This is a genomic window from Nocardioides epinepheli, from assembly GCF_037936805.1.
Classification (GTDB): domain Bacteria; phylum Actinomycetota; class Actinomycetes; order Propionibacteriales; family Nocardioidaceae; genus Nocardioides.
This window is the reverse complement of sequence record NZ_JBBMMC010000007.1, coordinates 55,444-110,863: the sequence shown is the minus strand read 5'-3', so window position 1 is coordinate 110,863 and position 55,420 is coordinate 55,444. Positions and strand designations below refer to the sequence as shown.

Below are 55,420 nucleotides of genomic sequence, written 5' to 3'. Positions count from 1 at the left end.
CGACCCCGTCGAGCTCGCTGAGCTCCTCGAGCAGGTCGACGTCCATGTCGACCACACAGCCGCGCGGCCAGTTGTAGACGCAGATGGGCATGTCGGTGGCGGCGTCGAGGTCGGAATAGAAGCCGACGATCTCGCGGCGGTTGGGCACCAGGTACGGCGGCGGGGTGGCGAGCACGCCGTCGAGCCCGGCGGCCTCCGCGGCCCGTGCATGTCGAGCGGCCTCCTGCGCGGTGAAGGCGTTGCAGCCGCCGATCACCCACGCGCGCCCGGCCACCACCTTCGCCGCGACCGAGAACAACGTGGCGCGCTCCTGCTCCGACATCGAGAACCACTCGCCACTGGTGCCAGCGAGGATCACTCCGTGCATGCCCTGCGCGACGAGCCAGTCCAGTTGCGCCTCCAAGGCCCCCAGGTCGAGTGCGCCGTCGGCGTCGAACGGGGTGGTGATCGCCGGGATGTACCCGGTCCACTCGATGTCGTTCCTGTCCACGTCTGCTCCTTCGCCGAAGCGGCTGAGCCAGCGGCCGTGGCAGGGCCACGGCGGCCGGCGAGTGATTGCTGGTTCTGACGGCTGATCTAGGGCGTCGGTGGCGTGACCGACAAGATGAACTCCACGCGCTCGGAACCGTGGTTGAGGTAGCGGTGGGGTTGGTTGGAGTCGAAGCTGATGGCTTCCGCGGGCTCGACCTCGAACCTCGCTCCAGCGACCTCGACGGTCAACGTCCCGGTGAGCACGTAGGCGCACTCGACGGCATCGTGTCCCCACGGCTCGTCGCTGGAGGTCTCCCCCGCCTCGAGGACGCCCTTGAGCACCTCGAGCATGCCGCGCCCCTGCGCCAGCCGTTCGTACTGGATGTGACCGGTCGAGGAGATGATCCGCGAGCGCTCGCCCGGCCGGCTGATGTGGGCGCCGAGCTCGTGATCGTCGTCGAACAAGGTGGCCACCGAGGTGCCGAAGAACTCGGCCAGCCTGCGCAGGGTCCGCAGGCTCGGCTCGGCGACCTCGCGCTCGACCTGGCTGATCAGCGTGGGCGAGAGCCCGGTCTCCTCCGCCAGAGCCCGAAGGCTCAGGCCTTGGGCCGTCCGCAGCGCCTTGAGTCGATCACCGATCACCCCGCCAGTATGCGATACGACTGCACACGCCGTCCAGTTGCACTGCACAACGACGCCGCAGTGCTCCCCAGACCACTGCGTGCAGTCCTGCATCGGGAGATTTTACGTGCTGTGTCATTGCACACGCCCGAGTGACTGTGCATACTCATCGCACCCCCACGGTCCGACGGCGAGACCTGATCTCGCTGGTCGACCTCCCCCGAAAGGAACCGAGAATGGCGTCATCAGCCGCGGATGGAACAAGGCAGTCCGGGAGCGAGGCCCCCGCTCGACTGGAGATGCGAGGGACGTGGCTGTTCGCGTTCGTCCCGATCGTGGTCTTCATCGTGTGCTGCGTAGCGCTCTTCGCGCACTACAAGGCCTTCGACATGCTCGGGCTGGCCGCAGGCGGCGTCATCGCGCTACTGATCGGGGCCCTGTTCGCCAAGGACTACCAGGGCTTCTGGGACGCCGTGATGCGCGGCATTGCCAGCCCCACCTCGGTCGCGATCATCGTGATCCTGTTCGTGATCGGCATCTTCTCCGAGCTCATCAAGGTCACCGGCCTCTCCGACGGCTTCGTGTGGATCGGCGGCGAGCTCGGCCTGAGCGGCTCCTCGATCGCCGTCTTCACCTTCATCGCCGTCGGGCTGATGGCGATGGCCACAGGCTCTTCGATCGGGACGATGTTCACCGCCTTCCCGATCTTCTTCCCCGCCGGCGTCGCCCTCGGCGCCGATCCGGCGCTGCTCGCCGGGGCGATCATCTCCGGCGGCATCCTCGGCGACAACGTCGCGCCGATCTCCGACACCACGATCATCTCCGCCTCCACCCAGCGTTTCCGTCACCGCGAGGGCGCTGCCGACATCGCCGGCGTGGTGAGCTCGCGAGCCCGCTATGCCCTGGCCGCCGCGGCCATCTCGGTGGTCGGGTTCCTCGTCCTCGGCTTCGTCGCCGGCGACGGCTCCTCGTCCTCGACGCTCGCCGGGGCCGGGAGCGCCAAGCCGCTGATCATGCTGGTCCCGGTCGCCCTGCTGATGGTGACCGCATTCGTCACCCGTGACATCTTCAAGGCGATCACCGTCGGCCTGATCACCGGCACCGCGACGGCGCTGGCATTCGGACTGATCGGCACCAGGGATGTCGTCAGCGTCACCGACGGCGCGCTTACCGGCTACATCGCTGCCGGCATGCACGGAATCATCGGAACTGTGGCGCTGGTGATCACCGTGTTCGGGATCATGGGCGTGCTCAACGCGGCAGGCGTGCTCGACCGAGTCGTCGAGGGGCTGCTGGCCAGCCGCTTCGTCCACACACCGCGTGGGGCCGAGGCCTCCATCGGCCTCGGCATCACCGCGACCACCGTGATGTTCGGCGGGGTCAACTCGGCCTCGATGATGACCTTCGGGCCGGTCGCCGACGAGATCGGCTCCCGAGTCGGCCTGCACCCGTACCGGCGGTGCAACGTGATGGACTGCTTCGCCATGGGCGTCTCGTGCGTGGTCCCCTTCGTCAGCGCGTTCTTGTTCATCGGAGCGCTGCTCACCTCGGGCTACGACACGATCGAGCCACAGTCGGCGCTGGACCTGTTCCCCGCCGTCCTCTACCCACTCGCACTGACCGTGGTGATGATCGTGGCCGTGCTGACCGGGTGGGGACGCACCTACGAGGGTGCCGACGGGCAACCGGTCCGCGACCAGGCGCAGGCGCTCATCCCGGCTCCGGCGACGCACCTGGCCTGACCGACCGTCGAACAGTCCAACCTAGGAGAACCTCATGTCCCGCACCCTGAAGAATCCCGAGAAGCTGCATCCCGCCCCAGGCTTCAGCCATATCGCCATCGCCTCGGGCTCGACCTGGGTCCATTTCGCCGGCCAGGTCGCACTCGCCCCGGACTTCAGCGTCATCGGAGAGGGGGATCTCTTCGTCCAGACGCAGGCTGCGATGCGCAATCTCCAGGTGGCGATGGAGGAGGCCGGCGTCAGCTGGTCCGACATCGTCCGCAGGACCGTCTACACGACGCTGCCGACCGAGTTCGTGGTGATCACCGAGGCGATCCACTCCGTCACCGACGGCGCGGAGGACCCCGCCCAGACGATCATCGGCGTCACCGGGCTCGCCGTCCCCGGCCTGCTCATCGAGATCGAGTGCACGGCGGTGCTCGAGTGACGGCCGCAGCGGCCGAGGGCGTCCCGGCCAAGGGAACCGGGCCGCGGTGGCCGCGCTGGTTGGAGGACCTCTACCAGTCGGCCGACGCCTTGGACGCCGCCGGCTTCGCGTCCCCCTTCGGCCCCTCGGGCACCATGCGTTTCGGGAACGGCCCGACCCTCACCGGCAGCGCGGAGATCGAGGCCTCCCTGCGCGAGTTCTTCGCGGCGGTCCCCTCGATGCAGCATCAGGTGCTTCGGGTGTGGGACGACGGCGCCGGCGTCATCTTCGAGGCGGTCGTGACCTACGGCCGTCCCGACGGACGCAGCGTGGACATCCCAGCGGTGAGTGCGTACACGCGCTCAGCCGACGACGCCCTGCAGTGCCGGATCTACTGCGACATGGCGCCCGTCTTCGCCGAGTAGCCGCTGCAGTCACTCCACGGTCACCGACTTGGCCAGGTTGCGCGGCTTGTCGACGTCGAGCCCGAGGGTCGTGGCGGCGTGGAGGGCGAGCAGCTGGAGCGCGATCGCCATCAGGATCGGGTCGAGCTCGCGCTCGGAACGCGGTAGGTCGATCCGCTCGCACTCGACGTCGCCGAGGTCGACGCCGGCGTGGGTGAGGACGACGAGCGGACCGCCGCGGGCCTGGATCTCGTGCAGGGCGGCCACATTGCGGTCGGTCAGCTCGTCGTCGGGCACCAGGGCGACGGTGGGCACGTCGGCGGAGATGAGGGCGAGCGGGCCGTGCTTGAGCTCGGAGGTCTGGTACGCCTCGGCGTGCCGGTAGGTGATCTCCTTGAACTTCTGCGCACCCTCGCGGGCCACGGGATAGCCGCGGACCCGGCCGATGAAGAAGAGCGAGTCGGCCTCGGCGAGCCTGGTGGCGATCGTGGCGAGCCGCTCGTCCAGGGTGAGCACCTCCTCGATCTGGCCGGGCAGGGCCTGGAGTCCGGCGATGAGGCGCTTGCCGTCCGCGATCGAGAGGTCGCGGGTACGGCCGAGCTGGAGGGCGAGCAGGGCGAAGCCGAGGTACATGGTGGTGAGCGCCTTCGTGGAGGCCACGGCGACCTCGGGCCCGGCGTGGAGATAGATCCCCCCGTCGCAGGCGCGCGCGATGGCGCTGCCGACGACGTTGACCAGACCGATCACCCGGCCGCCCTTGCGGCGGATCTCCTGGACGGCGAGCAGGGTGTCGATGGTCTCGCCGGACTGACTGACCGCGACGTACAGGGTGTCGTGCTCGATCACGGGATCGCGGTAGCGGAACTCGCTGGCGGCCTCGGCGTCGGCGGGGATGCGGGCCAGCTCCTCGATGAGGGAGGCGCCCATCTGTCCGACGTAGTAGGCCGAGCCGCAGCCGAGGATCTTGACCCGGCGGATCGCGCGGGTCTCCCGGGCGTCCATGTTGAGGCCGCCGAGGTGGGCGGTGCCGAACCGCTCGTCGAGCCGACCGCGCAGCACCCGCTCGGCAGCGGCCGGCTGGTCGAGGATCTCGCGCTGCATGTAGCCGCCCTCCTCCCCGACCGGGTCGTAGGCGCTCAGGTCGAGGTCGAGGGATGTCGTGGGCCGATCGGTGTGGCTCAGGTCGCTGCGATAGGTGGTGAAGCCGCCGGCGGTGACGGTGGCGATCTCGCCGTCCTCGAGGTGGGCCACGGTGGTGGTGTAGCGCACGAGGGCCGCGAGATCGGAGGCGATGTGCATCTCCTTGTCGCCCACGCCGATGATCAGTGGGCTGCCATTGCGCGCCACCACGATCCGGTCGGGGAAGTCGGCGTGCATGACCGCCAGGCCGTAGGTTCCCTCGACGAACGCGAGCGCCTCGCTCACCCGGCCCTCGAGCGTGTCGGCGCTCGACAGTGCGACCAGGTGCGCGAGCACCTCGGTGTCGGTGTCGGAGACGAGGTCGACACCCTCCCGCGCCAGCCGGTGCCGCAGCGCCGCGGCGTTGTCGATGATCCCGTTGTGCACGACCGCGACGTCCCCCTTGGCGTCGGTGTGCGGATGGGCGTTGACGTCGTTGGCCGGGCCGTGGGTGGCCCACCGGGTGTGGCCGATGCCGACCTTCCCGGAGAAGCGCTTCGGCAGCCCCTCGCGCAGGTCGCGGACCCGGCCGGCCTTCTTCACCGTGCGCAGCGCCGGGTTCGCGCCCGGCCCGAGGACCGCGAGCCCGGCGGAGTCGTAGCCGCGATGCTCGAGCCGGCCGAGGCCTTCGAGCAGGACGGGACCGGCCTGCTGGGTGCCGATGTATCCGACGATGCCGCACATGTGATCGCTCCTTGATGATCTTGAGTCAGGGGTTCGGGCAGGGGTGGTTCGTGAGTGGTCCGAGACGGTCGCTCAGCCGTAGACGAGTCGACGCAGCTGCCGTTCGCTGAGCCGGGGCGCCGCGACGACGCGCCGGGGCAGCTCCTCGGCGATCCGGGCGAAGATCTCGGGATTCTTCGCGCCATAGGTCTTCATCTCGTGATGCCGGCGACGCACGTACGCCTCGACCGGTTCGGCGTGGAAGTCAAGGACGTCCTCGACCACGCGCACCGCCTCGGCGCTGCTCAGCCCCGTGCTCGCGACCAGGTGCGCGATGAGCTCGGGATCGACAGTCACGCAGAGGAGCGTGCGCCGATGTGCCCTCAATGGCAACTTCCTGCCCGAAATCGGGCAGGAACTCTCGTCTGCGCGGCAGCAGTGTCACCGCACCAAGCTCGGCGAGATCCGCCAGCCCGACCGGGCGCCTTGGTAGACGGGGCGCATGTGACTGATGTGACGCGACCGACCAGATTCACGATCTCGGCCGACCTCAGGAGGTGGAGCGTGGGTACGGACCAGTCGCCCCTGCGGGCATCGCAGTGGGGCGCGACCACCGATTTCTGGGATTCATTGCCGGTCTGAGTGGAGATGGGCTACTCTAGGTGAACAGCAGGTGAACAGGAGATGACTCATGAACGACGACCGCCGCACACACCTTGAGATGCGCTGGACCCAGGTGACCGACGAGCGCGGCCGTACCCGGATGGAGGCGGTGTGGATCGACCCGACGGTCGCCACCGCCGCAACCCCCGCTGCCGCCGCCTGAGCAGTCCCACCCGCCACTCTCGGTCGAACGCCGCCACGTCCACGTGGCGGCGTTCGCCATTTCCCCCATTCGGGATCCCTGGCAGATTTCTCGGCGAACGGGGAATGGACCGGGATCCTCGTCAGTTGGGATGGTTGACTGTTCAACCACATTGGCCGTTCCGGCTCATCACTTCCTAGGGAGACACCCATGTCCGACTTCGACGCCTCCACCCACATCCTCGAGAGCCTGACCGGCGACTACGTGCTCGACCCCTCGCACACCCGGATCGGCTTCGTCGCCCGGCACGCGATGGTCACGAAGGTCCGCGGCCAGTTCCTCGAGTACGAGGGCACCGCGCACATCGACGCCGAGAACCCCTCCGCCTCGAACGTCCAGGTGAGCATCACCGCGTCCAGCGTGGCCACCGGGAGCGCCGACCGCGACGCGCACCTGCGCACCAACGACTTCTTCGGCGCCGAGGAGAACCCGCAGATCACCTTCGCCTCGACCAACGTCGAGCGTGACGGCTCCACCTGGAACGTCACCGGCGACCTCACCATCAAGGGCACCTCGCACCCGGTGACCATCCCCTTCGAGGAGGTCGGCTCCGCGCAGGACCCGTTCGGCAACACCCGGGTCGGCTTCGAGGGCGAGGTCACCGTCAAGCGCAGCGACTGGGGCCTGAACTTCAACGCCGCGCTCGAGACCGGCGGCGTCCTGGTCTCGGAGAAGGTCAAGCTCGAGTTCGACATCTCGGCCATCAAGCAGGCCTGAGCAACTCGCCGCGCCGTTCGCCGAGGGCCGCGACTCCCAAAATGGGGTCGCGGCCCTCGCGCGTGTGCTGCTCCACTACTCCGGTGACCTCCCTGCCCGACGGGCTGACCCAGCGCCCACTCGTACCCGCCGACGCGGCCGCGGTCTTCGAGACGATGGCCGAGGAGCAGCTCCACGACCTCGGGACGGTCGAGATCGAGCTCGCCGACATCGTCGGCGACTGGCAGCGGCCGAGCTTCGACATCACCAGCCGCACCGTCGGCGTCTTCGACGGCGAGCGCTTGGTCGGCTACGCCGAGGTCAGCGGGCGCGACCGGGGCGAGGCCGCCGTGCGCCCGGCCCAGCGTGGACGGGGAATCGGCACCTGGCTGGCGTCGTGGATGCAGGACTGCGCGCGCACCCACGGTGCCGACGTCGTCGGCATGCCGGTGCCGCAGGGCTCGCCGGGCGACCGACTGCTCGAGTCCTTGGGCTATCACGTCCGGTGGACCAGCTGGGTGCTCCAACTGCCGGCCGGAACGGCCATCGCCGACCGGGAGCTGCCCGCCGGATACACCGTCGGGGCGGCGTCCCCCGACCAGTACGTCGCGGCGCACGACGTCCTCGAGGACGCCTTCCTCGAGTGGTCCGAGCGCGACCGCGAGCCGTACGGCGACTTCGAGGCCGGCGTCCTGCACCGTCCGGGCTTCGCGCCGTGGCAGTTGCGCGTCGTCACCGACGAGGCGGGAGCGGTGGCGGCGGTGGCCGTGGTGATGTTGGTGCCCGAGGGCGTGGGCGGTCAGCCCGAGGCCTACATCGACCGGCTCGCCACCCGGCGCGACCAGCGTGGGCGTGGTCTCGCGCAGGCGCTCATGGTCGACTCCTTCGCACGCGCCCGCGAGCACGGCGCGGCGACGTCGAGCCTCTCGACCGACAGCCGGACCGGTGCGCTCGGGCTCTACGAGCGGGTCGGCATGCAGGTCACATCGGTGTGGGTGAACCGGGCGATCTCCCTCTGAGGGGAATGCGCGGCTACCGTCTGCGCCATGGGCGAGGTGTTCGCGGGCCGCTACGAGCTGCTCGACCCCGTGGCAGACGGAGGGATGGGAGCGATCTGGCGCGCCCTGGACCGCACCACCGGGCAGGTGCTGGCGGCCAAGGTCCTGCGCCAGTCCGACGCCGGGTCCCTGCTGCGGTTCGTGCGCGAGCAGTCCATGCGGATCGACCACGCCCACGTCGTCACCCCGCTGTCGTGGGCCGGCCTCGATGACCGGGTGCTGCTCACGATGCCGTTGGTGCGCGGTGGCTCGGTGGCCGATCTGCTCCGCGGGCGGGGTGCCCTCTCGGCGTACTGGACCGCCGTGCTCATCGACCAGCTGCTCGCCGCGCTCGAGGCGGTGCACGGCGCCGGGATCATCCACCGCGACGTGAAGCCGGGCAACCTGCTCCTCGATCCCTTCCCCACCCCGGGCCTCGATCGCCCCCATCTGCGGCTGACGGACTTCGGGATCGCGGCGCCGATCGACCAGCCCCGGATGACCCGAGCGGCCACCGCGATCGGAACCCCCGGCTACATGCCCCCCGAGCAGTGGATCGGCGCCGACCCCGAGCCGAGCGCCGACCTGTACGCCGTGGGCTGGGTCGCCCTGGAGATGCTGACCGGGCAGCGCCCACCCGCCGTCCAGGAGCCGGTCACCCCCGCCGACGACCTCTCGCCGCTGCGCACCGGAGAGACGTCCAGGGATCGCCTCATCGACGTGATCGAGCGGGCCATCGCGGCCGACCCGGGCGCGCGACCGGCCTCCGCGACCCGGATGCGGGCCGAGCTGGCCGCGACCGGCGTCCTCGACGTGCCCGCCGGTGACGCCGATCCGCTGGTCGTGCCGGACCGGTTCGACGGGATCGAGCTCTCCACGCTCGCCGACGTCCCGAGCGGTCCGACGATGGCCCCCGGCGGCACCGCGATCGCGGGCCGGGCACCGACGATGGCGTTCACCCCGACTCCCGTCCCGGCCCCGACGCCGACCGCTCCACAGGGGCGTCGATCCGCGACGCCGGGGCTGATCCTGGTCCTGCTCGGCCTGGCGGGCCTCGCGCTCGCTATCTGGCTGCTGGTGGGCTGAGCCGGCGGCGCAGCAGGAGCACGATGCCCGCCAGCAGCATCGCCCCGCTGATCGCGGCCAGCACCAGACCGGCGGTGCGGCGGGTGTCGGCGTCGCCCTCCTGGGCGGTGCCGCCGGCATCGGTGCTGCCAGGGGGCTGTCGAGGCGACTGCGAGACCTCGGCGGCGAAGACGCCGTCGTCGATCAGGAACGGCGTGGCGGCCGAGTAGCCCTCCGGGGTCGCGGTGCCGCCCGGGCCGCTGACGACCTCGGGGAAGCGCGGAGCGCCGTCACCGCCGGCGTCGCCGCTGACCTCGATGGTGAGCGTGATCGGCACGTCGATCGGCTCGCTTCCCTCCTCGTTCGCGCCGACCGGTGAGACCGACACCGCCACCCAGTAGTCGCCGGGCACCGAGGCCGGCTGGCCGTCGAAACGGTTGAGGTAGGCCACGGGCGGGGTGGCATTGAAAAGTTGCGCGGCCTCGACGTCGTAGCTGTCGCCCGGCACCGCCTCATCGACGCCGCTCCCCAGGTTGTCGCGCAGCGGGTCGTAGAGCGCCAAGCCGACGTTCGGTGCGACGTCGACCTCCCCTTCGCGGGCGGGTAGATCGACCCGCGCCGCCAGCTGCTGGCCCCAGCCCAATGGGACCCGGAACAGTCGGGTCTCGCCCTCGGCGATCTCTGCGGCATAGGTGCCGGTGCCGGCCTGCGGTGCGTCGTCGAACGACTCGGCGCCGGCCAGCTCGGTGGGATCGCCCGGGGTGGGAACCGATGCGGTCGCGATGTCCGGCGGCTGCAGCAGGTCGACCTCGGGGGTCGCCGTCCGCACCTGCTCCACGATCCGGATCACCACCGGCAGCTCGGAGGTGAGCGTCGAGGTGCCACGACTCACCGCGAAGTCGAGGGACTGCGCGCGAAGGCAGTCGGACTCGGCGTCCTCGAAGTACTCCGGGCCGATGATCACCGCGACGCCGTACGGCGCCTGGGGGGTCCCGTACTCGGACGACGCGGTCTGGTCGCCGCAGTCGGTGCCCTCCGGAGTGGTCACCGAGATGCCGATGCTGTCGCCGTCGAGCTCCGGCGATGCGGCGGTGAGGCCGATGAGCACCGTGCTCTGGTCCATGGTGCGGTCGTAGCGGAAGCGGTGCGTCTGGGCCGGGCTCGCTCCGGGGCCCGTCAGGACGTCGGACCACACGCCCGCCATGAGCTGCGTCGGGTTGGCGGCGTCGGTGCTGACTGCGACCGGGGTCCCGCCCAGGTCGACGTCGGCGCCGGCCGGGGCGAGGGTCGCCAGCGCGAGCCCGAGCAGCAGCCCCAGCGCGAGGCCGGCCCTGGCCAAGACGGACGCGATCACGTCGGGACCCTACCCAGGCTCGAGGCGGGACGGCACGACCGACGGTGACGATCTGGAAACAGTTGCCCGTCGGAGGCAACCGATGCGCTGTGACGTGCGTCTCTCTCATGGAGACGACTGTCGTCTCACCCTGACCAGAGAGAAGATCGCCCGTGATCCGACACCGTCGCCTGGCCGTACTCACCACGGCCGCCTTGATCAGTCCGTTGGCCGCCGTCATCGGGCTCACCGGTTCCGCCGGCCCCTCGGCCGGTCTCAGCGCGCAGGCACCCGCCGCGCCCGCGATCTCGCCCAAGCTGTGGGCCCCCGCCAAGACCCAGGCCATCGCGTGGGGCAAGCGCAAGGTCGCCGCGGTCGACCTCGGCGTCCGCCTGGTCGCGGGATCCGAGCCGATCGAGCTGTGGTCGACGCGCTCGTCCTACGACCAGCCCATCCAGACCGTGCTCCGCACGTCTGCGGGGGACGTCGCGCTGCCGGCGGGCTCGATGTCGACGTTCAACGGCCTCGACGACTTCGTGCAGATCAAGGTCGTGAACGCCAGGACCGGGAAGCCGGTGATGTTCCGCAAGAAGGACGCCTGCCTCAACAGCGAGGGCACACGGGTCCGCCCCGACGCCGACGCGTACTCGCCGTACCCGACCTACTGCTTCGCCAACCCCTACAGCCTCGGCAGCGTGCAGGGCATCCAGGCCGGGTGGTCGAACTCGCTGTTCGGTGACGGCGGCAGCGCCATCCGGCTGCCCCTGGGCCGGTACGTCGTGACGACCACCGTGCTGCCGAAGTGGGCCAAGGCGCTGGGCCTGGCCGCCGGGGATGCGAGGCGGACCACGAAGGTCGTCGTCACTCGGGAGACCGACGACGGTCACGACCACGATCACGGCAGCGGACACGACGGCGCGCAGCCGCCGCACCGGGGCACCGCCGAGCCCTCCGGCACGACCGGGCCGACCGGCCGGGTGCTCAGCGATGCCCGCGCGGCGTCCGGTCCCACCCCGAACCTGCGCTCGCTCCCGGCCTGGGGCATCTCGGTCGCGGGCAATGGCAACTTCCTGCGTTTCGCCGCCACCGTCTGGAACGCCGGCGACAGCCCGCTGGTCGTCGACGGCTTCGCCGATGACAAGAAGCAGGGCCTGATGCACGCCTACCAGTACTTCTTCAACGCCGACGGCGAGCAGACCGGCTACCAGCCGGTGGGCACGTTCGAGTTCGACACCAAGGCCAGCCACCAGCACTGGCACTTCCGCGACTTCGCCCGCTACACGCTGCTGCGCGCCGACAAGACCACCGCGGTCACCTCGCGCAAGGAGGCCTTCTGCCTGGCCAACACCGACGCCGTCGACCTCACCGTCCCCGACGCCGACTGGAACCCGACCAACACCGACCTCTCCACCGACTGCGGTGCGCCCGACTCGCTGTCGCTGCGCGAGGTCCTCGCGGCCGGGTGGGGCGACACCTACGCCCAGTTCCGCGCCGGCCAGTCGTTCAACCTCAAGGGCCTGCCCAATGGCACCTACTACATCGCCACGATCGCCAACCCCCGCGGCCGCCTGATCGAGTCGACGCAGGACGACAACGTCTCGCTCCGCAAGGTGATCCTGGGCGGCAAGCCCGGTGCCCGCACCGTCCGCGTGCCCAAGATCGGCCTGATCGACGAGCCCGCCGAGCAGTGGTGACCCCCACCTGACTCACCAATCTTCGCTGACCCGTCCGCTATAGCGGACGGGTCAGCGTTCTAGTGGGTCGCGCCGGGTTCGATGGGGCGGCCCAGGGAGCGGCTGCGGCCACGGAACTCGATCACGGGCGTCGGCTCGCGATCAGGAGCGTCGGCGCGGCGGGCGATGGTGACGTCGTAGACGCCGGAGCGGCCGGACCGGCTGCGCAGACGGGCGGTGGCGACCAGGTCGTCGCCCTCGCGCACCGGCGCGAGGAAGGTGACGTCGAATCCGGCCGCCACGGTGACCTCGCCGAACGAGTTGCAGGCGACGGCGAAGGCGGTGTCGCCCAGCGCGGACATGAGCCCGCCGTGGGCGGCACCCCAGCCGTTGACCATGTCGGGTCGCACCGTCATCGAGACCACGGCATAGCCGGGGCCGACGTCGTCGAGCACCATGCCCATCGCGGCGGTGGCACGGTCGCCGGCGAGCATCACCTGCGCGCTGCGCTCGGCGACCTGCTGGGGGGTCTCCTCCACAGGCTCCGCCGGCTCAGGCATCGAAGTCCACCGTGACGGCGTCGCCGGTGGGGAACGACTGGCAGGTGAGCACGAAGCCGGCCTCGACCTCGGCCGGCTCCAGGGCGTAGTTGCGACGCATGTCGGCCGCCCCGGAGGTGACCTTGGCTCGGCAGGTGCCGCACACGCCGCCCTTGCAGGCGAAGGGCAGGTCCGAGCGCATCGCCGCGGCGCCGTCGAGGATGGTCTGGTCGGCCGGGAGCGGCGCGGTGGTGGTGAGCCCGTCGAGGACGACGGTGACCTCGACCGTCTCGCCGCTCACCTCGGCGTCGGGGCGGTGCAGCTCGGGCGGCGGGGCGTCGACGTAGAAGAGCTCGAAGTGCACCCGTTCAGCAGCGACCCCGAGGTCACCGAGGACGCCGCGGGCGTCTTCGATCATCGCGTGCGGCCCGCACAGCCACACGTGGTCGAACGTCGCCGCAGGCGCCACCAGCGTGAGCAGCCGGCCGAGCCGCTCGGCGTCCAGGCGCCCGCTGAAGAGCTCGACGTCGCGCGGCTCGCGACTGAGCACGTGCACCAGCTGCAGCTGCGGGCCGTAGCGGTTCTTCAGGTCGGCGAGCTCCTCGGCGAACATCACCGAGGAGCTGGTGCGGTTGCCGTAGAGCAGCGTGACGTCGCCGCCGGAGGCCAGCACGCTGGAGGCCACCGAGAGCATCGGGGTGATGCCGGAGCCGGCCGCGATGCACAGATGACGCCCGCTCTCCAGCATCGCCGGGTCGGGGCAGAACCGGCCGCCGGGGGCCTGCACCTCGATCTCGTCGCCGGCGCGGACCTCGCGCACCAGCCAGCGGCTGAACATCCCGTCGGGGATCTCGCGGACGCCGACGCGCGGCGCCGCCCCCGCCGGGGCGCTGATGGAGTACTGCCGCCGGTGCTCGACGCCGTCGACGACCCGGCGCAGCGTCAGCGACTGCCCGGGCACGAACTCGAACTCCGCGGCCAGGTCGGCCGGCACCTCGAAGGTGACCGCGGCGGCGTCGTCGGTGAGGCTCTCGACCTCGCGGACCCGCAACGGGTGGAAGGCCACCATCTAGATCTCCTTCACGTGCTCGAAGGGCTCGAGGCAGGCGGTGCAGCGGTAGAGCGCCTTGCAGGCGGTGGCACCGAACTCGGAGGTGAGCTCGACCTCGGCGGAGCCGCAGCGCGGGCAGTGCAGCCCTCGACGGGTCGGCAGGAGGGTGAGCGCGATCGGGCCGCTCGCCGCGGCCGGCGCCGGTCCGGGGGCGGAGAGACCGTGCTCGCGAAGCGCCGCCCGGCCGCGCTCGGTGATGTCGTCGCTGGACCACGCGGGCGAGAGCGCGATCTCGACGCGCGCGTCGTAGCCGGCCTCGCCGAGACGTCGGACGAGGTCGTCGCGCATCGTGGCCAGCGCGGGGCAGCCGGAGTAGGTGGGCGTGATGGTGACGACCACCTCGTCGCCGCTGTCGCCCACCTCGCGGACCTCGCGCAGGACGCCGAGGTCCTCCAGGGTGAGCATCGGCATCTCGGGGTCGGTGACCTGGGCGGCGATCCGCCAGGCCAGCGACGGCGCGACCTCGGGTGCCATGGCCGGGCTCACCACTGACCCTCGGGGTGGGCGCGCGCGACGACCTGCATCTCGGCCAGCAGCCGCGAGAGCGCCTCGGTGTGCATGCCGTCGCGGCCGGTGCGGCCGCGGACGCCGGCCAGGGCACCGCGCTCGGGACGCTCGACGCCGCTGACGGCGAGGACCTGGTCGAGCACGGCGTCGACCTCCCCAGCGGTGCCGGACGGGTCGACGCCCACTCCCGACGCGGCGACCTCGGCCTCGACCGGGTGGGTGGCGAGCAGCTCGGGGTAGAGCGGCCAGAGCTCCTCGAGGGCGGCGACCAGCCGTCGTCGGGACTCCTCGGTGCCGCGCGCCAGGGTGAGGAACCAGCGCCCGGCGTAGTCGCGGTGGTAGGTAAGCTCCTTGATGCCCTTGGCGGCGGTCGCGGCGAGCACCGGGTCGCGGCTCTCGGTGAGCCGCTGCAGCACCGCCAGCCGGGCGGTGGAGAACACCAGCAGCCGGACGACGACATGGGCGAAGTCGCCGTGCGGCACCTCGACCAGGCGCACGTTGCGGAAGCCGTCGGGGTCGCGGAAGAAGGCCAGCGCGTCCTCGGCCGGCACCGGCGAGGCCTCCGGGAGCTCCGGGACGACGGCCGGGTCGGCCGCGGCGGCCCGGGCGAGCAGCAGCCGGGCCTGGCCGAGCAGGTCGAGCGCGGCATTGGCCAGCGCGATGTCCTCCTCCAGGTCGGGCGCATTGCTGCACCACTCGCTGAGGCGGTGCGACATGATCAGCGCGTCGTCGCCGAGCATCAGGCAGTACGCGGCGAGCGCGGCGGGGTCGACGCCGTCGGGGACGGTGGTGTCGACGCCGGCCAGCGGGTCCTCGAAGTCGGTGCCGAAGGCCCACTGGGACGCGTCGCCTCCCATGCCGACGACGTCGTGGTGCTCCATCAGTCCGTCGTAGACGCTGCCGGTCTCGGCGTTGGGGTCGGGAGTGGAGTGCGACATCTCGGTCACCGGCTCACATGTGGGGAACGTCGTCGGGGATGGCGTAGAAGGTCGGGTGCCGGTAGACCTTGTCGCCGCTGGGCGCGAAGAGCGGGTCCTTCTCGTCGGGGCTGGAGGCGGTGATCGCGTCGGCGCGCACCACCCAGATCGACACGCCCTCGTTGCGCCGGGTGTAGACGTCGCGGGCGTGGCGCAGCGCCATCTCGTCGTCGGGGGCGTGCAGGGAGCCGACGTGGACGTGGTTCAGGCCGCGCTTGCCGCGCACGAACACCTCGTACAGGGGCCACTCGCGCTCGCGTCCTGGGCCGGTCATGACGCCGCCTCCCCCGCCTGCGCATCGGCGAAGGCGGTGGCCGCCTCGCGCACCCAGGCGCCGTCGTCGTGGGCGCGACGCCGATGCGCGATCCGCTGGGCGTTGCAGGGCCCGTTGCCCTTGACCACCTGCATGAACTCCTCCCAGTCGGGCTCGCCGAAGTCGTAGTGGCCGCGCTCCTCGTTCCACGCGAGCTCGGGGTCGGGGAAGGTGACGCCGAGCGCCTCGGCCTGCGGGACGCTCATGTCGACGAAGCGCTGACGCAGGTCGTCGTTGGTGTTGCGCTTGATGCCCCAGGCCATCGACTGCGCGGTGTTCGGGGAGTCGGCGTCGGGCGGGCCGAACATCATCAGAGCCGGCCACCAGAACCGGTCGACCGACTCCTGCACCATGGCCCGTTGCTCGTCGGTGCCGCGCATCATCGTCATCAGCAGCTCGTAGCCCTGCCGCTGGTGGAAGGACTCCTCCTTGCAGATCCGGATCATCGCGCGGCCGTAGGGGCCGTAGGAGGTGCGGCACAGCGGCACCTGGTTGCAGATCGCCGCGCCGTCGACAAGCCAGCCGATGGCGCCGACGTCGGCGTAGGAGAGGGTGGGGTAGTTGAAGATCGAGGAGTACTTCTGCCGTCCCTCGATGAGCATCTCGGTGAGCTCTTGGCGCGAGACGCCGAGGGTCTCGGCGGCGGAGTAGAGGTAGAGGCCGTGGCCCGCCTCGTCCTGCACCTTGGCCAGCAGGATCGCCTTGCGCCGCAGGGACGGCGCCCGGGTGATCCAGTTGCCCTCGGGCTGCATCCCGATGATCTCCGAGTGCGCGTGCTGGGCCACCTGCCGCACGACGGTCTTGCGGTAGCCCTCGGGCATCCAGTCGCGCGGCTCGATCCGGTCGCCGCGCTCGATCGTGGCCTCGAACTGCGCCTGCAGCTCGTCGTCCGGCAGGTGTGTGGGGGTCTCGGAACTGGTCGTCGCCACGGCGTCCTCCCTTGCCTGAGCGGCCTTTACTGACCGAGCGGTCTGTAATACCTTGGCATGCACCGGCCGGGCACGCAAGCGCCCGCCACTGCCCGACCATCGATCGACGGGAGTCCCACCGTGACCGAACTGCTCGAGAGCTACGCCGGCGGACGCTGGTATCGCGCACCCGACGACGGCCGGCCGGTGCTCGACGCCGTCACCGGCGAGGAGGTGGCCCGAGTCAGCTCCACCGGACTCGACCTGGCCGCCATGGTCGCCTACGCCAAGGACGTCGGCGGCCCCGCGCTCGCGGGGCTCACGTTCCACGAGCGGGCCTCGTTGCTCAAGGCGATGGCCAAGGACCTGATGTCGGTCAAGGAGGAGTTCTACGAGCTCTCCTTCCGCACCGGCGCCACGCGAGGCGACTCCGCGGTCGACATCGACGGCGGCATCGGCACCGTGTTCTCCATCGCGAGCAAGGGCACCCGCGAGATGCCCAACTCCACCGTCTACCTCGACGGCGGCCTCGAGCACCTCGGCCGCGGCGGCACCTTCCTCGGGCAGCACATCTTCACCAGCCGCCCCGGCGTGGCCGTCCAGATCAACGCCTTCAACTTCCCCGTGTGGGGCTTCTTGGAGAAGCTGGCCCCCACGTTCATCGCCGGGATGCCGACGATCGTGAAGCCGGCCGCCCAGACCGCCTACCTCACCGCGGCGGTCGTCCGGCGCATCGTCGAGTCGGGCCTGCTCCCCGAGGGCACGGTGCAGCTCCTCGCCGGCAGCCCCGAGGGCCTGCTCGACGAGCTCACCGTCCAGGACCAGGTCGGCTTCACCGGCTCGGCCCACACCGCCGGGCTGCTGCGCAACCACCCCAGCGTCCTGCACGACGGCGTCGAGCTGACCGTCGAGGCCGACTCCCTCAACTGCTCGGTGCTCGGCCCCGACGTCGCCACCGGCGACCCCGAGTTCGACCTGTTCGTCAAGGGCGTCGTCACCGAGATGACCGTCAAGGCCGGGCAGAAGTGCACCGCCATCCGGCGCGCGATCGTGCCGCGGGCGCTGCTCGACGACGTCGCCGATGCGATCTCCGCGCGCCTTTCCGGCATCGCCGTGGGCGATCCGCGGGCCGACGGCGTGCGGATGGGCGCGCTGGTCTCGCTCGAGCAGCGCGAGGAGGTCCGCAAGGCGATCCAGTCGCTGCGGGCCTCGTCCGACCTGGTCTTCGGCGACCCCGACCACGTCACCCTCGTCGACGCCGACGCCGAGCGCGGCGCGTTCCTCTCCCCCGTGCTGCTGCGCGCCCACGACGGCGCGGTCGAGCCGCACGACGTGGAGCCCTTCGGCCCGGTGAGCACGCTCATCGGCTACGACGACGTGGCCGAGGCGGTCCGGCTGGCCGGGCGCGGCAAGGGCTCGCTGGCGGCGTCGGTGGTCACCCACGACGGCGACGTCGCCCGCGACCTCGTGCTCGGACTCGCACCCTGGCACGGCCGGATCCTGGTGCTCGACCGCGACGACGCCAAGGAGGCGGCGGCCGCGGGCGGCCACGGCTCGCCGCTGCCGGTGCTGGTGCACGGCGGACCGGGCCGCGCGGGCGGCGGGGAGGAGCTCGGCGGCGTCCGCGGGATCCTGCACCACATGCAGCGCACGGCACTGGAGGGCTCCCCCGACATGCTCACCGCGATCACCGGCCGGTGGACCACCGGCTCGCGCCGTTCCGACGACGGCACCCACCCGTTCCGCAAGTCGCTGGCGCAGCTGCGCGTCGGCGACACCATCGCCAGCGCCCCGCGCCAGGTCACCCGCGCCGACATCGACCACTTCGCGGAGTTCACCGGCGACACGTTCTACGCGCACACCGACGAGGAGGCCGCGGCGCGCAACCCGCTCTTCGGCGGCATCGTCGCCCACGGCTACCTCGTGGTGTCGCTGGCCGCAGGGCTGTTCGTCGACCCCGACCCGGGACCGGTCCTGGCGAACTTCGGCGTCGACAACCTGCGCTTCCTCACCCCGGTCAAGGCCGACGACACGATCGCGGTCACCCTCACGGTCAAGCAGATCACCCCACGCACCTCCGCCGACTACGGCGAGGTCCGCTGGGACGCGGTGGTCACCAACGAGGCCGGGGAGCCGGTCGCCACCTACGACGTCCTTACCCTCGTCGCGAAGGAGCTCGATTCCTGATGCACAAGCTGACCGTCCAGTACTTCGAGCCGGCCGACGGCGAGGCCTTCCTCGCCGACTACCGCGAGCGCCACGTGCCGCTGGTGCACGCAGTGCCCGGCGTGCAGCGATTCACCCTGATGCGCCCCCGTGGCGAGGGCGCCCCCTACCTGGTGGCCGAGCTCTGGTTCGTCGATGGCGACGCCATGAAGCAGGGCCTCTCCTCCCCCGAGATGGCCGCGGCCGCCGCCGACGCCGAGACCTACGACGTCGCCCGCCGCGCCATGTTCACCGGCGAGGTCGAAGCGCTTTGACCTCCGCCTTGGCCGAAATGAACGCCGAGTCGGCACTTCTGCTTAGCAGAAACGCCGACTCGGCGTTCTGGAAGGTGCAGCCGTGAGCACACCGGCGGCGCCGGCGCGGCGCGGGCGGCCGGGCCATGACCAGGCGGCGGTGCTCGCGGCAGCGATCGACCTGTTCAACCGCAAAGGGTTCGATGCCACCAGCGTCGGCGACATCGCCGGAGCGCTCGGGGTCACGAAGTCGGCGGTCTACCACCACATCGACAGCAAGGACCAGCTGCTCGCCGCTGCGCTCGACGAGGCGCTCACCGAGCTGGAGGCGACCGTGGCCCAGGCCCGGACGGCGTCCGGCACGGCCTACGAACGGCTGCGCGACGTCGTCCGGCGCAGCGTCGAGGTGCTGGTGGCCCACCAGCCGGCGGTCACCCTGCTGCTGCGGGTGCACGGCAACTCCGAGACCGAGCGCGAGGCCCTGCGCCGGCGGCGGGCGATCGACCGGCGGCTCGCGGCGCTCGTGCGCGACGCGATCGATGCCGGCGACCTGCGCTCCGATCTCGAGCCCGACCTGGTCAGCCGGCTGCTGTTCGGCATGGTCAACTCGCTGGTCGAGTGGTATCGCCTCGGTGGTCCGGTGAGCGTCGAGCAGGTCGCGGACACCCTCACGGTCACCGCGTTCGAGGGTCTGACGCCGCGTTAGCGAAGCTAGCGAACCCGACGCCGGTCGACGATGCGGCGCATCTTGCCCAGCGACCGCTCGACGCTGTCGGGGGCTACGACGTCGATGCTCACCGTGACGCCGATCGAGTTCTTCACCAGCCCTTGGAGGACGACGCCGGCCTCGGCCGCCGACTCCGGGGGCACGCCCTCGCGGCGCTCGACCAGCACGGTCATCGAGTCGAGGCTGCCCGTGCGCTCCAGCACGCACTGGAAGTGCGGCGAGAGCTCGGGGGTGCGCAGGATCAGCTCCTCGATCTGGGTGGGGAACAGGTTCACGCCGCGCAGGATGATCATGTCGTCGGTGCGACCGGTGATCTTCTCGATCCGCCGCATCGTGCGTGCGGTGCCGGGCAGCAGGCGGGTGAGGTCGCGGGTGCGGTAGCGGATGATCGGCATCGCCTGCTTGGTCAGCGAGGTGAGGACGAGCTCGCCCTCCTCGCCGTCGGGCAGCACCTCGCCGGTGACGGGGTCGATGATCTCGGGATAGAAGTGGTCCTCCCAGACCGTCAGGCCGTCCTTGGTCTCGACGCACTCGCTGGCCACGCCGGGGCCCATCACCTCCGAGAGGCCGTAGATGTCGACGGCGTGCATGTCGAGCCGCTCCTCCATCTCGCGGCGCATGTCGTTGGTCCACGGCTCGGCACCGAAGATCCCGACCTTGAGCGACGTCGCGCGCGGGTCGAGGCCCTGGCGCTCCATCTCGTCGATGATCGCGAGCATGTAGGTCGGGGTGACGGTGATGATGTCGGGGCGGAAGTCGGCGATGAGCTGCACCTGCCGCTCGGTCATGCCGCCGGAGACGGGGACGACGGTGCAGCCGAGCCGTTCGGCGCCGGCGTGGGCGCCGAGTCCGCCGGTGAACAGGCCGTAGCCGTAGGCGTTGTGCAGCAGGTCGCCGGCGCGGCCGCCGGCGGCGCGGATGCTGCGGGCGACCAGGTCGGCCCAGACGTCGAGGTCGTCACGGGTGTAGCCGACCACCGTCGGCTTTCCGGTGGTGCCGGACGAGGCGTGGATGCGGGCGACCTCCTCGCGCGGCACCGCGAACATCGCGAACGGGTAGTTCTCGCGCAGGTCGGCCTTGGTGGTGAACGGCAGCTTGGCGAGATCGGCGAGCTCGACGATGTCGCCGGGGCTCACTCCGGCGGCGTCGAAGGTCGCGCGGTAGTGCGGCACGTGCTCGTAGGCGTGCCGCATCGTCCAGCGCAGCCGCTCGGTCTGGAGCGCTCGCAGCTCGTCGGTCGAGGCGGTCTCGATCGGCTCGAGGTCGCCGGGCTGCGGGCTGAGGTCGCGCATGCCACCATCATGGCCCGAGCGGCGGGGTGGCGCTCGGATCAGCGGCGGACGGCGTCGATCTCGAGGCGGACGTAGTCGATCACCGGCGCCTCGAAGCCGTCGGCGACCGCGCTCACGAAGTCGCGATGCTGGTCCTCGGGCAGGTCGCGGAGATAGCCGCTGAGGCACACCGAGGCGAGGTAGGCCTCGAACGTCGCCCGATCCTCGATGCGGAAGGGGTGCTCGCGCAGCCGCACGTCCTCGACGTCGAAGCCGGCTCGCTCCAGGCGCTCGCGGGTGTCGTCGACGCCGGCGAACTCCCACACCTCGGGCGGCTCGGGGAGGGCGGCGGCGATCGCGGCGTCCAGGTTGCGCACGTTGCCGCGTCCACCGCAGTCGGAGGTCAGCCGAGCTCCGGGACGCATCACCGCGGCGAGGTGGGCGAACAGGAGGTCGTGGTCGCGCACCCAGTGGAAGGCCGCGACGCTCATCACCGCGTCCACGGGCTCGGCCGGGTCGAGCGGGAGTGGCTCGGTCAGGTCGGCGTGCACCAGCTCGACGCCGTCGCCGAGACGCTCGCGGGCGACGTCGAGCATCTGTGAGGAGCCGTCGAGCGCCACCAGCCGGACGCCGGGCCAGCGGGCGAGCAGCGCCTCGGCGTCACGCCCGGTGCCGCACCCGGCGTCGAGGACCCGTTCGTCGCCGGCGAGTCGCAGCCGGTCCAGGACGCGGCGTCCCCACTCCTCGTGCGGGAGCTCGAGGGAGTCGTAGGTGGTCGCGTCCCATTCGTGAGCCATGGACCTATTCAAACGGCTCGGTCGGCGCTCCCAGCCGGGCCAGGTGCACGGTGAGATCGGCGCTCAGCTCGACCTGGCCGGGCAGCGCCTCCCCCATCGCCGCGAACGCCGCCGTCCGGATCGCCGGGGCCAGCTGGAGGTAGGCCGAGATGGTCGCCAGGTGGGCCAGGTAGTCGTCGGCCGAGAGGGTGAGCCGGCGTGCGAGATGCTCCTGCCGGACGTCGGTGAAGAGCGGGCTCGCCTCCAGCTCGGAGCCGGGCCAGCGCATCGGGCTCGTCTCATCGGTGCCGTCGGGCGCCGGGATGTCGTCGTCGATGACGTAGCGCGCGCGGGCCTGCTCGACCCGCTCCCGCAGCCGGGCGTCGGCGATCTCCACCGGCCCTCCGAACGAGGCGAACGTCCCGCCGGGCGCCAGCAGCGCGGCCACGCGCTCCCAGCGGCCCTCGGGCGACGTCCAGTGCAAAGCGGCGGCCGCGAACACCAGGTCGAAGCGGCGCATCACGGCGACGTCCTCGAACGGCGCGTGGATCGTCTCGACCTCGGGCACCTGACGGCGCAGCTCGGCGAGCATCGCGGCGTCCGGCTCGGTCGCGGTGACCACGACGCCGGCCCCGGCGAAGGCACGCGTGGCCTTGCCGGTGCCCGCGCCGATCTCGAGTGCCGTCCGGATCTCCCGGCGCTCGCGTCCGTAGGCGAGCACCAGGTCGACCAACTCCTGCGGATAGCCGGGCCGGTGCTGTTCGTAGGCCGACGCCGCGGCACCGAAGCTGAGCCCTCGGGAGGTCACGGCCTCATCGTCGCGCCGGTGCACGCCTGGTGTCGACCGCGTTACTCGTCGGAGTCGCGCTCCTCGGCGTGTCCCTCGGGTCCGTCGGCCAGGACGCCGTAGAGGGCACGCCGCGTGTCGGCGAGGATCTGCACGGCGGCGCGGCGCTGGGCGTCGGAGCCGCTGGTGACCAGCTGCCACACCGCGCTCATGACCTGGCCGATCTCGGACTTCAGGTCGATGTTCTCCCCGACGGCGGTCTCCTTGGTGGCGGACCGCTCGAAGGGGGCCCACACCGCGGCGAGCTCGTCGGCGTTGTCCTCGACGTAGGCCAGCCCCGCCTCGCTGAGCCGCAGCGTGCGGCGTCCGCGCTCGTCGTCGGCCTCCACAAGGCCTTCGTCCTGGAGCTGCTGGATGGTCGGGTAGACCGAGCCGGGGCTCGGCCTCCAGTGCCCCTCACTGCGCTCGGCGATCTGCTGGATCACCTGGTAGCCGTTGATCGGCTCCTCGGCCCGTGCCGCGGTGGCCAGCACGTCGAGGATCGCGCTGCGTACGTCCCCGCGCCGGACCCGCGGCCCGCGGCCGCGCTCGGGCTGGCCCATGCCGAACAGGCCGGCGAGCCAGGGCGGCGGCCCTCCGTGGGCGCCGGTCGGGCGACCACTCGGAGCGCCCCAGCCGCCGCTCCATCCACCGCCCCAGCCCCAGGGACCGTCGTCGCGACGTCCGTGCTCGCCCCGTCCGCCGTGCTGGCGCCAGGGATTGCTGTCGGGCCCTCCGGCCCAGTGTCGGTTCGTTCCTCGGTGTCCCATCGCGGGACCCCCTTTCGAGTTCGTGGTATCGCGATTCTTCTGAGTTAGGTCGCGATATATCGCTAGCGTAGATCGTTGCGCGGCTCGGTTCAAGGGGAGCTGGTTTCAACCGTTCACCCCTGGGGAGGGGGACCGGGTAGCGACCGCTACGGATTCGACATCTCGGGGAGAATCTGATGGACATCGATGCACTGAAGCAGGCGGCGATCGACGCCTACATGCGATCTAACGGATGGTCAGTCGACAGCAGCTACACGATGATCGGCGTCGGATACAGCGCGCGAGTCGAGAAGGACGGCACAGGACAGGAATCCGACAGCAACGGTTGGCTCACCGAGATCGACCTCACCGACGAGTTCGCGCAGATACGCACTCGCGTCGACGATGCCTTGAAGCCGTGGCAGGAGGATCGTATGCCCGATCCTGCCGAACTGAACGGCGGCATGGTGAAGGCTCAGGAGGCGCTCACAGCGCTCAACATCGGCGATGGCACGTCTCTTGCCGGCGCTCTCGGCGGATACTTCGAGACTGTCAGGAACAACGCCAAGGACTTCCACGGCGCCGCGATGGACGCGTTCAACAACAGTTTCGTGAGCCAACTTCCAGCGGTGATCAACAATCACGGCTGTCTCGCCGCGATCGTCACCGAGGCATGGGCGGCCGAGAAGCAGATCTGGACCGATGCCCGCACCGATCGAGACAAGGTCGTTGAAGACTCGACGACCGCACTCCACGACTACTCGAGGACGTCGAGCAGTGCCGGCCTCGACTTCGTCCTCGCCCTCGCGGGCGCGGCCATCTCTGGCGCCAGCGCCGTCGCAAGCGCAGGCGTCACCCTCCCGTACTCGATCGCCAGCGCGACGATCACCGCGATCTCAGCGACCACCGACCTCGCCGAAGCATTCGAGGTCGAACGGCAGGGCGACAGCTACGACAAGCTGATGGAAGCCTTCGAGGGCGGCCTCGACGACATCGACGCTGCCATCACCAAGCAAGAGACCCTAGTGATGGAAGCGCTCAATACGGCGTGGAAGGTCTTCGAGGACAACCGACCCCTGTTCGACCTCACCCCGCGGGTCAGCGACAACGGGGACGGGGTCTTCGACGACTCTGACGCCAGCCTGTTCGACGTGGCGGATGCGAGTGGCCTAGAGATTGTCCTGCCGGGTCAGCCAGTCATCGACTCGCTCAGCAGCGGCCTGATCAATCTCGCCAGCGGACTGGATCAAGCCGATCCGAAGATCACAGCCGGAGCCGACGACGGCGGGTTGCTCTCGTCCTCAGCACGCGAGGTCGGACTCCGCTCCGGCGGCGTGACAACGTTCATGGGCATCCTCGGCTACAACAACTCCATCTCGATCCGCGACCTGGCCTGGGATGTCCGGCAAGGGAACGCGATGCTCCTGGCAGTCATCCAGGACTTCCAGAACGCCGATGCCGACAGCCAAGCCGCACTCGATCAGCTTCGCGGCGCCCTGGTCGGAGGCAGCGGCGAGGACGCGTGGTGAGGACGATCGAGCTCGAGCCTCAGCTCGCCAGCCACTCCGCGTAGGCGTCGAAGGTGTAGGGGCGGCCGAGGAAGTCGGCGACCAGGTCGGCGGCGTCGGCGGAGCCGCCGGGAGCCAGCACCTTGTCGCGGTAGCGACGCGCGACCTCGGGGGCGAACAGGTCGGCGGAGTCGAAGGCGCTGAAGAGGTCCTTGGCGATCACCAGCGACCACATGTAGGTGTAGTAGGCCGAGCTGTAGCCGCCCAGGTGCCCGAAGGCGGCGAACATGTGGGTGCCGTCGCGGTAGGGCCATGGGGAGTAGCGCTTCTGGAGCTCGACCATCGTGGCGGTGAGGTCGGCAGGGCGGTCGACGTGGAACCAGTACGACATGGAGGCGTAGAACATCTGCACCCGCGCCAGGTAGCCCTTGCCGAAGTCGTCGCTGCGGCGCATCGCCTCCACGAGCTCGGTGGGGATCGGCTCGCCGGACTCGTCGGTGGCGAAGCTGCGCAGGATCTCGGGGTCCCAGGCCCACTCCTCGAGCATCTGGCTCGGCGCCTCCACGAAGTCCCACTCGGTGGCGACCCCGGCGAAGCGGGCCCAGTCGCCGTGTCCGGCGAGCACATGGTGCACGAGGTGGCCGAACTCGTGGAACAAGGTGACGACGTGGTCGTGCTCCATGAGGCCGCGCGAGAAGTTGCAGGTCAAGACGCCCTCGGGCAGCTGCTGCCCGGCGACGCCGTCGGTGAGGGTGAACTGCGCGGCGTGCTTGTACTTGCCCTCGCGCGGGTGCAGGTCGAGATAGATCCGGCCGAGCCCGGCGCCGGACTCGACGTCGACGACGTCGTAGACCGTCACGTCGTCGTGCCAGGCCTGCGCGTCGACGACCTCGTCGTAGCGCAGCCCGAACAGCCGACCGGTGACCTCGAGCAGGCCGGCACGGACCTTGTCGAAGGCGAAGTAGGTGCGCACCTTCTGCGAGTCGACCTCGAGCTGCTCCTTGCGGACCAGCTCCTCGTAGTAGGGGACGTCGGCGCTGGGCACCTCCTCGGCGTCGGGGTGGTCCTGCCGGTAGCGGGCGAGGACGACGGCGACGTCGCGCTCCATCGGCGCCTGCGCCGAGGTGGCGATCCGCTCGATGAACTCCGGGATCGCGGCGCCCTCGCCGATCATCTTGACCTGCGCGTCGTAGGCGGCCCAGTCGGAGAAGCCGACCAGACCGGCGAGCTCGTGGCGCAGGTCGAAGAGCTCGCGCAGGATCGGGTCGCTCTCGGGCCAGCCCCGGTTCAGATAGGCATCGAGCATGTCGGCCCGCACGCCGGCGTCGTGGGCGAACATCCGGGTCGGGATGGCGTCGGGATAGTCGGTGGTGACGGTGACCAGCCCGTCGTCGGCGACCGGATGCGCCTCCAGCCAGTCGGCGGGCAGGCCGTCGAGCCGCTCCGGGGCGACCCGGATGGTGCGGACGTCGTCACGGATGACCTTGCTGAACTCCTGGTCGAGCTCGGTGAGCCGCTCGTTGATCGCGGCGATCCGCGCTCGGGTGGCGTCGTCGCGGTCGACGCCGGAGCGGGTGAAGTCGCGCCGGACCCGCTCGAGCAGACGGGTGGCCTGAGCGTCGAGTCCCTCCGAGGGGAGTGCGTCGAAGAGCTCGAAGAGGTCACGGTCGAGGCTCAGCGCGGTGACCACGCGGCTGACGTCCTGTTCGGCCTTCTCCGCGGTGGTGCGCACCTGCTCGTCGGGGTGGACGTTGCCGATCAGCGAGCCCATCGCAGCGACATTGCCGAGCTCGAGGGTCGCGGCGTCCCACTGCCTCAGCACCTCGAGGGCGCTCTGCGGCGGCGCGGACCGCAGGCCGTCGACGAGCTCCGCGGCGCGGGCGAGGCCCGACTCGGCGCGGTCGCCCACCCACGCGGTCCAGGTGGCGGCGTCGGCATCGGAGGCGGGCATGGTCAACGGAGCGAGGTCGGTCACGGCGCCCACTGTAGGACTCACCGCCGACGGTTCGCTCAGCCGCGCAGCTGGTCGCGGCGCCGGGTCAGGTAGGCCGACTCGGCGGGGTTGTCGATGAGACCGAGCGCGACGTCGTAGGCGGCACGCGCCTCGGCCGAACGACCGAGCCGGCGCAGCAGCTCGGCCCTGGTGACGTGGAAGGGGTGGTAGCCCTCGAGGGCCTCGCCGAGCCGGTCGACGTCGGCGAGCGCCACGGCCGGGCCGTCGAGCTCGGCGGTCGCGACCGCCCGGTTCAGCGCGACGATCGGGCTGGGATCCAGGCGCGCCAGCTGCGCGTAGAGCGTGGCGATCTGGCTCCAGTCGGTGCCGGCGGCGTCCGGCGCGTCGGTGTGGACGGCGTTGATCGCCGCCAGCAGCTGATAGCGGCCGGGCCGGTTGACCCTCAGGCACTCGCGCACCAGCGCGTGCCCTTCGGCGATGAGCGGCCGCGACCAGGCGCCGCGGTCCTGCTCGGGCAGCGGCACCAGCTCGTCACCGGCGATCCGCGCGTCGCGGCGAGCCTCGGTCAGCAGCATGAGCGCCAGCAGACCGGTGACCTCGGGCTCGTCGGGCAGCAGGCTGTGCAGGATGCGCCCCAGGCGGATCGCCTCGGTGGTGAGGTCGTCGCGCACCGACGTCCCGGCCGTCGAGAGATAGCCCTCGTTGAAGACCAGGTAGAGGACGGCGAGCACGCCGGCGACGCGCTCGGGAAGGTCGGCCGCCTCCGGCACGCGGTACGGGATCGCGGCGCCCGCGATCTTCTTCTTCGCGCGGGTGATCCGCTGCGCCATCGTGGTCTCCGGCACGAGGAACGCCTGCGCGATCTCGGCCACGGTGAGCCCGCCGAGCAGGCGGAGGGTCAGCGCGACCCTCGCCTCGGGGGCGAGCGCCGGGTGGCAGCAGGTGAAGATCAGGCGCAGCCGGTCGTCCTCGACGACGCCGGTCGGCTCGTGCGGAGTGTCGTCCTCGATCATCTGGGCCGCCTGGTGCTTGGCGTCGCGGTGCGACTCGCGACGGATGCGATCGAGCGCCTTGCGGGCGGCCGTCGTGGTGAGCCAGCCCCCCGGGTTGGGCGGGACGCCGTCGTCCGGCCACTTCTCCAGGGCCACGACGAGGGCCTCCGCGGCGGCGTCCTCGGCGAGGTCGAGGTCACCGAAGCGCCGCATGAGCGAGGCGACGATGCGCCCGTACTCCTCGCGGTAGACCCGCTCGATCGCCTCCATCGGGTCCCGCTCACCCCTCCTGGAAGGGACGCACCTCGACCGGACCCTGACAGGCCTTCGAGCCGCGCTTGGCCCACTCGAGGGCGGCGTCGAGGTCGGCGGCCTCGATGATCCAGAACCCGCCGAGGTACTCCTTGGACTCCGAGAACGGGCCATCGGTGACGACGGCGGTCTCGCCGGAGTTGTCGACGACGGTGGATGCGTCGGGGGTCTGGAGGCCGCCGGCGAACAGCCAGGCGCCCTCGGCCTGGAGCTGCTCGTTGAAGGCGCCGACCGCCTCGAACATCGGCTGCATGTCCTCGGGGGTCATCTCGGCCATCGCGGCGATGCTCTTCTCGTCGTGGTTGACGGCCAGGAAGTACTGCGGCATGACGTGCTCCTCGGGTATTTGATTCGTCGGGTGGCGCCCGCGGTGGGCGCCGGACACCTGGTCCACGAGCGGGGGTCGGGGAATACGACACCCTCTGGGGAACTTTTTCGAAGAGTTTTCTACCCGAGCCCTGGAGGACGACGCGGAGTGAGTCGGCTGCGTGGCCTGGTGGCAGACACCCGGCCTCTGGAGAACGTGCACTTCCGGCGGCTGTGGCTGGCCAACATCGTCACGGTCATCGGCGCGCAGCTGACGGTCGTCGCCGTACCCGCGCAGATCTACGCCGACACCGGCTCGTCGGCCTACGTAGGCCTGACCGGGGTGTTCGGACTCGTGCCGCTGATCGTCTTCGGGCTCTGGGGTGGCGCGCTCGCCGACGTCTTCGACCGCCGCACCATCCTGGTCTGCACGACCCTCGGACTGATCGTGACCAGCGCACTGTTCTGGCTCCAGGCGGCGCTCGGCAACACCGATGTGTGGCTGCTGCTGATCCTCTTCGCCGTGCAGCAGGCGTTCTTCGGGGTCAACCAGCCGACGCGCAGCGCGATCCTGCCGAGGATCGTGCCGGCCGAGCAGCTCACCGCCGCCAACGCCCTCAACTCGACGGTATTCATGGCCGGCGGCATCGCCGGCCCGCTGGTGGCGGGCGCGCTCATCCCGGTGCTCGGGCTGGAGGGGCTGTATCTGATCGACACGGTCACCTTGTTCGCGACGCTCTCGGCCGTCGTCCGGCTCCCGTCGATGGCGATCGACGCGGTCGTGACCAGGACGCCGGGGCTGCGCTCGGTGATCGAGGGCTTCGGCTACCTGCGCGGCCACCCCGTGCTGCTGATGTCGTTCCTCGTCGACCTGATCGCGATGATCTTCGGGATGCCTCGCGCGCTCTTCCCCGAGATCGCCCACGAGAGCTTCCACGGTCCCGACGAGGGCGGCCTCGCGTTCGCGCTCCTGTTCGCCGCGATCCCCGCCGGGGCCGTGCTCGGCGGCGTGTTCTCCGGATGGGTCTCGCGCATCCGTGCGCAGGGCAAGGCGGTCGTGTGGTGCATCCTCGTCTGGGGTGCGGCGATGACGGGCTTCGGAATCGCCGTCGCGATCGCCGCCGCCTCCGACCGCCTCCGCACGACCTTCCTCGTCGTCGCGGTCGCGATGCTCGTCATCGGCGGCGCCGCCGACATGGCGTCCTCGGCCTTCCGCCAGGCGATCCTGCTGACCTCCGCCACCGACGAGGTCCGCGGCCGGCTCCAAGGCATCTTCATCGTCGTCGTCGCCGGCGGCCCGCGCATCGCCGACGTCGCTCACGGCGCGGCCGCCGCCGCGATCGGGACCTCGGTCGCGGCAGCCGGCGGCGGGGTGCTGGTGATGGTGTTCACCGTCGTCGCGGCGGTCGCGGTGCCGTCGTTCGTGCGGTACCGGCTCACGACCGAGCGGGACTGACGCCCGCGGCGGTGTCGGTGCGCGCGCACCCTCGTAGAATCCCGGCGTGATCGACCCGGACGACCTCGCGGCCACCCTGCGCGTGCTGGGCGCGCTGCACACGGTGCCGGAGGACGACCCCGACCACATCGCGGTCAAGCGGGCGGCGTCGCACATGTACAAGGCGCTCAAGCGGGAGCGGCGGGCGGCCAAGCGGGAGGCCGAGCTCGCGCACGATCGCGCGGTCACCGAGGCGACGGCCACCGGGAGCCCACTGCGCATCGACGACGAGACCGAGGGGCTGCTGCTCACCTCGGTGGCGGCCACCGACGGGCGGTCCTTCGCCGGCGAGCTGATCAACCCGCGCGGTTGTTACATCTGCAAGCAGGACTACACCCTGGTCGATGCGTTCTACCACTGGCTGTGCCCGTCGTGCGCCGAGAGGTCGCACGCCAAGCGTGACCAGGGCACCGACCTCTCCGGGCGGAGAGCACTGCTCACCGGCGGCCGGGCCAAGATCGGGATGTACATCGCGTTGCGGCTGCTGCGCGACGGCGCCCACCTCACGATCACCACGCGATTCCCCCACGACGCCGCGCGCCGGTTCTCCTCGCTCGAGGACAGCGGCGACTGGCTGCACCGGCTCAAGGTCGTCGGCATCGACCTGCGCGACCCGACGCAGGTCGTCGCACTGGCCGACGACGTCGCCGCGGCGGGTCCGCTCGACGTGCTGATCAACAACGCCTGCCAGACCGTGCGCCGCTCGCCGGGCGCCTATGCGCCGCTGGTCGACGCCGAACGCGAGCCGCTGCCCGAGGGGATCGAGCTTCCCGAGCTGGTGACCTTCGACCGGATCTCGGAGCTCCACCCGGCCGCGATCTCCGGCGCGCTCGACCAGGCGCCGGTGGCCCACCACGACGGTGAGTCGATCGAGCACGCGCGGGCCGCCCACACGGCTGCCTCGCTCACCGCGCTGGCACTGCGCGGCGGCAATGCCTCGCTGGACGCGCACCTCGCCGGAACGGCCGTCGACGCCGGGGGGCTCCTCCCCGACGTCGTCATGTCGAACTCATGGACCCAGACCGTCGACCAGGTCGACCCGCTGGAGCTGCTCGAGGTCCAGCTGTGCAACTCGGTGGCACCGTTCCTGCTGGTCTCCCGGCTGCGTCCGGCGCTGGCCGCGGCCGCCGCCGCTGCCCCCTCGGGCCGAGCGCACGTGGTGAACGTGTCCGCGATGGAGGGCCAGTTCGGACGCCGCTACAAGGGCGCCGGGCACCCGCACACGAACATGGCCAAGGCGGCGCTCAACATGCTCACCCGCACCTCGGCGGGCGAGATGTTCGAGACCAACCGGATCCTGATGAACGCCGTCGACACCGGCTGGATCACCGACGAGCGTCCGCACCACGACAAGCTGCGGATCGCGGCCGAGGGCTGGCACGCTCCGCTCGATCTCGTCGACGGGGCGGCGCGGGTCTACGACCCCGTCGTGCGCGGGGAGGCCGGCGAGGACCTGCACGGGCACTTCCTCAAGGACTACGAGCCCAGCCCCTGGTGACCGCTCGCGTCACCGCCCGAGGAGCCCCCGCACGTACGCCGCCTGGCCGACGTGCTGAGTGCCGTCGTTGATCAGGCTCACCAACCGGACGCCGAGGGTCACCGGCGGGTCCCAGCGGGTGTCGACGACCCGGTCGAGGTCGTCGGGGGTCACGGTCGACAGGTAGCGGACGCTCCGCTCGTGGACGGCGTCGAGGTACTCCCCCAGGAGCGACGCGTCCCAGGTGCCGGCACCCACCTCTGCGCTGCTCTGGCCGTATCCGGTCGCCTGCTCGGCGTAGGGGAGTCCGAACCGGGCCGCGAAGGCCGGGTAGACCTGAGGCTCGCCGGCGACGTCGGCGATGTGATCGTCCTGGACCCGGGCCAGGTGCCAGACGAGCCAGCCGATCGGGTTGGCATCCGGCGTCGGACGAAAGGCGAGCTGGTCGGGCGTGAGGCCGTCGAGCACGGCCGAGCCGCTCTCGCGGACCCGGCCCAGGGCGTCGAGGAGCACGTCGGCGGGGGTCATGAGTGCCACGCTGCCACGAACGCGAGGTGGTCCACTACTGTGACGGCCCATGTCCTACCCGGAGCCCCCCACGCCGCCCTCCACCCCGCCCGCACGATCGACCGATCGCGGGCTCACCATCGGCCTGATCGCGATGGTCGGGATCGTCGTCCTGTGCTGCGGCGGACCGGTGGGCGTTGCGCTCACCTTCATCGACACCTCCGACGGCCCCGACGGGCGATCGGGCGGGCAGATCGCCGCGATCGTGGCGATGTACGTGGTGGTCGTCGTGGTCGCGGCGGCCGGGATCATGGCCACCCTCAGCCGCCTGCGAGCCGGGCGCCCCGGCTGGCCGATCGCCGCGGCGACACTGCTCGCGGTGGTGGTGACCTTCTCGCTCGGACTCGGGCTCTTCTTCGTGCTCTGAGCTCAGCCTGGATTCACCGATCTGAGGCTCAGCCGCGCATCCGCTCCAGTCGCTGGGCGAGCAGCGGACGACGGTGCGCGTTGCCGTGCAGCCCGAGATAGCGATCACCGAAGGCCCACAGCAGCGCGTCGTCGAGACGCCGGACCGCACCGGGCGGGTGCCGGTAGTCCATGCGCGCGGCGATCGCCGGCTCGTCGACCCGGCGAAGGACCTCGCTCAGCTCGTCGAACGAGGTGACGCCGAGCTCCAGCAGGAGCCCGGTGATCCAGGCGTAGTGGTCGGTACGCGACCAGCCGGCGTCGGAGAACTGTCCGGCCAGGTAGACCGCGAGCTCGCGGGGGTCCAGGCGGGGGTCGTCGGGGTCGCTCGTGGGCTGGGGCGGCTCGGTGGCCGAGGCGGCGCGGAGCCGGTCGCGGATCTCGGAGAACTCGCGGTCGGCGAGCTCCAGAAGTCCCGCGGCCAGGGTGAAGCGCCGGTCGAACTCGCCGACGTGGGCCTCGGGCACGGTGCCCTTGTACCGGATGTCGTGCTCGAACTCCGCCCAGGCGTGCTGGAGGATCGTGCGGACCTGGACCTGCACGCGCTGGCCGTCGAGGTCGAGCAGCAGGTGTCGGCTCGCATATCCGAACCGTCCCTCGCTGGCGGTCTCCTCGCCGAGGTCGCGATCGTCGACCACGGTGGTCTCCTCGGCCAGGACGTCGGCGACGGCCTCGACGTCGTCGCGCAGGTAGGTGAGCACCCGGACGCCGACCTGGTCGGTGATCTGGTCGAGCGGGTCGTCGTAGAGGACGCGACCGTCGACCTCGCGCTCGGCCTTCTCGGCGAAGGAGGCGACGGTCTTGGTGCGGCCGGTGACGGCGAGGTAGTTGATGCCCGCCTCGTCGAGCATCGCGCGCACCTGCTCCACGGCGTGCTCGCCGGCACGCACCAGCTCGGGGTGACCCTCGGCGTACTCACGGACCGCCTGCCGCACGGTCTCGGCCCGGCTCGGCAGATTCGTCACGGGGGCTCCTCCGAGGGTCGGGGTGAGGATGTAGCCGGAGTCGAGGTCACCGTAGACCGTGACCGCGTCGGGCCGATGGTCGGCGAACCAGGCGACATAGGCGCAGACCGCCGCGTCGACCTGGTCCTCCACGCGGCGCAGCTGGGCCTTCTGGGTGGCCGTCTCCACCTGGTCGCGCAGGACCGCCCACGCGTCGTCGGTACCCACCACGGACTCGACCAGGCTCATCAGGGTCAGCAGCTCCGAGCGCAGCAGCGCGAGATCGCGCCCGGGCTTGGCCTTGTAGCGCAGGACCGTCGGCAGTCCGAACAGCACGATCGTGGCCGCGTGGGGGTAGACCTCCACGCCACGGCGACGGCGTCCGGACCGGGGGTCGATGTCGAGCCCGAGCCGCTTGGCGACCCGCGCGCCCCGGGTGCCCCCGGCGAACTCCGGCTTGCCGGTGTTGGAGGGGTGGGTCCCGGCATGGAAGCGCCGGAAGTCCGCGCTCAGGGCCTGCTCTGCCGGACGCGACCCGGTGGCGTTCTTGACGATCAGGGGGGCGTCGATCCCGGCCAGGCAGTCGCCGTCGTAGGCGGCCAGGGTCCCGGCGATCTCGTCGTCGGTGAGCACCGCGCTCACGTGAAGCAGGCGGGCGTCGACATCGAGAACGGCCAGGCCGGTGGGCCGCCTCTCCCCCCACGCGAGGTCGATGCCGAGGTAGTGCACGCCCTCACCCTGCCGTATCGCCCCCGGATCCGGGTTTCTTCGTTCGGGCACGGCCGGGGATACTTTGAGGCGTTATCAACCTCCGAAGGGTCTCCCAAGGTTGATTACGCCTCAAAGTATCCCCAACCGAATGCCCGTTCGTGCCCGAATGGACCCGAGTCGGCTGGCAGCGGGAGGGGGCCGTCAGCGATCCGCGGCGGCGTGGGCGACCGCGATCGCCGAGCCGAGTCGGGCGTTGTGGCGCACGAGGGCGATGTTGGCGGTCAGGCTGGCGCCGTCGGTGAGCTCGACGATGCGGCCCAGGAGGTACGGCGTCACGTCCTTGCCGCTGATCCCGCGCTCGTCGAGGTCGTTCAGCGCCCGGGCGATCACGGCGTCGATCTCCGCGGCCGGGATCTCGTCCTCGACCGGGATCGGGTTCGCGACCACGAGCCCGCTGGAGAGGCCGAGGCGGCGAGCGGCGGCCATGGCGGTGGCCACCTCGTCGGCCGACTCCACCCGCGAGGGAGCCGAGAAGCCGCTCTCGCGGGAGTAGAAGGCCGGGAAGTCGTAGCTGCCCATCACCATGACCGGCACGCCATTGGTCTCGAGCACCTCCAGCGTGAGGCCGATGTCGAGGATCGACTTCACACCGGCACAGACGACGGTGACCGGCGTGGCAGCCAGCTCGGTGAGGTCGGCGGAGATGTCGAAGGACTCCGAGGCGCCCTGGTGGACGCCGCCGAGCCCGCCGGTGACGAACACGTCGATGCCGGCGAGCGCGGCCAGGCGCATGGTCGCGGCCACGGTGGTCGCGCCGTGGGCCTCCTGCGCGATCGCCAGCGGCAGGTCGCGCACGCTCACCTTGCCGACGGTCGGGTCGCTGGCGAGGAGCTCGAGGTCCTCGGCGGTGAGTCCGGCCCGAGGGACGCCGTGCAGCACCGCGATCGTCGCCGGCACGGCGCCGTTCTCGCGCACGATCCCCTCGACCTCCAACGCCATCGCCACGTTGTCCGGGTAGGGCATCCCGTGGCTGATGATCGTGCTCTCCAACGCGACGACCGGACGGCCCTCCGCGAGTGCGGTGGCGACCTCCTCGGTCAGGCGGATCGGCCCGCCGGGCGTACTCACAGCTGTCTCCTCACAAGCTCGTCGGTCAGGTCGGGTCGGACAGGGTGCGGGCTGGCGACGGTGAGCGCGGCCACGACGTGGGCGTAGCGGGCGGCCTCGGGCGCGGTGGCGCCGCCGAGCCAGGCATGGCAGAAGGCCGCGAGCATCGCGTCGCCGGCGCCGGTGACGTCGACGATGTCGTCGACGGGATGGGGAGCGAACCGGTGGACGCCGTCCGGCGTCACCAGCGTGGAGCCGTCGGGCCCCCGCCGCTCCCAGGTGAGATCGGCGATCACCGGGCCCCCGGCCGAGAGGGCGGCGTACTCCGACGTGCCGGCGGAGAGCAGGAACAGACGTCGCCCGGCGGCGATGGGTGCCAGCCGGACCGCCTTCGGCACGCTCACGGGGTCGAGGGCCACCGGTCCGCTGGCGGCGTCCCAGGCGGCGATCAGGGTGTCTGGGGCGAGGTTGCCGTCGAGGACGACGAGATCGGCGGCGGCGATCAGCTCGCGGTCGAGATGCTCGGGCTCGAGGACCGCGGGCATGTCGGAGACGCCGCCGAGCAGCTCCCCGGAGTCGTCGAGGAGGGCGAGGTAGGTGCCGGTCGCGGCGTCGACCCGCCGGACTCCCGACACCTCGATGCCGGCGGCCCGGCTGGCGGCCAGCACGAGGTCGCCGTGGGGGTCCTCCCCCACGACGGCGATCAGATGCGTCTCGGTGCCGAGCCGGGCGAGGTTCTCCGCGATATTGCGGCCCACTCCTCCGGCGGTGATGGTCACCCGGCCGGGATTGCTGGTGGCGCCCAAGGGCGGGTCGGCGGGACGACCCATGAGGTCGACGTTCGCTCCGCCGACCACCACCACGAACCCCACGCGCAGCAGCCTCGCAGATCCTCCTGCTCGACCGATGAGTCGGGGTGTCGGCGGTGGTCGCTACTGTCGCGGCACGCCACGCAACCTGCAGCCGACGGCGCCGCGTGAGGAGACTCGAGACGATGGCAGACATGATCCGGGCGCGAGGCCTGGTCAAGCGCTACAAGGAGGTCGAGGCACTTCGCGGCCTCGACCTCGACGTACCCGAGGGCACCGTCCTGGCGCTGCTCGGGCCCAACGGCGCGGGCAAGACCACCGCGGTGCGCTGCCTGACCACGCTGCTGGTGCCCGACGAGGGGACCGCCGAGATCGCGGGTGTCGACGTGCTCGCCGACCCGCAGGGGGTGCGCCGCCGCATCGGCCTCTCGGGCCAGTACGCCGCCGTCGACGAGCACCTGACCGGATTCGAGAACCTCACCATGGTCGGACGGCTCTACGGCCTCGACAAGCGCCGCGCTCGCGAGCGCGGCCGCGAGCTGCTGGCGCGGTTCGATCTCTCCGACGCCGGCGACCGACCCTCCAAGACCTACTCCGGCGGCATGCGCCGCCGCCTCGACCTGGCCGGTGCGCTCGTGGCCGAGCCCCCGGTGCTCGTGCTCGACGAGCCGACCACCGGCCTGGACGTCCGGGCCCGTCAGCAGATGTGGGACGTCATCCGCGAGCTCGTCGCCAGCGGCGCCACCTTGCTGCTCACCACCCAGTACCTCGAGGAGGCCGACCGGCTCGCCGACGACATCGTCGTGATCGACCACGGCCAGGCCATCGCCCACGGCACTGCCGACGAGCTGAAGGCGCAGACCGGTGGCGAGCGGATCGAGGTAGTCATCGGCGACCGCAGCCAGGTCGACACCGCGGTCCGCCTGCTTCGCGAGGTGACGGTCGGCGAGGTCCAGATCGACGAGCGCACCCTGGTCGGCGCGGTCGCCGACGGGCCACGGTCGTTGCGCCGCCTGCTCGACGGGCTCGAGCGCGAGGGGGTCGGCGTCCTCGACATCGGACTGCGCCGCCCCACTCTCGACGACGTCTTCCTCACCCTCACCGGTCACGTCGCCGACGCCGGCGACCGGTCGGGCGAGATCACCGAGACCGATCACCCGGGTTCCGCGCTGCACCTCGAGAAGGAGTCCCAGGCATGAGCACCCCGACCAGCACGCCCGCGGGCACGACCGCCTCCTCCGGAGGCCTGGCCCAGGCGCTCTCCGACGGCTGGGTCGTCGCCCAGCGCAACCTGATCAAGATCAAGCGCGTACCCGAGGTGCTGGTCTTCGTCCTGATCAGCCCGATCATGTTCGTGCTGCTGTTCGCCTATGTATTCGGCGGAGCGATCACCCCGCCCGGCGCGGTGGGCTACAAGGAGTTCCTGATCGCCGGGATCTTCTCCCAGACGGTCGTCTTCGGCGCCACCTTCACCGGCGCCGGGCTCGCCGAGGACATGCAGAAGGGCATCATCGACCGATTCCGGTCGCTGCCGATGTCCCGCTCGGCGGTGCTGATCGGGCGCACGACGTCCGACGTGGTCTACAACGTGCTCTCGCTGGTCATCATGGCGCTCACAGGCCTGTTGGTGGGCTGGCGGATCCGCGAGGGCGCCGTCGACGCCGCGCTCGGCTTCCTCCTGCTGCTGCTCTTCGCCTACGCGATCAGCTGGGTGATGGCCTTCATCGGCCTGATCGTGCCGAGCGTGGAGGTCATCAACAACGCCTCGTTCATCGTGATCATGCCGCTCACGTTCGTCTCGAACGCATTCGTGCCGACCGAGCAGTTCGACGGGGTGCTGCGCCACTTCGTGGAGTGGAACCCGGTCTCCACGCTCACCCAGGCGTGCCGCGAGCTCTTCGGCAACACCGGCGGGCAGGTCCCCAGTGATGCCTGGCCGATGCAGAACCCGGCGGTCTACACGCTGATCTGGGTCGCGCTGATCCTGGTCGTCTTCATGCCGCTCTCGGTGCGCCAGTACCGGCGGGCCAGCTCGAAATAGGCAACTAACTGGACTCGGCTCAGCCCTGGACGGCCTTCGCCCAGGTCCAGGGGTACTCGCCGTCCTCGACGGCGAGACCGCCCTCGCCCAGGTCGAGCGGGGCGAAGGTGTCGACCATGACCGCCGACTCCTCGAAGTACTCCGCACCGAGCGATCCCTCGATCGCAGAGGGCTGCGGACCGTGGGCGTGGCCGCCGGGGTGCAACGAGATGGAGCCCAGCCCGATGCCGGAGCCCTTGCGTGCCTCGTAGTCGCCGGCGACGTAGAACATCACCTCGTCGGAGTCGACGTTGGAGTGGTAGTAGGGCACCGGGACCGCGAGCTCGTGGTAGTCGACCTTGCGCGGCAGGAAGTTGCAGATCACGAAGTTGTGCCCCTCGAAGACCTGGTGCACCGGCGGCGGCTGGTGGATCTTGCCGGTGATCGGCATGTAGTCGTCGATGTTGAACGTGTAGGGGTACAGGCAGCCGTCCCAGCCGACGACGTCGAACGGATGGGTCGCATAGGTGTAGCGAGTGCCGACGATCTGGCCGTTCACCCGGTGCTTGACCAGGACCTCGACGTCGGTGTCGCCGGACTCGTCGAGCAGTGGACCGCCGGCCGGGCCGTGCAGGTCGCGCTCGCAGAACGGCGCGTGCTCGAGCAGCTGGCCGTAGCGCGAGAGATTGCGCTTGGGCGGGGCGATGTGGCTGTTGGCCTCGATGGCGTAGAGCCGCGAGGGCTCGGCGGGCACCCAGCGGTGGGTCGTCGCGCGCGGGACGACCACATAGTCGCCGGCGCGATAGGGCAGCACCCCGAACACCGTCTCGACGGTGCCGGCGCCGGCCTCGACGAACACGCACTCGTCGCCGATCGCATTGCGGCACAGCGGCGAGGGCCCGCTCTCGGCGCCGCCGGTGACGACATAGGAGATCCGGACGTCGGCATTGCCGAGCACCAGCCGGCGATCGGTGACGGCGTCCGTGCCGGTCTGGAGGTCGTGGAGCCGCAGGTGCCGTGGGATCAGCGGGTGATTGGGCGTGCGGGTCTGGTCGGGAAGCTCCCACACGGTGGCCGAGGAGATCGCCGAGGGAACGCCGCGGTGGTAGAGCAGCGAGGAGTCGGAGAAGAAGCCCTCCTCGCCCATCAGCTCCTCGTAGTAGAGGTTGCCGTTGGGGTCACGGAACTGGGTGTGCCGCTTCTGCGGGACCTCACCGACCTGCCGGTAGTACGCCATCGCTCCGCCCTCTCCGTGACGCGTTCGATAATAGAACACTTGATGTTCTCATTTCGGACGATAGTCGCTAGGGTGAGTGCGTGTCCATCCCCGAACCGATTCCCCGGCCCTTCCGACACCTGGTCGACGACGCCGCGATCTTCCCGCCCGGACTGGCCCCGCTGCCCGACTCGGTGACCGCTCACCTCGAGCGCCGACCCGGGTCGCTGGGCGGGCTCGTCGGCCCCTACATCGTCGACGTCGGCCGTCTGGGTGCGCTCGCCGAGCTCGACGGCATCACCGGACTCGACGTCAGCGTGGTGATCACCCTGGTCCCCGAGATCGCCCTGGCTACCGCCCTTTGCGACGCCGCCGGCCCCTCCCTTCGCAGCCTCGAGCTGCGGCTCCTGCCCGACGCCGAACCGGAGACGGCACTGCCCACCGCGGCGCAGTTGACCCCGAGCGGCGCGGAGACCTACGTCGAGGCGCCGCGCCCCGGCTCGCCGGGGTGGACGACGACGCGGGACCAGGCGGCGACGCACGGCCTACGGCTGAAGTTCCGCACCGGCGGCACCGAGAGCGCCGCGTTCCCCACCGAGGCCGAGGTGGCGCAGTGGATCGCCGACGCCGTCGAGCGCGACGTGCCGTTCAAGTGCACCGCCGGGCTCCACCACGCCCTGCGCCACACCGCCGCGGACACCGGCTTCGAGCACCACGGCTTCCTCAACGTCCTGCTTGCCACGGTGCGGGCCGCTGGCGGAGCCGACCGCGAGGAGGTCATCGCCACGCTCGCCGACCGCGATCCCGAGAGCGTGACCACCGCCGTCCGCGCCGCCCGGGCCGTCGGCGAGCTGGCCGCGGCCAGGGAGCGCTTCGTGTCCTTCGGCTCGTGCAGCATCGCCGAGCCCTATGCCGACCTGGCCTCGCTCGGCCTGCTCGATCCCGCCTAACCCTGGATTCACCGATTCTCGCCGGCTGCGCGCCACCATATGGGCACGCTGGCGGCGTTGCGGCCGCTCGATGGTCAACCAGAACGCCTTCGCGACCGCGCCTTGCCATCGCACCCATCTGGTGACGCTCGCCAAGCCGACAATCGGTGAATCCAGGCTAACTCACCCGAGGAGAACCTTCATGACCGAGACCACCTGGGTCGACGGCGCCGCCGGCAGCCTCTACGACCTCGACAACCTGCCCTACGCGGTGTTCAGCGACGCCACGCAGGACGAGCCGCGGCTCGGCGTCCGGATCGGCGACCACGTGCTCGACCTCGGCGCCGCCGCGCGCGAGCTGCGCCCCGAGTGGGCGCCGCTGCTCGACGTGGCCGCACTGAACCCCCTGATGGCCGCCGGCCCCGAGACCTGGGCGGCGGTGCGCTCCTGGGTGAACGACCTGCTCTCCGACGAGAGCAACCGCGAGCGGGTCACCCTGCATCCGATCGCGGACGTCGTCACGCACCTGCCCTTCGAGGTCGCCGACTACGTCGACTACTACGCCTCGGAGCACCACGCCACCAACGTCGGCCGGATCTTCCGCCCCGACGGCGACGCGCTGCTGCCCAACTGGAAGCACCTGCCGGTCGGCTACCACGGCCGCGCCGGCTCCATCGTCGTCTCCGGCACCGACATCCACCGGCCGGCCGGTCAGCGCAAGGCGCCGAGCGACGACGGCCCGACCTACGGCCCATCCCAACGCCTCGACATCGAGGCCGAGCTCGGGTTCATGGTGGGCCGCTCGGTGCCGCTCGGACAGCGGGTCGGCACCGGGGAGTTCGCCGAGACGGTCTTCGGCGTCACCGGCGTCAACGACTGGTCGGCGCGCGACATCCAGGCCTGGGAGTACGTGCCGCTCGGCCCCAACCTCGCCAAGTCCTTCGCCACCTCCGTCTCCGCCTGGGTCACCCCGCTGGCCGCGCTCGACGCGGCCCGGATCGACCTCCCCGAGCAGGAGGTGCCCGTCCTGCCGTACCTGGAGGAGAGCAACGCCACGACCTACGACATCGACGTCGAGGTCGAGCTCAACGGCGTCGTCGTGGCCCGGCCGCCCTATCGCACGATGTACTGGTCGCCGGCCCAGATGCTGGCCCACCTCACCGTCAACGGCGCCTCCCTGCGGGTCGGCGACTTCTACGCCTCGGGCACGATCAGCGGATCGGAGAAGGACCAGCGCGGCTCGTTCCTCGAGCTGTCGTGGGGCGGCAAGGAGCCGTTCGTGCTCGACGGCGAGGAGCGCTCCTTCCTCCAGGACGGCGACGAGGTGGTGCTCCGCTACAGCGCGCCGGGTGCGCGCGGCGGCCGGATCGGGTTGGGTGAGGTCCGTGGCCGCATCCTCCCGACCCTCTGACACCGAGGGCGGCTCACAGACCCTGGAGCGCGGGCTCGCCGTGCTCGTCGAGCTCGGCGCCGGTCCGCGCGGACTCACCACCGCCGAGGTGGCGGCGGCGTGCGGGCTGCACCGCTCGATCACGCATCGGCTGCTGGTCTCGCTGACCCGCAGCGGCTTCGCGGTGCGCGACGCCGAGGGGCGATTCACCGTGGGACCCGCCGCCCTCGACCTCGCCGAGCGCGCCGGACGCGGCCTCCCCCGGCTGCGCGATGTCGCCGAGCCGGTACTGCACCGGCTCGCCGTCGAGATCGACGCGACGGCGTCCCTCGTCGAGGTGGTCGGTGATGCCGCGGTGACCACCCTGGTCGCCGAGCCGCCGACCCATGGACCGCGGTTCTCCTACCGGCTGGGCAACCGCGACCCGCTCGACCGCGGTGCCGGCGGCCTCGCGGCGCTCGCCTCGGGTCCGGAGCGCGCCGGGGAGCCGGCGCGGGTGGCCGCCGTCCGCGAGACCGGACACATCACCACCTGCGCCGAGCTCAACCCGGGCGCCTACGCCGTCGCCGCGCCGCTGCCCGGATGGCCGGTGCGCGCCGCCGTCAACGTGGTCGCCTCGCACGAGGAGGTTCTGAGCACCGCGCTCGAGCCGGTGCTGCGCGCGGCCCGCGAGATCACCGCCGCGCTCTCCTGAACGAGTCGACTCCGCCCCCACCGGCATCGGTAGGGGCGGAGTCCTTCAGACGAGAAGGATCACAGTGTCTCGGTGACCGCCGCGAGCGTGCCCTTGGCGGGCTTGACCCAGATCAGCAGGACGATCGCCAGCGCCATGCAGGCGGCCGGGAAGGCCATGCTGAAGATGACGCCGTCGGCCGCGGCCGTCTTGCCGATGACATAGGGCCCGAAGAACCCGCCGGCGGCGGCGATGGCGTTGATCGTGGCGAGCCCGACCGCGGTCTGCGACCGGCTGAGCGCCTCGGAGGCCAGCGCCCAGAACGGGCCGAGGTAGGAGAAGACGCCGATGGCCAGCAGGCACAGTCCGATCATGCCGAGGGACGGGGTCTCCTTGAAGACCATCGTGACGACCAGGCCGAGCACGGCGACGGCGAGCGTGCCCATCACGATCGGCTTGCGGTTGCCCAGCAGGTCGGAGTAGCGCGCGACGAGGAGCATCGCGATCGCCCCGCAGATGTAGGGGATCGAGCCGACCAGGCCGATGTTGGTCGCGGAGTAGCCGGGGTTGAGCTGGGCGACGATCTGCGGCAGGAAGAAGGTCATGCCGTACAGGCCGACGGCGTAGAGCAGGTTGATGAAGGCCAGGTAGAGGATCTTGGGGTCCTTGACGGCGTCGAGCGAGATCTCCATGTGGCCGTCGTCCTCGGCGTCGTACTCCTTGCTGATCTCGCCCTCGAGCCAGGTCGACTGCTCCGTGGTGAGCCGGCGCGCCTTGCTCGGCCGGTCGGCCAGGTAGAACAGCACCCACACGCCGAGGATCACCGATCCGGGCCAGCCAGATCCGCGCACCGACCTTCTTCATGATGATGTTGCTGGGCACCTCGAGGACCGTGTAGGCCACGAAGAAGATGGCGGCGACGGTGCCGTAGGTCGCCAGGCTGATGCCGAGGTCGGTCGACATCTGCAGGTGGGCGTAGCCGATCGCCGCGCGGTCCATGTAGTTGAACATGTAGAGGAGGAACGCCGCGAGCAGGACGTAGCGCTGAACCTTCCTCAGGACGACGGCGCCATTGGCCGAGACGTCCGAGCGGCTCGCGGGGGTGCTGGTGGACATGAGGACTCCAGGGTGCGGGAAGGGACGTGGTGCAGGGATGCTGCGGGAGCGGAAGGCGACTAGCGGGAGAACGCCGCGGCGTTCTGTCCGGCGAGGCGGCCCATGGTGAGGGCGTTGGCGACGGCGTTGCCGCCGCCGACATAGCGGTTGCCGAGGACGCCGCCCCCGGCCTCGCCGGCGGCGTAGAGCCCCGGGATCGGCCGGTCGTGCTGGTCGAGGACGGCGGCGCTGCCGTCGATCTCGAGTCCGGCGTGGGTGCACACCAGCTCGGCCGGGAGCACCCGGGTCGCGTAGAAGGGTGCGGTGGCGATGGGGACCGGCGCAGCGGTGACCCCCTTTGCCGCCAGCGTCTGGTCACGCTGGAAGTCGACGTCGGTGCCGAGCGGCAGCTGGTCGTTCCAGCGCTCGACGGTGGCGGCGAGGCGGTCGGCGGGGACGCCGATCCGTCCGGCGAGTTCGGTCAGGTCGTCGGCGGTGACGACGTGGCCGGAGCCGACGAGCTCGGTGACCCGTTCGGGCGTCCAGTCGGCGTAGCCGTCGGGCAGCGCGGTGCGCGCCGCCTCGTCGAACACCATCCAGGCGACGCCGCCCTGGGCGTCGATCAGCCCACCGGACACGGCGTAGGAGGCGTCCTCGTCCATGAACCGGCGACCCTCGCCGTTGACGTGCACGCGTGAGGTGGGCGGGAAGCCCGCCTGCCAGTGGTGGTAACGCACGAACTCCGCGGTGGGCAGCAGCAGGCCCCATCCGTCGCCGGCGACCGAGGCGCCGACCTGCTCGCCGAAGGAGAGGTGGTCGCCCCGGGAGCCGGGAGCGGCCACGACGAACATCGACTCGCCCGCGCGCAGGGCATCGGGGAACCAGCGCTCGACGAGCGCCGGGTCCTGGGCGAGGCCTCCCGAGGCGACCACTACCGCGCCGGCCCGCAGCTCGACGCCGTCGGCGACGACGCCGGTGACGCGGCCGTCCTCGCTCAGCAGGCCCTCGACCCGGGCGTGCAGCACGGCGTCGACGTCGTGGGACTTCCGGGCGCGGTCGAGCACCTGCACGAGCCCGTAGCCCTGGTCCTTGGGTACGTGGGCCCGCCACACGTCCTCGACGCCGGCTCGGGTAAGGCCCGGCATGTGGGCGTTGGTCGAGACCTGGGCGGGCACCTCGACACCGAGCTCGAGCAGCCACTCCAGAGTGGGGGCGGTCAGCTCGCAGAACCGGCGGATGAGGCCGGGCTTGAGGAGCCACTGGTTGAGGTCCATGTAGTGCTGGAAGAAGCGCTCGACGGTGTCATCGATGCCGAGCGCCTTCTGCACGCTAGTGCCCGCGGCGGTGAACATGCCGGCCGAGAGCTGGGTCGATCCGCCCAGCTCGCCCTCGGACTCGACGAAGCCGTCCGCACCGGCGAGGAGAGGGGTCTCGACCAGGCCGGGATGCACCGAGTTGACCCGGATGCCCCACCCGGCGAGCTCGCCGGCGGCGGACTTGGTCAGCCCGCGCAGCGCCCACTTCGACGTCGAGTACGACGGCGAGAAGTAGCCGATCTGACCGGCGATCGAGGAGATGTTGACGATCGAGCCCCCGCCGGAGTCGCGCATGAGCGGCGCGCACGCCTGGATCCCGAAGAACGGGCCGTCGAGGTTGATGGCGAGCACCTGCCGCCAGACCTCGTGCGAGGTGTCCATGAAGCGAAGGCGCCGCGAGATGCCGGCGTTGTTCACCAGACCGTGGAGCGCGCCGTGGGTGGCGCGCAGCTCCTCGACCAGGGCCGTCCACTGGTCGGCGTCGGTGACGTCGAGGGCATGCCCCGAGGCCGATCCGCCGTCGGCGCGGATCTTCTCCACCACCGGTGCACAGTCGGCGACGTCGGCGAGGACCACCTGCCAGCCGTCGGCGGCCAGCGCCGGTGGCATGACCCGCGCCCATGCCACCGGCGGCACCGGTGATCAGCACGACTCGGCCGGCAGCCTCAGACATGCCGGGAGCCGCCGTCGACGGCGAGGACGTGGCCGGTCACGTAGCGCGCGCTGTCGGAGAGCAGGAACAGCATCGGGCCGACGATCTCCTCGGGCGAGCCGAGCCGGTGCAGCGGGATGCTGTCGAGCGCCTTCGCCAGGGCCGGCGGGTCGTCATGCACCCACCTGGTCATCTCGGTGTCGACGAAGCCGGGGGCGATCGCGTTGACGCGCAGGCCGATGTCGCCGTACTCGACCGCCAGGCACTCGGTGAGGTGCGCGACAGCGGCCTTGGAGGAGCAGTAGGCGGCGCGACCGCGACGCACCCGGGCGGCGGCGACCGAGGCCATGTTGACGATCGACCCGCCCGGCTCCATCACCGAGGCGGCGGCCTGGGCCCCGTACAGCACGCCCTCGACGTTGATGGCGAGGGTCGACTGGATCTGGCTCACGGGGATGTCGAGGGCCGGCGTCTCCGGGAAGACCCCGGCGTTGTTGATCCAGAGATCGACCTTCCCGAAGCGCTCGCGCGCCAGCTCGGCGATGCACTGCTGGGCGTCGCGGTCTCGGACGTCGACGCCGGTGGCGAGCACCTCGCCGGCGTCGGCGACGTCGGCGTGCTCGAGGTCGATCGCCGCAGCGGTGCCGGCCATCAGCTGCTCGTCGAGGTCCGCGCCGACGACCTGGACACCGCGGCGCGCGAGGGCGGCGGCGAACCGGGCGCCCATGCCGCGGCCGGCGCCGGTGATGACGGCGACCTTGCCGCGCAGGTCGGGGTGGTCGACCTGCATCAGGTCGCCCTGGACCCGACCGGGGTGGTCGCTGGCCGGGGTGTCTGGCGCGTCGAGCAGGGTCATCGGTGGGCTCCTTGGTCGGGGTCTTCTCGGGGACGGGGATGGGAGTGGGAGCGACGTCGTCGCGCTGGACCTGGCGATGCGCGATCCGCCACGAGCCGTCGTCGAGGACGAGCCGGTCGGCGAGAGTGGTCAGCCGCACCAGGCGGCTGTCCTGTCCCTCGGGGGTCGCCACGATCTGGAGGTAGGCGTGCACGAGCAGGCCGGCGGGGCCGGTCGTCTCGATGTCGACGTTCGTGACGACGTGCCGCCGGTGGGTCCGATCGGCGACGCAGGAGTCGTGGAACCCGCGCGCGAAGGCGGCGAGATCGGCGGTCCCTTGGACGGGCTGCGGGTAGGAGGGGGAGTCGAAGACGCCGTCCGCGGTGAAGGTCGCGGCCCACCCGGCCGCGTCGCCGGTGTCGATGAGCCGCGACTGGCGCGCGTACAGCCCGAGAACCTTCGTCGTGTCGCTGTCGTGCATGGTGCCTTCCGAGGTAACGTGCGATATTCGCACGCAACGTGCTATAACTGCACGGAAGGCTAAGCAGGTCACACACGGTCGGTCAAGCCCTTCGCGCGACCCAGCACACGTCGAGCAGGAGGAGACCGCCATGATGTGGCTCATGGGGGAGGTGGAGGACGTGGTCGTCGACTCGGGGATGTCGAAGACGCTGCACTCGGGCCTGCGCGTCCTGGAGGTGCTCTCCTCGCACAGTGAGGGAATGACGATCACCGAGGTCGCCGCGGCGGTCGGCGTCCACCGCACCGTCGCCCACCGATTCCTGCGCACGCTCGAGGCCCACCGGCTCGTGCGCCGCGACCGCGCCAAGCGCTACCACCCCGGCGCCGGACTGGTGCCCCTGGCCGAACCGATCGAACGCGACCTGCGCACCGCCGCGCTGCCCATGCTCGAGGAGCTCGCCGACACGGTCGGTGCGACGGCACACCTGGTGGCCCAGGAGGATGCCGAGCGGGTCCGCGCGCTCATGGTGGTCGAGCCGCGCCGCGCCTCGGTGCACGTCGCCTTCCGACCCGGGCAGCTGGACCTGATCGACCGCGGATCGGCGGGGCTGGCCATCCTCTCCGCGCAACCGGCACGCCCGGGGGAGCGCGAGGAGGTCACCACGGCGCGCGAACGCGGCTACGCGGTCAGCTTCTCCGAGGTGATTCCCTCGGTGCACGGCATCTCGGCTCCGGTGCGGGTGCACCGCGACGGCGCCCCCCTGAGCGTCGGCGTCTCGGTCTTCGACCTCGGGGACGTCGCGAGCACGGGGGCGGCCGTCGTCGCCACCGCGACCCAGTTGGCCCGGGTCGCCGGCTGAGCTCTCGCCTCAGCTCAGGACGCGGCGATCACGTCCGGGTTCGCAGTGCCCCGGGCGCCGCGAGCGGTCGCGACCCCGAGCAGGACCAGGCCGGCACCCAGGACCGCCCCATGCGCGATGCGTAGGCCGGCGGGGGCGAAGAACTGCGGCAGGTAGGTGAGCAGAGCGCTCCCGGCCAGGAGGCCGGCGAGGCGCTCCAGGCCGCCAGCAGGCCACAGCCCGAGGATCAGCCGCGCGCCGACGAACGCGAGCAGAAGCAGGCCCAGGCCGAACGTCGCCATCTCGAACGGCGCGTACCGGAACCGCTCGGCGATGTCGAGCACGCCGGTATCGCCGGTCCGGACGGCGTACCCGCCAAGGGCATTGAGGCCATATGCCTCCGCTCCGTAGTAGGGCAGCAGGAGCACGACCGCCACCCACATCCGAGTCTCCGCCTTGCGGATCGGTTGACCGTTCCATCGCCACAGCGCGAGCCCCTCCTCGCTGGACGCCGACCGGAGGACGAATGCCAGAGTCACAAAGCCGACCATGCCGAGGACGTGAGCGATCAGCCACGCCGCGGAGCCGAAGTCGGCGGCACCTTCCGCGCCCGACTCGGGTCCGTAGGGACGCAAGGCGGGGTAGGCGGCGAAGGCCAGGCCGGCGATCGCGAGTCCGGCGGCGGTGAATCTGCGGTTCATCCTGTCTCCTATTGTGAGCTCTGCTCTCTCACTGCCCAACCATGCACTCGATCGCGTGGCATTTCAAGAGCAGTGCTCACATTTGTCTGACCCGCTCACACATGTGCCAGACTGGATCCATGTCGAACGGACTCACTCCGCGCCAGCAGGCCCGCGCCGAGAACCTGGCCCGCATCAAGGACCTCGCCCTCGCCCAGCTCGCCTCGGGCGGCGCCGCCGAGCTGTCCCTACGGGCGATCGCCCGCGAGCTGAACATCGTGTCCAGCGCGATCTACCGCTACTACCCGGGACGCGACGAGCTCATCACCGACCTCGTGATCGACGCCTACGACGACCTGGCCGAGCACCTGCTGGCCGCGCTCGAGACTCGCCGGGGCCCGCGACGTCACTGGATCGACGCTTGCCTGGCGATGCGCGAGTGGGCCATCGACCAGCCGCATCGCTTCGCGCTCATCTACGGCTCGGCCATCCCCGGCTACTTCGCTCCGGAGGAGACCATCGAATCGGCCGCGCGCGTGCCGGCCTGCTTCTTCGCGGCGGCGCCGGATGCCCAGGCGCCGGCGCAGTCGCATCCGATCGGTCGAGAGCTACGGCGCCAGCTCGGCGTCACGGCGGCCGCCTTCGACTCCGATGCGGACGCCGCAACGGTGCTGGCTCAGGTGACGGCGTTCGCCCAGATCGTCGGCATGCTCACCCTCGAGCTGAACGGGCACTTCGTCGGCGGCTTCGAGCCCGCCGACGACCTCTACGCCGCCGTCATCGAGCGCGAGGCCGACGCGCTCGGGCTCTGACCCGAGCCGGACCGGGCCACGACTGGATCAGACGGCTGCGGCGCGTCGGGCGCCGTACAGGTCGACCGGCAGCTCCTCGACGCCGTAGACGGCAGAGAGCTTGCGGAAGTCGAGGTCATCGCGGCGGGCGGTAACCTGAAGGTCGGGGAACCGCTCGGCCAGTGCTCGCAACGCGATCCGGAGCTCCATGCGAGCAAGCTCCGCACCGACACAACGGTGCATGCCGTGGCCGAATGCGAGGTGCCGCGTCGGCTCGCGGTGGGGGTCGAAGGTATCGGGGTCGGCGCCGGCCATCTCCGGGTCGCGGTTGGCGCCCAGCAGCGAGATCGCGACCGGGTCGCCCTCCTTGATCTGCTTGCCGCCGAGCTCGAGGTCGCGCTTGGCGAATCGCAGGAACGCCAGCTGCACGACGGTCAGGTGGCGCAGCAGCTCCTCCACGATCCGGTCGACCGGCTCGCGGTCGGCCGGATCGCCGCGGAGGAGCTCCATGGCCTCGGGGTTCTCGGCCAGCAGATAGGCGCCGAGCGCGAGCATCGAGGCGGAAGTCTCGTACCCGCCGAGGAAGACGCCGTCGGCGATGCCGCCGAGGGTGAGGTCGTCGAGGGTGTCGCCGTGCTCCTTGATCAGGCCGCCGATCAGCCCGTCGCCCGGGTTGTCGCGTTGGGCGGCCACGGCCTTGATAAGGAACTCACGCGTGTGGGCCGCGGCCCCGAAGGCCCCGCTTCCGCCCTGGGTGAGGTCGAACCGGGCGACGCCGAGGGCGAAGAAGCGCTCGCGATCCTCGACCGGCAGCCCGAGTAGCTCGCAGATGACCTGGAACGGGACGGGGAAGGCGAACTCCTTAACGAGGTCGACGTCGGGTCCGGCTGCCTCCATGGCATCGAGACGCTCGTGGACCACGCGCTCGATCTCCGGTTCGAGCCGAGCGAGACGGCGCATCGTGAACTCGGGCGTGAGGTAGCGACGCAGCGCGGTGTGGAGCGGCGGATCGGTCATCCCGAGCCCGCCGATCTGCTCCTCGTCGCTGCGCCCGTCCTGCGACACGAACTGACCGATGTCGTTGGAGTAGGCGTCGCGGTCGGCGAGGGCCTCGCGCGCCTCGGAGTAGCCGCTGACCAGCCAGATGTTCTTGCCGAACAAGGTGGCGAGCTTGGTGACCGGCTCGTCGGCGCGCACCTTGGCCATCTCGGGAAGGGGGTCGAGGCCGTCGCGCTTGAGCGGCATCGTCACGTTGTCGGGAAGGAAGCGCATCTTGCGCAGGTCGATCCCGTCACGCATCGTGCGTTCGAGGAGGAACTTCCCCACGCGCTGCTTGATCGCGTCCACAACCTTCATGGGGATATTGGATCAGAGAACCGCGCCAGATCCCGCCTCGGCGCGACCCTGGAATGTCCCTGAAACCCGCCCCGTGAGCGGCCCGAGCCCAGGCTCAGCCTCGCTCAGCCGGCGTCGGATCCGAGCTGGGCCAGCTCGAGGGGCACCGAGGAGCGGGCCCCGAGGTCGGGCACCGAGGGTCGCGCGCCGTCGCGCACGAGCAGGTCGCCGATCGCGGCGATCATCGCGCCGTTGTCGGTGCACAGGCGCATCGGCGGCACCCGGAGCTCGATCCCGGCCTCAGCGCACCGCTCCTCGGCCAGCGACCGCACCCGCGAGTTGGCGGCGACGCCGCCCACGATCACCAGCGTGTCGACACCCTCCTGGCGACAGGCGCGGATGGCCTTGGTGACGACGGTGTCGGCCACGCACTCCTGGAAGGAGGCGGCGATGTCGGCCACCGAGATGCCGGGGTCACGAGGCGCGGCGACGTAGCGCGCCACGGCCGACTTGAGCCCGGAGAACGAGAAGCCGAGGGCGGGGTCGCGCTGCCCCATCAGCGGGCGGGTGAACCGGACGGCGCGCGGATCCCCGTCGCGCGACACCCGGTCGATCGACGGTCCGCCCGGATAGGGCAGCCCGAGCAGCCGGGCGACCTTGTCGAAGGCCTCACCCGCGGCGTCGTCGAGGGTGTCGGACAGGTGGACGATCGGCGTGCGGACCAGGTCGTCGACCGCGAGCAGGCTGGTGTGCCCGCCGCTGACGATCAGCACGATGCTGCGCTCGGGCAGCGGCCCGTGGACCAGCGTGTCGGCCGCGGCGTGTCCGGCGAGGTGGTGCACGCCGTAGAGCGGGACGCCGAGCGCGAGCGCCGAAGCCTTGGCGGCCGCGACCCCGACGTGCAGCGCCGTCGCGAGGCCCGGACCGGCCGTCACCGCCACCGCGCCGATGTCGGACCAGTCGAGCTCGGCGTCCGCCAGCGCCGCGCGCATCGTGGGCACCATCGCCTGGACGTGGGCCCGGGCGGCGATCTCGGGGACGACGCCGCCGAAGCGGACGTGCTCGTCGATGCTCGAAGCGAGCGCGTCACCGAGCAGGACGCCGTCGCGGACGAAGCCGACGCCGGTCTCGTCGCAGGACGTCTCGATGCCCATCACGATCGTCACTCGGGTCAGTCTCCCAGCATGGCGCGCAACGCGGCGCGGTGGGCGCGGTAGGCCTCCTCGCCCGCCTTGGTGAGCGAGTATGTGGTGGTGGCACCTTTCCCGCGCCCGGCCTTGACGGTCTTCACGTATCCCGCCGCCTCGAGGGCCGACATCTGCTTGGAGAGGTCGGAGTCGCTCAGGTCCAGGTGCTCCTTGAGGAACCGGAACGTGACCGTGGGGGCGTTCGCCAAGATGGCGGTGGCAGCGAGGCGCTTCGGCGCGTGGATGACCGGATCGAGCCCCGCGATCACGAGAGTCGCGCCCTGACCTGCGCGACCGCGGTCGCGTGCACCCGCTCGTAGGCGAGGATCCCCACGAGCGCCAGGACCGCGGTGACGAGGGCGGCGATCGGGATCGGGATCAGCAGGCACAGCGTGATCGCCACGATCACCACGACGGCCAAGCCGATGAGGTAGTGCCGGTAGGACCGCGCGATCTCCGGCGGCGGGTTGCCGTGACCGATGCGCGGCATCGCGCCGTGGCGGCGGCCCACGACCTTCACGCTCAGCCCCGCGAGGGCGAGCAGCCCGATCGTGACGAGGCAGAAGAGAAGCTGGTGGGTCTCGAACCAGGCGAAGTTCGCGACGTACGCGCCCGCCCAGACCGGGGCGCCGACGAGGTACCACCACGGCGTCTTCGGGGTGTCGAGGTAGGGCGCGGCCTCAGCGCGCTCCACGGTGGACAGCTGGTCTCCGAGGTCGTTGCTTTCCATAGTGGAAACCCAACTCTTGCTTTCCACTTCGGCAAGTGGAAAGTCGGGTGCGACTCCCAGTCCTGGGTGGTAGGACTGCCACATGCTGCCGGAGACCGCACCGCTTCCTTCGTGGACGGTCGAGGTGCCCGCGCTCGAGTCCGACGGCGTCCGACTGCGGGCCTGGCGCGACGACGACGGGCCGCGCCTGGTCGAGACCGCCCTCGACGACGAGTTCCGCGCCGGGATCCCGCACTCGCCGCTGCCGACCACGCTCGACGACGTCCCGGAGTATCTGGCGCGGGTGCGCGAGGGAACGGCCGCGGGGAGTCGACTGCCGTGGTGCGTGGCAGACGCCGAGACGGACCTCGCGCTCGGGAACGTCGCGCTCTTCGACTTCGACGACCAGCCACGGGGCGAGCAGACCGCCGAGCTCGGCTACTGGGCGCACCCGGCAGCGCGCGGTCGCGGCGTGATGACGACCGCGCTCCGGCTCGTGGTGCGGCACGCGTTCGACCCCGACGGCCTGGCATTGCGACGCCTGTACGTGCTGACCCCGCTCGACAGTCTCGCGTCGCGCCGCCTCGTGGAGCGGATCGGCTTCGTTCAGGTCGGAGCCGAGCGCGCCTCGAGCCCGGTGCTCGGCGGAGGATGGCGCGACACGGCGCTCTACGACCTGCTTCGCGAGGAGTCCGGCACGTAGCGGATCGCGTTCGTGGCGGATCCCGTACGTGGCCGATCCCCTACGTGGCGGATCCCCTACGTGGCGGATCCCCTACGTGGCCGATCCCGTTCGTGACCGATCCCGTACGTAGCAGATCCGGCTCAGCGCAGCGGTGGCGCGGAGTAGGTGCGGCGCGCGCCCGCGCCGCCGACCTTCGAGGGACCGTTGTCGGTGACGATCGCCAGATTGACGAAGATCCGCTCCATGTCGGCCAGGAAGGCAGCCTGAGCGCCGGTGGCGGCGGCCTTGTCGCCGTCGATCGAGAATCCGAACTCCTTGCGGAACTCGTCGGTGACCCGGCCGCGCGAGGACCACTCGGTCGCGACCTGGACGGTGTCTCGCCCGGTGCCGTCGACGATGTAGGTGCCGTAGTCCTGGATCGACCGGGCGAGGATCTGGGCCGGCTCGGTCGTGAGTGCGGAGACGTTGAACGTGTTGGGGAGGGTCAGCAGCGCGCCCATCACTGCGTGCGGGGAGCGCGGCGTGGGCGCCGCTGCGCCGTAGCCGTAGGCCCAGCCGGCGTCCGCCGCCAGCGCCGGCCAGCGATAGCCCTTGAAGAGCGCGGTGTCGCGGGTGAGCCACATCCGGGAGAAGATCTCGATCTTGGTGGCGTGCGGGATGTTCCCGCCGCGCACCCACTCCCCGAGCCGGATCGTGCCACCGAACGCCGTCATGAAGCTGCCGCCGTGCGAACCGCCGCCGGAGGTGTTGGCGGCATTGGGTCCCATGCCGCCGGTCAGCAACGAGTCGCCCTGCCACTTCCCGGAGGCGTACTGGCTGGCGAAGCCGTCCTTGCACTCGGTCAGCGGCTGGGTCTCGCGCAGCGTGTAGTCAGGCATCACGATCGCCGCGGAGTGGTTCGGGACGATGCCGAACTGATCGCCGTCTGACAGCGGACGCAGCGGGAAAGCGTCTGTGGTGCCCAGCGGGACCGTGTTGTTCCAGTTCGCGTCGCAGCGGTCGCCGTTGAGCTTCCATCCGGCGCTGTGCGGCGCGATCGAGGTCCACTGCGAGGTCGGCAGGGTCGGGTCCATGAACAGGAGGTCGTCCTCGACGCGCAGCGTCTTCTCGGCCGGCGCCTTCATCCCGAAGGGGACGAGGGTGGCCGAGGTGCCGCGGGGGGTGTTCCAGAACGAGTTGCTCGGGTAGGGCCAGCGGAGCGGGTCGCGGCCGGTCACGTTGAAGCGGACGGCGACAGTCCGGTCGAGCTTGCGCCGACCGCGGTCGGAGCGAGCCTGGATGGAGTAGCGGCCCGGCGGAAGCACGACCTCGAACGACCAACGACCGGTGCCCTGGGCATGGCGGAAGTCGCGGCGCGCGGAGAAGGTGCCGTTGTCCTGGCGCCAGTGGCCGGTGCCCAGGTTGCGGATGGAGATGCGGACCCGCTTGGCCTTGACCTTGCCCCAGCTACGACCTGAGATTCGCAGCTGCGCGCGATTGGTCGGGGTGAAGGTGGAACCCGTCACGGGCGAGTCGATGACCGTGGTGCCCCACTTGCGCTTGCGCTTCTTGGCGCCCTCGATGCCCTCGGCGCCCTCGGCGCCCTCGGCGCCCCCGACGCCCTCGGCGCCCTCGGCCGGCGCCTGGGTGGCGGAGGGCCGGTCTGCGGCGTCGGCGCGGCCGGATCGCTCGGCCGCGCTCGCGGCGCCGGAGGTGGGCAGCAGCGCGCTGAGCACAGCGACAACGACCGCGACGACGACCGCGTAGACACCGGGGTGCGGGCGCCGGGCCGAGCGCGCCGACCGCAGTCGCTCGGCGACGCGACCGCGGCGCGGAGCGCGGTCCGATGACTCGAGATTCATGTCTGGTTCTTCGGTTCGAGAGGTGTGGCGCCTTGACCCCGGCCCAGGTCGAATCGGTGTGATCTCGACGCCGATCGGCATCGAGGATCCGCATCGAGCCCTGGGCCGGGAGCGCGCTCGTGGGGGGTCGAGCGAGTGGAGCCTAGACCGGACTAGCCCACCCTGGGGCAAGAATCGGCAAATCTTTGCCAGCCGGTGGTGGCACCCGAGACCGGTCTTCTCGGCCGGGGCTTGACTAGATACCCCATAGGGGTATGGTAGCCTCAGCATCAGATACCACTAGGGGGTACCTTGGAAGTGTGACCCCCGATCCGAAGGACAGCACCGTGGCGCATTCCGACACCGACGAACCCGAGCCGGCCGCTCCGCCGAGCTACCTGGTCCACAAGACCAAGGACGACTACCTCAAGCGGCTGCGCCGCATCGAGGGACAGGCGCGCGGCCTGCAGCGGATGGTCGAGGAGGACAAGTACTGCATCGACATCCTCACCCAGGTCTCGGCCATGACCAAGGCGCTCGAGGCGGTGGCCCTCGGCCTGCTCGACGAGCACCTCGCGCACTGCGTGGTGAACGCCGTCGCCGCGGGCGGGGAGGAAGCAGAGCTCAAGCTCAAAGAGGCGTCCTCGGCCATCGCGCGCCTCGTCCGGTCCTGAACCACCGCGGTCCTGAGACCGACCCACACAGAGGAGAACACCCCATGAGCCAGACCAGCACCCACACCGTCACCGGCATGACCTGCGGCCACTGCGTCTCCTCGGTCACCGAGGAGGTCCAGGAGATCCCCGGCGTCGAGAGTGTCGAGGTCGACCTGCCGACGGGCGTGGTGACCATCACCAGCGCCGAGCCTCTCGACGAGTCGG

57 protein-coding genes and 1 pseudogene (2 of these 58 running past the window's edge) are annotated in these 55,420 nt (G+C 71.0%); 25 read left to right on the top strand and 33 right to left on the bottom strand.

What is annotated here, in order from left to right; translation table 11 throughout:
• Positions 1-490, bottom strand: the 5' portion of a protein-coding gene (locus tag WMR31_RS11370; RefSeq protein ID WP_340538940.1) for a dihydrodipicolinate synthase family protein. The gene continues 443 nt to the left of window position 1, outside the view; only the first 490 of its 933 coding nucleotides appear in the window; it begins with the start codon at positions 488-490; its stop codon lies beyond the left edge, outside the window.
• Between the two features lie 86 nt (positions 491-576).
• Entirely contained in the window at positions 577-1,113 is a 537-nt protein-coding gene (locus WMR31_RS11365; protein ID WP_340538939.1) for a helix-turn-helix domain-containing protein, read from the bottom strand.
• Positions 1,114-1,391: 278 nt separating this feature from the next.
• Here WMR31_RS11365 and WMR31_RS11360 point away from each other — a divergent pair, with 278 nt between their 5' ends.
• The 3 genes from WMR31_RS11360 to WMR31_RS11350 are packed head-to-tail and all read left to right on the top strand — an operon-like array spanning position 1,392 to position 3,665.
• Positions 1,392-2,834: a Na+/H+ antiporter NhaC family protein gene (locus tag WMR31_RS11360; RefSeq protein ID WP_340538938.1), complete on the top strand. Its 1,443-nt coding sequence runs from the start codon at positions 1,392-1,394 to the stop codon at positions 2,832-2,834.
• A gap of 34 nt (positions 2,835-2,868) precedes the next feature.
• Entirely contained in the window at positions 2,869-3,261 is a 393-nt protein-coding gene (locus tag WMR31_RS11355) for a RidA family protein (protein ID WP_340538937.1), read from the top strand.
• Positions 3,258-3,665: a nuclear transport factor 2 family protein gene (locus tag WMR31_RS11350; protein ID WP_340538936.1), complete on the top strand. Its 408-nt coding sequence runs from the start codon at positions 3,258-3,260 to the stop codon at positions 3,663-3,665. The genes WMR31_RS11355 and WMR31_RS11350 overlap by 4 nt, the downstream gene beginning before the upstream one ends.
• A gap of 9 nt (positions 3,666-3,674) precedes the next feature.
• On the opposite strand, the gene glmS is transcribed toward WMR31_RS11350, so the two are convergent.
• Positions 3,675-5,507 carry a glutamine--fructose-6-phosphate transaminase (isomerizing) gene (glmS, locus tag WMR31_RS11345; protein ID WP_340538935.1) on the bottom strand — a complete coding sequence of 611 codons (1,833 nt, stop codon included), beginning with the start codon at positions 5,505-5,507 and terminating at the stop codon, positions 3,675-3,677.
• 72 nt (positions 5,508-5,579) lie between these two features.
• Entirely contained in the window at positions 5,580-5,843 is a 264-nt protein-coding gene (locus WMR31_RS11340; RefSeq protein ID WP_340538934.1) for a hypothetical protein, read from the bottom strand.
• A 334-nt stretch (positions 5,844-6,177) separates the two neighbouring features.
• On the opposite strand from WMR31_RS11340, the gene WMR31_RS11335 reads away from it, so the two are divergent.
• The 4 genes from WMR31_RS11335 to WMR31_RS11320 all read left to right on the top strand — a co-directional run bounded on the left by WMR31_RS11335 (position 6,178) and on the right by WMR31_RS11320 (position 9,170).
• The gene (locus WMR31_RS11335) at positions 6,178-6,312 is read left to right on the top strand and encodes a hypothetical protein (RefSeq protein ID WP_340538933.1); all 135 of its coding nucleotides are present in this window, start codon (positions 6,178-6,180) and stop codon (positions 6,310-6,312) included.
• A 189-nt stretch (positions 6,313-6,501) separates the two neighbouring features.
• Entirely contained in the window at positions 6,502-7,068 is a 567-nt protein-coding gene (locus tag WMR31_RS11330) for a YceI family protein (RefSeq protein WP_340538932.1), read from the top strand.
• A gap of 83 nt (positions 7,069-7,151) precedes the next feature.
• The gene (locus tag WMR31_RS11325) at positions 7,152-8,066 is read left to right on the top strand and encodes a GNAT family N-acetyltransferase (protein ID WP_340538931.1); all 915 of its coding nucleotides are present in this window, start codon (positions 7,152-7,154) and stop codon (positions 8,064-8,066) included.
• Between the two features lie 27 nt (positions 8,067-8,093).
• A complete protein-coding gene (locus tag WMR31_RS11320) occupies positions 8,094-9,170 on the top strand; it encodes a serine/threonine-protein kinase (RefSeq protein WP_340538930.1) in 1,077 nt (358 codons plus the stop codon).
• On the opposite strand, the gene WMR31_RS11315 is transcribed toward WMR31_RS11320, so the two are convergent.
• Positions 9,148-10,503, bottom strand: a complete 1,356-nt coding sequence (locus WMR31_RS11315; protein ID WP_340538929.1) for a nucleotidyl transferase family protein — start codon at positions 10,501-10,503, stop codon at positions 9,148-9,150. The genes WMR31_RS11320 and WMR31_RS11315 overlap by 23 nt on opposite strands.
• Before the next feature lie 152 nt (positions 10,504-10,655).
• On the opposite strand from WMR31_RS11315, the gene WMR31_RS11310 reads away from it, so the two are divergent.
• Positions 10,656-12,176, top strand: coding sequence for a hypothetical protein (locus WMR31_RS11310; protein WP_340538928.1), 1,521 nt, complete (start codon positions 10,656-10,658; stop codon positions 12,174-12,176).
• Positions 12,177-12,235: 59 nt separating this feature from the next.
• On the opposite strand, the gene paaI is transcribed toward WMR31_RS11310, so the two are convergent.
• From paaI to paaA, 6 genes are read right to left on the bottom strand one after another with little or no spacing between them, the layout of a single operon-like run.
• Complete coding sequence (gene paaI, locus WMR31_RS11305; protein WP_340538927.1) at positions 12,236-12,715, bottom strand: hydroxyphenylacetyl-CoA thioesterase PaaI; 480 nt, start codon at positions 12,713-12,715, stop codon at positions 12,236-12,238.
• A complete protein-coding gene (gene paaE, locus WMR31_RS11300) occupies positions 12,708-13,763 on the bottom strand; it encodes a 1,2-phenylacetyl-CoA epoxidase subunit PaaE (protein ID WP_340538926.1) in 1,056 nt (351 codons plus the stop codon). The genes paaI and paaE overlap by 8 nt, the downstream gene beginning before the upstream one ends.
• Positions 13,764-14,291, bottom strand: a complete 528-nt coding sequence (gene paaD, locus WMR31_RS11295) for a 1,2-phenylacetyl-CoA epoxidase subunit PaaD (RefSeq protein WP_340538925.1) — start codon at positions 14,289-14,291, stop codon at positions 13,764-13,766. It abuts the gene before it with no gap.
• Complete coding sequence (gene paaC, locus WMR31_RS11290) at positions 14,288-15,250, bottom strand: 1,2-phenylacetyl-CoA epoxidase subunit PaaC (protein ID WP_340539068.1); 963 nt, start codon at positions 15,248-15,250, stop codon at positions 14,288-14,290. Before paaC ends, paaD begins: the two co-directional genes overlap by 4 nt.
• Positions 15,251-15,263: 13 nt before the next feature.
• The gene (paaB, locus tag WMR31_RS11285; RefSeq protein ID WP_340538924.1) at positions 15,264-15,563 is read right to left on the bottom strand and encodes a 1,2-phenylacetyl-CoA epoxidase subunit PaaB; all 300 of its coding nucleotides are present in this window, start codon (positions 15,561-15,563) and stop codon (positions 15,264-15,266) included.
• The gene (paaA, locus tag WMR31_RS11280; RefSeq protein ID WP_340538923.1) at positions 15,560-16,531 is read right to left on the bottom strand and encodes a 1,2-phenylacetyl-CoA epoxidase subunit PaaA; all 972 of its coding nucleotides are present in this window, start codon (positions 16,529-16,531) and stop codon (positions 15,560-15,562) included. Before paaA ends, paaB begins: the two co-directional genes overlap by 4 nt.
• A gap of 120 nt (positions 16,532-16,651) precedes the next feature.
• Between paaA and paaZ the strand changes: the two genes are divergently transcribed.
• From paaZ to WMR31_RS11265, 3 genes are all read left to right on the top strand, one after another.
• The gene (paaZ, locus tag WMR31_RS11275; protein ID WP_340538922.1) at positions 16,652-18,697 is read left to right on the top strand and encodes a phenylacetic acid degradation bifunctional protein PaaZ; all 2,046 of its coding nucleotides are present in this window, start codon (positions 16,652-16,654) and stop codon (positions 18,695-18,697) included.
• Entirely contained in the window at positions 18,697-18,990 is a 294-nt protein-coding gene (locus WMR31_RS11270; protein WP_340538921.1) for an EthD family reductase, read from the top strand. Before paaZ ends, WMR31_RS11270 begins: the two co-directional genes overlap by 1 nt.
• Positions 18,991-19,072: 82 nt before the next feature.
• Complete coding sequence (locus tag WMR31_RS11265) at positions 19,073-19,675, top strand: TetR/AcrR family transcriptional regulator (protein ID WP_340538920.1); 603 nt, start codon at positions 19,073-19,075, stop codon at positions 19,673-19,675.
• Positions 19,676-19,680: 5 nt separating this feature from the next.
• Here WMR31_RS11265 and paaK read toward each other — a convergent pair whose 3' ends face one another.
• From paaK to WMR31_RS11245, 4 genes are read right to left on the bottom strand one after another with little or no spacing between them, the layout of a single operon-like run.
• Complete coding sequence (paaK, locus tag WMR31_RS11260) at positions 19,681-20,988, bottom strand: phenylacetate--CoA ligase PaaK (protein WP_340538919.1); 1,308 nt, start codon at positions 20,986-20,988, stop codon at positions 19,681-19,683.
• Positions 20,989-21,026: 38 nt separating this feature from the next.
• Positions 21,027-21,764 (bottom strand): class I SAM-dependent methyltransferase, encoded by a 738-nt coding sequence (locus WMR31_RS11255; protein WP_340538918.1) that lies wholly within the window; start codon positions 21,762-21,764, stop codon positions 21,027-21,029.
• A gap of 4 nt (positions 21,765-21,768) precedes the next feature.
• Positions 21,769-22,551, bottom strand: coding sequence for a class I SAM-dependent methyltransferase (locus tag WMR31_RS11250; RefSeq protein WP_340538917.1), 783 nt, complete (start codon positions 22,549-22,551; stop codon positions 21,769-21,771).
• A 41-nt stretch (positions 22,552-22,592) separates the two neighbouring features.
• The gene (locus tag WMR31_RS11245; protein WP_340538916.1) at positions 22,593-23,339 is read right to left on the bottom strand and encodes a PadR family transcriptional regulator; all 747 of its coding nucleotides are present in this window, start codon (positions 23,337-23,339) and stop codon (positions 22,593-22,595) included.
• Between the two features lie 176 nt (positions 23,340-23,515).
• On the opposite strand from WMR31_RS11245, the gene WMR31_RS11240 reads away from it, so the two are divergent.
• Positions 23,516-24,847 carry a thiamine pyrophosphate-dependent enzyme gene (locus WMR31_RS11240; RefSeq protein ID WP_340538915.1) on the top strand — a complete coding sequence of 444 codons (1,332 nt, stop codon included), beginning with the start codon at positions 23,516-23,518 and terminating at the stop codon, positions 24,845-24,847.
• Positions 24,848-24,866: 19 nt separating this feature from the next.
• On the opposite strand, the gene WMR31_RS11235 is transcribed toward WMR31_RS11240, so the two are convergent.
• Genes WMR31_RS11235 through WMR31_RS11225 form a run of 3 tightly spaced genes read right to left on the bottom strand, consistent with a single transcriptional unit; the run spans position 24,867 to position 28,412 of the window.
• Positions 24,867-26,801: a M3 family metallopeptidase gene (locus WMR31_RS11235; protein WP_340538914.1), complete on the bottom strand. Its 1,935-nt coding sequence runs from the start codon at positions 26,799-26,801 to the stop codon at positions 24,867-24,869.
• A 35-nt stretch (positions 26,802-26,836) separates the two neighbouring features.
• Positions 26,837-28,042, bottom strand: a complete 1,206-nt coding sequence (locus tag WMR31_RS11230; RefSeq protein WP_340538913.1) for an RNA polymerase sigma factor — start codon at positions 28,040-28,042, stop codon at positions 26,837-26,839.
• A gap of 10 nt (positions 28,043-28,052) precedes the next feature.
• Positions 28,053-28,412 carry a YciI family protein gene (locus tag WMR31_RS11225; RefSeq protein ID WP_340538912.1) on the bottom strand — a complete coding sequence of 120 codons (360 nt, stop codon included), beginning with the start codon at positions 28,410-28,412 and terminating at the stop codon, positions 28,053-28,055.
• Between the two features lie 147 nt (positions 28,413-28,559).
• On the opposite strand from WMR31_RS11225, the gene WMR31_RS11220 reads away from it, so the two are divergent.
• Together WMR31_RS11220 and WMR31_RS11215 are read left to right on the top strand one after the other, a co-directional pair.
• The gene (locus WMR31_RS11220; protein WP_340538911.1) at positions 28,560-29,846 is read left to right on the top strand and encodes an MFS transporter; all 1,287 of its coding nucleotides are present in this window, start codon (positions 28,560-28,562) and stop codon (positions 29,844-29,846) included.
• Positions 29,847-29,892: 46 nt separating this feature from the next.
• Entirely contained in the window at positions 29,893-31,383 is a 1,491-nt protein-coding gene (locus WMR31_RS11215) for an SDR family NAD(P)-dependent oxidoreductase (RefSeq protein WP_340538910.1), read from the top strand.
• Positions 31,384-31,392: 9 nt separating this feature from the next.
• On the opposite strand, the gene WMR31_RS11210 is transcribed toward WMR31_RS11215, so the two are convergent.
• The gene (locus WMR31_RS11210) at positions 31,393-31,890 is read right to left on the bottom strand and encodes a mycothiol transferase (protein ID WP_340538909.1); all 498 of its coding nucleotides are present in this window, start codon (positions 31,888-31,890) and stop codon (positions 31,393-31,395) included.
• Positions 31,891-31,939: 49 nt separating this feature from the next.
• On the opposite strand from WMR31_RS11210, the gene WMR31_RS11205 reads away from it, so the two are divergent.
• The gene (locus tag WMR31_RS11205; protein ID WP_340538908.1) at positions 31,940-32,296 is read left to right on the top strand and encodes a hypothetical protein; all 357 of its coding nucleotides are present in this window, start codon (positions 31,940-31,942) and stop codon (positions 32,294-32,296) included.
• Between the two features lie 28 nt (positions 32,297-32,324).
• Here the strand turns inward: WMR31_RS11205 and WMR31_RS11200 are convergent, their stop codons facing one another.
• The 3 genes from WMR31_RS11200 to WMR31_RS11190 form a co-directional block, all read right to left on the bottom strand.
• Positions 32,325-34,007: a DUF429 domain-containing protein gene (locus WMR31_RS11200; RefSeq protein ID WP_340538907.1), complete on the bottom strand. Its 1,683-nt coding sequence runs from the start codon at positions 34,005-34,007 to the stop codon at positions 32,325-32,327.
• A 183-nt stretch (positions 34,008-34,190) separates the two neighbouring features.
• Positions 34,191-35,117 carry a pseudouridine-5'-phosphate glycosidase gene (locus WMR31_RS11195; protein WP_340538906.1) on the bottom strand — a complete coding sequence of 309 codons (927 nt, stop codon included), beginning with the start codon at positions 35,115-35,117 and terminating at the stop codon, positions 34,191-34,193.
• Entirely contained in the window at positions 35,114-35,968 is an 855-nt protein-coding gene (locus WMR31_RS11190) for a carbohydrate kinase family protein (protein ID WP_340538905.1), read from the bottom strand. The genes WMR31_RS11195 and WMR31_RS11190 overlap by 4 nt, the downstream gene beginning before the upstream one ends.
• Positions 35,969-36,090: 122 nt before the next feature.
• Here WMR31_RS11190 and WMR31_RS11185 point away from each other — a divergent pair, with 122 nt between their 5' ends.
• Both WMR31_RS11185 and WMR31_RS11180 read left to right on the top strand, forming a co-directional pair.
• Positions 36,091-37,104, top strand: a complete 1,014-nt coding sequence (locus WMR31_RS11185; RefSeq protein WP_340538904.1) for an ATP-binding cassette domain-containing protein — start codon at positions 36,091-36,093, stop codon at positions 37,102-37,104.
• The gene (locus WMR31_RS11180) at positions 37,101-37,946 is read left to right on the top strand and encodes an ABC transporter permease (RefSeq protein ID WP_340538903.1); all 846 of its coding nucleotides are present in this window, start codon (positions 37,101-37,103) and stop codon (positions 37,944-37,946) included. The genes WMR31_RS11185 and WMR31_RS11180 overlap by 4 nt, the downstream gene beginning before the upstream one ends.
• A 19-nt stretch (positions 37,947-37,965) precedes the next feature.
• Here WMR31_RS11180 and WMR31_RS11175 read toward each other — a convergent pair whose 3' ends face one another.
• Entirely contained in the window at positions 37,966-39,162 is a 1,197-nt protein-coding gene (locus WMR31_RS11175) for a homogentisate 1,2-dioxygenase (RefSeq protein ID WP_340538902.1), read from the bottom strand.
• 80 nt (positions 39,163-39,242) lie between these two features.
• Between WMR31_RS11175 and WMR31_RS11170 the strand changes: the two genes are divergently transcribed.
• From WMR31_RS11170 to WMR31_RS11160, 3 genes are all read left to right on the top strand, one after another.
• Positions 39,243-40,091, top strand: a complete 849-nt coding sequence (locus WMR31_RS11170; protein WP_340538901.1) for a hypothetical protein — start codon at positions 39,243-39,245, stop codon at positions 40,089-40,091.
• A 181-nt stretch (positions 40,092-40,272) separates the two neighbouring features.
• Positions 40,273-41,481, top strand: a complete 1,209-nt coding sequence (gene fahA / locus WMR31_RS11165; RefSeq protein ID WP_340538900.1) for a fumarylacetoacetase — start codon at positions 40,273-40,275, stop codon at positions 41,479-41,481.
• Positions 41,456-42,154, top strand: coding sequence for an IclR family transcriptional regulator (locus WMR31_RS11160; protein WP_340538899.1), 699 nt, complete (start codon positions 41,456-41,458; stop codon positions 42,152-42,154). Before fahA ends, WMR31_RS11160 begins: the two co-directional genes overlap by 26 nt.
• A gap of 59 nt (positions 42,155-42,213) precedes the next feature.
• On the opposite strand, the gene WMR31_RS11155 is transcribed toward WMR31_RS11160, so the two are convergent.
• The 4 genes and pseudogenes from WMR31_RS11155 to WMR31_RS11140 form a co-directional block, all read right to left on the bottom strand.
• On the bottom strand, positions 42,214-42,984 hold the full coding sequence (locus tag WMR31_RS11155; RefSeq protein ID WP_340538898.1) for an MFS transporter: 771 nt from the start codon (positions 42,982-42,984) through the stop codon (positions 42,214-42,216).
• 324 nt (positions 42,985-43,308) lie between these two features.
• Positions 43,309-45,153 (bottom strand): SDR family NAD(P)-dependent oxidoreductase, encoded by a 1,845-nt coding sequence (locus WMR31_RS11150; RefSeq protein WP_340538897.1) that lies wholly within the window; start codon positions 45,151-45,153, stop codon positions 43,309-43,311.
• Between the two features lie 56 nt (positions 45,154-45,209).
• On the bottom strand, positions 45,210-46,052 hold the full coding sequence (locus WMR31_RS11145; RefSeq protein ID WP_340538896.1) for an SDR family NAD(P)-dependent oxidoreductase: 843 nt from the start codon (positions 46,050-46,052) through the stop codon (positions 45,210-45,212).
• Between the two features lie 85 nt (positions 46,053-46,137).
• Positions 46,138-46,512: pseudogene (locus tag WMR31_RS11140) on the bottom strand (nuclear transport factor 2 family protein); the annotation flags it as partial.
• 130 nt (positions 46,513-46,642) lie between these two features.
• Between WMR31_RS11140 and WMR31_RS11135 the strand changes: the two are divergent.
• Positions 46,643-47,353 carry an IclR family transcriptional regulator gene (locus WMR31_RS11135; RefSeq protein ID WP_340538895.1) on the top strand — a complete coding sequence of 237 codons (711 nt, stop codon included), beginning with the start codon at positions 46,643-46,645 and terminating at the stop codon, positions 47,351-47,353.
• A gap of 14 nt (positions 47,354-47,367) precedes the next feature.
• On the opposite strand, the gene WMR31_RS11130 is transcribed toward WMR31_RS11135, so the two are convergent.
• Complete coding sequence (locus WMR31_RS11130) at positions 47,368-48,033, bottom strand: hypothetical protein (protein ID WP_340538894.1); 666 nt, start codon at positions 48,031-48,033, stop codon at positions 47,368-47,370.
• A gap of 119 nt (positions 48,034-48,152) precedes the next feature.
• Here WMR31_RS11130 and WMR31_RS11125 point away from each other — a divergent pair, with 119 nt between their 5' ends.
• Entirely contained in the window at positions 48,153-48,824 is a 672-nt protein-coding gene (locus tag WMR31_RS11125) for a TetR/AcrR family transcriptional regulator (RefSeq protein ID WP_340538893.1), read from the top strand.
• 27 nt (positions 48,825-48,851) lie between these two features.
• Here WMR31_RS11125 and WMR31_RS11120 read toward each other — a convergent pair whose 3' ends face one another.
• The 4 genes from WMR31_RS11120 to WMR31_RS11105 all read right to left on the bottom strand — a co-directional run bounded on the left by WMR31_RS11120 (position 48,852) and on the right by WMR31_RS11105 (position 52,055).
• A complete protein-coding gene (locus WMR31_RS11120; RefSeq protein ID WP_340538892.1) occupies positions 48,852-50,159 on the bottom strand; it encodes a cytochrome P450 in 1,308 nt (435 codons plus the stop codon).
• A 104-nt stretch (positions 50,160-50,263) separates the two neighbouring features.
• Positions 50,264-51,313 carry a tRNA (adenosine(37)-N6)-threonylcarbamoyltransferase complex transferase subunit TsaD gene (gene tsaD, locus WMR31_RS11115; protein ID WP_445321627.1) on the bottom strand — a complete coding sequence of 350 codons (1,050 nt, stop codon included), beginning with the start codon at positions 51,311-51,313 and terminating at the stop codon, positions 50,264-50,266.
• Positions 51,310-51,594, bottom strand: coding sequence for a transcriptional regulator (locus WMR31_RS11110; RefSeq protein WP_340538891.1), 285 nt, complete (start codon positions 51,592-51,594; stop codon positions 51,310-51,312). The genes tsaD and WMR31_RS11110 overlap by 4 nt, the downstream gene beginning before the upstream one ends.
• On the bottom strand, positions 51,591-52,055 hold the full coding sequence (locus WMR31_RS11105) for a hypothetical protein (protein WP_340538890.1): 465 nt from the start codon (positions 52,053-52,055) through the stop codon (positions 51,591-51,593). The genes WMR31_RS11110 and WMR31_RS11105 overlap by 4 nt, the downstream gene beginning before the upstream one ends.
• A gap of 82 nt (positions 52,056-52,137) precedes the next feature.
• On the opposite strand from WMR31_RS11105, the gene WMR31_RS11100 reads away from it, so the two are divergent.
• Positions 52,138-52,737: a GNAT family N-acetyltransferase gene (locus WMR31_RS11100; protein WP_340538889.1), complete on the top strand. Its 600-nt coding sequence runs from the start codon at positions 52,138-52,140 to the stop codon at positions 52,735-52,737.
• A 122-nt stretch (positions 52,738-52,859) separates the two neighbouring features.
• Here WMR31_RS11100 and WMR31_RS11095 read toward each other — a convergent pair whose 3' ends face one another.
• A complete protein-coding gene (locus tag WMR31_RS11095; RefSeq protein WP_340538888.1) occupies positions 52,860-54,560 on the bottom strand; it encodes a hypothetical protein in 1,701 nt (566 codons plus the stop codon).
• A gap of 377 nt (positions 54,561-54,937) precedes the next feature.
• Here WMR31_RS11095 and WMR31_RS11090 point away from each other — a divergent pair, with 377 nt between their 5' ends.
• The gene (locus WMR31_RS11090; RefSeq protein WP_340539066.1) at positions 54,938-55,213 is read left to right on the top strand and encodes a metal-sensitive transcriptional regulator; all 276 of its coding nucleotides are present in this window, start codon (positions 54,938-54,940) and stop codon (positions 55,211-55,213) included.
• Positions 55,214-55,257: 44 nt separating this feature from the next.
• Positions 55,258-55,420 carry the 5' portion of a heavy-metal-associated domain-containing protein gene (locus WMR31_RS11085; protein WP_340538887.1) on the top strand. The gene runs 44 nt beyond the window's last position, so only the first 163 of its 207 coding nucleotides appear in the window; its start codon is at positions 55,258-55,260; the stop codon falls past the right edge of the window.

Coding starts and splice junctions, on each gene's coding strand:
- WMR31_RS11095 (WP_340538888.1), bottom strand. CDS start 54,560: ATGAATCTCGAGTCATCGGACCGCGCTCCGCGCCGCGGTCGCGTCGCC.
- WMR31_RS11320 (WP_340538930.1), top strand. CDS start 8,094: ATGGGCGAGGTGTTCGCGGGCCGCTACGAGCTGCTCGACCCCGTGGCA.
- WMR31_RS11205 (WP_340538908.1), top strand. CDS start 31,940: ATGTCCTACCCGGAGCCCCCCACGCCGCCCTCCACCCCGCCCGCACGA.
- WMR31_RS11105 (WP_340538890.1), bottom strand. CDS start 52,055: ATGGAAAGCAACGACCTCGGAGACCAGCTGTCCACCGTGGAGCGCGCT.
- WMR31_RS11230 (WP_340538913.1), bottom strand. CDS start 28,042: ATGGAGGCGATCGAGCGGGTCTACCGCGAGGAGTACGGGCGCATCGTC.
- WMR31_RS11360 (WP_340538938.1), top strand. CDS start 1,392: ATGCGAGGGACGTGGCTGTTCGCGTTCGTCCCGATCGTGGTCTTCATC.
- WMR31_RS11255 (WP_340538918.1), bottom strand. CDS start 21,764: ATGGCTCACGAATGGGACGCGACCACCTACGACTCCCTCGAGCTCCCG.
- WMR31_RS11270 (WP_340538921.1), top strand. CDS start 18,697: ATGCACAAGCTGACCGTCCAGTACTTCGAGCCGGCCGACGGCGAGGCC.
- glmS (WP_340538935.1), bottom strand. CDS start 5,507: ATGTGCGGCATCGTCGGATACATCGGCACCCAGCAGGCCGGTCCCGTC.
- WMR31_RS11330 (WP_340538932.1), top strand. CDS start 6,502: ATGTCCGACTTCGACGCCTCCACCCACATCCTCGAGAGCCTGACCGGC.
- WMR31_RS11355 (WP_340538937.1), top strand. CDS start 2,869: ATGTCCCGCACCCTGAAGAATCCCGAGAAGCTGCATCCCGCCCCAGGC.
- WMR31_RS11180 (WP_340538903.1), top strand. CDS start 37,101: ATGAGCACCCCGACCAGCACGCCCGCGGGCACGACCGCCTCCTCCGGA.
- WMR31_RS11120 (WP_340538892.1), bottom strand. CDS start 50,159: ATGAAGGTTGTGGACGCGATCAAGCAGCGCGTGGGGAAGTTCCTCCTC.
- paaE (WP_340538926.1), bottom strand. CDS start 13,763: ATGGTGGCCTTCCACCCGTTGCGGGTCCGCGAGGTCGAGAGCCTCACC.
- WMR31_RS11240 (WP_340538915.1), top strand. CDS start 23,516: ATGGACATCGATGCACTGAAGCAGGCGGCGATCGACGCCTACATGCGA.
- WMR31_RS11150 (WP_340538897.1), bottom strand. CDS start 45,153: ATGCCACCGGCGCTGGCCGCCGACGGCTGGCAGGTGGTCCTCGCCGAC.
- paaC (WP_340539068.1), bottom strand. CDS start 15,250: ATGTCGCACTCCACTCCCGACCCCAACGCCGAGACCGGCAGCGTCTAC.
- fahA (WP_340538900.1), top strand. CDS start 40,273: ATGACCGAGACCACCTGGGTCGACGGCGCCGCCGGCAGCCTCTACGAC.
- WMR31_RS11145 (WP_340538896.1), bottom strand. CDS start 46,052: ATGACCCTGCTCGACGCGCCAGACACCCCGGCCAGCGACCACCCCGGT.
- WMR31_RS11100 (WP_340538889.1), top strand. CDS start 52,138: ATGCTGCCGGAGACCGCACCGCTTCCTTCGTGGACGGTCGAGGTGCCC.
- paaB (WP_340538924.1), bottom strand. CDS start 15,563: ATGACCGGCCCAGGACGCGAGCGCGAGTGGCCCCTGTACGAGGTGTTC.
- WMR31_RS11130 (WP_340538894.1), bottom strand. CDS start 48,033: ATGAACCGCAGATTCACCGCCGCCGGACTCGCGATCGCCGGCCTGGCC.
- WMR31_RS11175 (WP_340538902.1), bottom strand. CDS start 39,162: ATGGCGTACTACCGGCAGGTCGGTGAGGTCCCGCAGAAGCGGCACACC.
- WMR31_RS11125 (WP_340538893.1), top strand. CDS start 48,153: ATGTCGAACGGACTCACTCCGCGCCAGCAGGCCCGCGCCGAGAACCTG.
- WMR31_RS11210 (WP_340538909.1), bottom strand. CDS start 31,890: ATGACCCCCGCCGACGTGCTCCTCGACGCCCTGGGCCGGGTCCGCGAG.
- paaI (WP_340538927.1), bottom strand. CDS start 12,715: ATGCCTGAGCCGGCGGAGCCTGTGGAGGAGACCCCCCAGCAGGTCGCC.
- paaK (WP_340538919.1), bottom strand. CDS start 20,988: ATGCGCGACCTCAGCCCGCAGCCCGGCGACCTCGAGCCGATCGAGACC.
- WMR31_RS11135 (WP_340538895.1), top strand. CDS start 46,643: ATGATGTGGCTCATGGGGGAGGTGGAGGACGTGGTCGTCGACTCGGGG.
- WMR31_RS11335 (WP_340538933.1), top strand. CDS start 6,178: ATGAACGACGACCGCCGCACACACCTTGAGATGCGCTGGACCCAGGTG.
- WMR31_RS11185 (WP_340538904.1), top strand. CDS start 36,091: ATGGCAGACATGATCCGGGCGCGAGGCCTGGTCAAGCGCTACAAGGAG.
- WMR31_RS11225 (WP_340538912.1), bottom strand. CDS start 28,412: ATGCCGCAGTACTTCCTGGCCGTCAACCACGACGAGAAGAGCATCGCC.
- WMR31_RS11245 (WP_340538916.1), bottom strand. CDS start 23,339: ATGGGACACCGAGGAACGAACCGACACTGGGCCGGAGGGCCCGACAGC.